We start from the raw sequence: 40,475 nt of genomic DNA, 5'->3' as shown, positions 1-40,475 counted from the left end.
GCTGACGCATCTAAAGTTTCCCGCAGATTGCAGAGCTGACAGCGGCGTTCGTGCCGGGGACGCAATCAGCCCTTGGTATGATCCGATGATCGCAAAAGTGATAGTTCATGGTCCGACACGCGGGGTGGCTTTGAAAGTGCTGGACCGCGTTTTGCAGGAAACAGAAGTTGCGGGGACAGTAACCAATCTTGCCTTTCTCGGCGCACTGGCGCGACATCAAGAATTTATTAAAGGTGACGTGGACACCGGGTTAATAGGGCGTGATATCGAGTACCTGACCAGTCAAAGTCAGGGATCGGCAAAAATTGGAGTAGCCGCAGCTATGGCGGCGCTTCAACTGTTCGAACCAGGTGACGATGTCGGGTTTACACTGTGGTCGCCTTTGCGCCGTTCGGTTCAATTGGAACAAGACGGACAACAGATTGTGTTCGATGTTCAAGTCAAAGGACCGGATATTCAAGTCTGGAGCGTAAACGACGAAACGGTTGCAGCTGAACGCGTTGATGGCCGTTGGCGTCTGGAGGACACTCCGATGCCGAATGTGGCTGTTTCCGGATCAAAGATCACTGTCTTTTGTGACTACGGCCACAGTTTCGATGTCGTTGACCCGCTTGATCGGGACACTGCCGCCGCCGGTGATACCAACTTGATCGAAGCGCCGATGCCCGGTCTCGTAAAAGCCGTTTTTGTGGAAATGGGTCAAACAGTTAGCAAAGGCGATAGGCTGGTTATTCTAGAGGCTATGAAAATGGAGCATGCTTTGCTCGCCGCGCGAGACGGCGTTGTTGCCGAAGTTTTGTCTTCCGCCGGTGCACAGGTAGAAGCGGGGGCGGCGCTTGTCCGTTTACAAGAGGAATGATCTGTTTCGAAAAGTTTGGCCGTAGTTCTGCTGCCGAGAATTCTGATCAGATTTAATGAAAGAAAGGCTTAGCAATGGCTGAACCGGTCGAGATTTTTGAAGTTGGGCCGCGCGATGGACTTCAGAATGAAAAGCGCCAAATTCCGGTATCCGAGAAAGTGGCATTGGTCGATTGCCTTAGTCAGGCAGGATTTCACCGAATTGAAGTCGCTAGTTTTGTTTCGCCAAAATGGGTGCCGCAAATGGCAGGAAGCGCAGAGGTTTTGGCAGGGATTACTCGCAAGGAAGGAGTGCGCTATGCAGCTCTGACACCAAACATGCGCGGGTACGAGGATGCATTGGCGGCTAATGCCGACGAGATCGCAGTGTTTGCCTCAGCGTCCGAAGGATTTTCCAAAGCGAACATCAATGCCACTATCGCGGAATCGATTGAAAGGTTCATTCCTATTGTCGAAGCCGCGAGACACATAGACTTGCCTGTGAGAGGCTATGTGTCCTGCGTTACGGATTGCCCTTATGACGGAAAAACGCCGCCAGATAAAGTCGCAGAGGTCGCGGACCGTTTGTTTTCCCTGGGCTGTTACGAGATCTCATTAGGAGATACGATCGGACAGTGTACTCCGGATTCGGTGGCACAAATGCTGCTGGCCGTGCGGGATCGTGTCCCAGTCACGCGGCTAGCCGGTCATTTTCATAACACCAATGGCAGGGCTATCGACAACATCGATGCTGCACTGACTTTGGGCGTACGGGTCTTCGATGCTGCAGTCGGTGGTTTAGGCGGTTGCCCCTATGCGCCCGGGGCGGCAGGTAATGTCGCGACCGAGGAGGTGGCCGCGCATCTGCACAGGTTAGGGTATCAAACAGGGCTGGACGAAGCAGTTCTGGAAGAAGCAGCGCAAATGGCCCGTGCCATGCGCCAATGATGAAAGGGTTGGAATGTACCAAACAATTTCATTAGCGACCGACGACCGGGGCGTTGCGTCGCTGTCATTGAACCGCCCTGAAAAACATAATGCGATGTCGGCGCAAATGATTGCGGAATTGACTGATGCCGCGATCCAATTGGCGCAAGATCCCGCGGTCCGTGTGGTTGTTCTTGCAAGTACGGGCAAGAGTTTCTGTGCCGGCGGTGATCTAGGATGGATGCAGAAGCAAATGGCGGCAGATGCAAAAACCCGCTTTGCCGAAGCACGCAAACTGGCCGAGATGTTACAGAGCCTCAACGAACTGCCCAAACCTCTGATTGGCGCCCTGCAGGGAAATGCGTTTGGCGGAGGCGTAGGCTTGGCGGCGGTCTGCGACGTTGCTCTTGGTGCAGACAATTTGAAAATGGCCCTGACCGAAACCCGGCTGGGGCTTATACCTGCGACCATCGGCCCCTATGTGATAGCGCGCATGGGCGAAGCGCGTGCAAGACGTGTCTTTATGTCGGCGCGATTGTTTGACGCCGCTGAGGCTGTTGACCTCGGTCTGCTATCCAAGGCTGTGCCATTTGACCACTTGGCAGACGCGGTCGAGGCCGAAGTGGAGCCGTATCTTGCCTGTGCGCCGGGTGCAGTAGCATCGGCCAAATCGTTGATCCGAACGCTGGGACCCAGAATCGACGATAAAGTGATCGATCAAACCATCAACGCGCTGGTTGAAAGGTGGGAAACTGACGAAGCCGGCGAAGGGATTGCCGCGTTTTTCGACAAACGGAAACCTAATTGGAATTGCTAGGCTTAGCTAGTTCTTGCAACTTTTTAACTGTGCCTGCGAACCGTGTTAGATACGGGGTTGTTTGGGTTCGAGAATTCGTCCCCTGTGCGTTTGTGTTCGGTTGACCCTATCACCCCACACGGATAGAGAATGTCCAGTCAAACTGCCAATTGACGGCGCACCCATTCGAGGCCTGCGCGGGAAAGGAGCTATTCGTGGAAGACCTGTTGCGGGAATACCTCCCGATTATGGTGTTTCTGGCCGTTGCTATAGGCTTGGGAATCGTACTGATTCTTGCTGCCGTAGTGCTTGCCGTACGCAATCCCGACCCTGAAAAGGTCAGCGCATATGAATGTGGTTTCAATGCGTTCGACGATGCCCGGATGAAGTTCGACGTCCGATTCTATCTGGTTTCGATTCTGTTCATCATCTTTGACCTTGAAATCGCATTTCTTTTCCCCTGGGCCGTAGGGTTCAAGGACATCAGCGATGTTGGCTTCTGGTCCATGATGGTGTTTTTGGCCGTTCTGACCATTGGCTTTGCCTATGAATGGAAGAAAGGGGCGCTGGAATGGGAGTGATGACGGGTGCCAATACCGCTGGTGTTGACAAAGAAGTTGCGACCCAGACCCTGAACGCCGAGTTGCAGGATAAGGGATTTCTGCTGACGTCTACCGAAGACATTATAAATTGGGCACGCACCGGTTCGCTGCACTGGATGACTTTCGGGCTGGCATGTTGCGCGGTCGAGATGATGCATACTTCGATGCCGCGTTACGATGCTGAAAGGTTTGGTATTGCGCCCCGCGCCTCGCCGCGGCAGTCCGATGTTATGATCGTTGCAGGAACGCTGACTAACAAAATGGCTCCGGCTCTGCGCAAGGTATATGATCAGATGCCCGAGCCGCGCTACGTGATCTCGATGGGATCTTGCGCGAATGGCGGTGGATATTATCACTACTCCTACTCGGTCGTTCGTGGTTGCGATCGCATCGTTCCGGTAGATATCTATGTTCCCGGATGTCCCCCGACTGCCGAGGCGTTGCTGTACGGTTTGATGCAGCTGCAACGCAAAATTCGCCGTACCGGCACCATAGTGCGCTGAGGAGAAAGTTGATGAGCGAAGCACTCAACGAACTTGGCACGCATATAGAACTCAAGCGTCCCGATTGTGTTCTGTCCTGGGATGTTACCCATGGGGAGCTGAACATCGATGTCGCCCCGTCAAATCTGGTCGAGTTTGTCGAGCATTTGAAATCCGACCGTAACTGCCAGTTTTCAACTCTGGTGGACATCACCGGGGTGGATTATCCTGAACGCGCCAAGCGGTTTGACGTTGTTTACCATTTTTTGTCGATGTACCGGAACCAACGCGTTCGGCTTCGGGTTTCGATCCGAGAGGAAGACATGGTGCCTTCGATTACCGAAGTTCACCCATCGGCCAATTGGTTCGAGCGCGAAGTTTTTGACATGTTCGGCATTCTGTTTTCAGGGCATCCGGATTTGCGCCGTATTCTGACCGATTATGGTTTTCGCGGATATCCACTGCGCAAGGATTTTCCGACCACCGGCTATACAGAAGTACGATATGACGAGGCGCAAAAGCGTGTCGTATACGAACCTGTTTCTCTTGTGCAGGAATACCGTCAATTCGATTTCATGTCCCCATGGGAGGGTGCGAACTACATTCTTCCGGGAGACGAGAAGCAGGAGTCGTAAATTATGGAGTTTCTGATCTGGCTGGTCATAACCGTGGCAACGATTATCCCGATGATAAAGTTGTTGCCGCATTTCGGAATCCAGAAATTCTGGGTGGTGGTTTGTGTCGTCCCGATTGGAACCTTGGTCCTGCTTTGGGTGATGGCCATGAAGCTGCAAGAAATGGAGCGTCGCTGAGATGCTGGGGGAAATAATTTTCGTGGGTGCGCTGGGCGTATTGCTTGCTGGTGCAGCGGCCAAAGCAGCTGAGTCAAAAAATGTCCGTGTTCGGGCTGAGGCGAACAAGAAAAAGCGGGGGCGGTAATGATGGACGGCTCTCGATACGATGACGGTAGCGCCGACGCGCTAAGTGGCGAGCAGAAGATTCGCAATTTCAACATCAACTTCGGCCCACAACACCCGGCAGCGCACGGTGTGTTGCGTCTTGTGCTGGAACTGGATGGAGAGATCGTGGAGCGTTGCGATCCGCATATCGGCTTGTTGCACCGTGGCACGGAAAAGCTGATGGAAAGCCGGACCTATCTGCAGAACCTGCCATATTTTGACCGGCTGGATTACGTGGCGCCAATGAATCAGGAACACGCATGGTGCCTGGCCATTGAAAAGTTGACAGGGGTCGAGGTGCCGCGTCGTGGCTCATTGATCCGCGTCCTTTATTCCGAGATCGGGCGCGTACTGAACCACTTGCTAAACGTGACCACTCAGGCAATGGATGTCGGCGCATTGACTCCGCCGCTTTGGGGTTTCGAAGAACGCGAAAAACTGATGGTTTTCTACGAGCGCGCGTGTGGTGCTCGTTTGCATGCTGCTTATTTCCGTCCTGGAGGAGTGCATCAGGACCTGCCGCCGGAACTGCTGGACGATATTGAGACATGGAGCCACGAATTTCCCTCTGTTCTAGACGACATTGATGGCCTGCTGACTGAAAACCGCATCTTCAAACAGCGCAACGCAGATATTGGCGTTGTGACCGAAGACGACATCCAAAAATACGGCTTTTCGGGCGTGATGGTGCGCGGATCGGGCCTGGCATGGGATTTAAGGCGTGCACAGCCTTATGAATGCTACGACGAATTCGAGTTCCAGATTCCCGTTGGCAAGAACGGCGATTGTTATGATCGCTATCTGGTGCGTATGGAAGAAATGCGCCAGTCGCTTCTTATCATTCGTCAGGCAATCGCCAAGATACGCGAATGCCCCGGTGACGTTTTGGCGCGCGGAAAGATCACACCGCCAAAGCGCTCGGATATGAAGACTTCCATGGAGAGCCTGATCCATCACTTCAAACTTTACACTGAAGGCTTCCACGTACCTGCGGGCGAAGTTTATGCCGCTGTCGAAGCACCAAAGGGTGAGTTCGGCGTTTATTTGGTGGCTGACGGCTCCAACAAACCATATCGCGCCAAGCTTCGAGCGCCCGGGTTCCTGCATTTGCAAGCAATGGACCATGTTGCCGGAGGTCACCAGTTGGCCGATGTCGCTGCCATTATCGGCACGATGGATGTCGTATTTGGAGAGATAGACCGCTAATGCTTCGTCGACTGCATCCCGAGCAACCAGATAGCTTTGCCTTCACCGCCGCAAATCGGCAATGGGCCGAAGCGCAGATCACCAAGTACCCTGAAGGGCGTCAAGCCAGTGCGGTTATCCCGCTGCTTTGGCGCGCGCAAGAACAAGAGGGCTGGCTAAGCCGTCCGGCGATCGAGGCCGTCGCCGATATGCTTGGCATGGCCTATATTCGCGTGCTTGAAGTTGCGTCTTTTTACTTCATGTTTCAGCTTCAACCCGTTGGTTCTATTGCGCATATTCAGGTGTGCGGCACGACTTCTTGCATGATATGCGGGGCCGAGGATTTGATCGCTGTTTGCAAGGAAAAGATTTCGGCGAAACCGCATGAACTGTCGGCAGATGGCAAGCTCAGCTGGGAAGAAGTTGAATGTCTTGGTTCCTGCACCAATGCGCCGATGGCTCAGATCGGCAAGGATTACTACGAAGACCTGACGGCCGAAAGTTTTTCCAGCATCATTGAAGATTTGGCGGCGGGTAAGGTTCCGACCCCTGGTCCGCAGAACGGACGCTACGCTGCGGAACCTTTGGGCGGATTGACCAGCCTAATGGAACATGAAGGCGACAAGCCGAAATACAATGCAAGCGTCGCTCTGGCCGCAGATCTGGGCGATACGATCAAAAGAATTGACGGAACTGAAATACCGATCCTTACTCCGTGGCTTGGTAAAGATGGCAAAGCGGCGGCTAACAAGACTTCACCGAAACCGCCAAAGGCGAAGGCTCCGCGGAAGCCTGCTGTAAGACAGGCTGCCGAAGCCAAGGCCAAGGAAACAGATGACCAGCCAGAGATTCTGACGGACGCCCGAAATGGAAAACCTGACAATCTGAAACTTTTGAAGGGCGTAGGTCCCAAATTGGAACAGACCCTAAACGATCTCGGATTTTTCCACTTTGACCAGATAGCGAAATGGACGCCGGAAAACGTCGCATGGGTGGACTCCCGGTTGAAATTCAAGGGTCGGATAGAGCGAGATGGTTGGATTCAGCAAGCGGTCAAACTGGCGGTTGGAGAGGATACAGAATTTGCGAAGCGTGCCAAGAAAGATGGCATTTACGAAGACTGAACAACGGTGCCCATTGAGGCATCAGGGTGAGATGGACAAAGACAAAGAACAGGCAATAGCCCGAAAGGGCCGACATATTGGCGTGGTCATCGCGGTGACTATGCTTTTCTGGCTTGCGATGTCGCTATTTATTGGCCCCGCGATGGAATTGCCGGGGCGTTATGCCTTGCTTTTTGATTTTGCCGCTCTGGCAGGATTCATCTACGCGGGTGTCAATATTTTTCAACTCTGGCGGATGCGTCAGGACAACCAAGGGTAAGCGAGCGATGCTGAAGGATCAGGACAGGATCTTTACCAACGTCTATGGGATGCATGAACGAACGCTAAAAGGCGCGCAAGCCCGCGGGCATTGGGACGGTACCGCAGGTTTGATCGGCAAGGGACGCGATTGGATCATTCAGACGATGAAAGACTCGGGTCTTCGCGGTCGCGGCGGCGCGGGTTTTCCAACTGGCCTGAAATGGTCATTCATGCCTAAGGAAAGCGACGGGCGCCCTGCTTATCTTGTTGTGAACGCCGACGAATCCGAACCCGGCACCTGTAAAGATCGAGAGATTATGCGCCATGATCCTCACACCCTGATCGAAGGATGCTTGATCGCTTCTTTCGCCATGAATGCGCATACTTGTTACATCTATCTGCGTGGCGAATACATCCGCGAGCGGGAGGCACTGCAGGCTGCGATTGACGAGGCATATGACGCAGGTCTTTTGGGCAAAAACGCCGCCGGATCGGGATGGGATTTCGATCTGTTCCTTCACCACGGTGCTGGAGCTTATATTTGTGGGGAAGAAACCGCGCTGATTGAGAGCCTTGAGGGCAAAAAAGGCATGCCCCGGATGAAACCTCCGTTTCCTGCTGGTGCGGGGCTTTACGGTTGCCCGACCACAGTGAACAACGTGGAGTCGATTGCCGTTGTGCCGACTATCCTGCGGCGTGGTGCTGATTGGTTTGCTGGTTTTGGGCGCCAGAACAACGCCGGAACCAAGCTTTTTGCGATATCTGGCCATGTGAACAACCCCTGCGTTGTCGAAGAAGCTATGTCGATTTCGTTTGAAGAACTGATCGAAACTCATTGCGGCGGCATTCGCGGTGGGTGGGATAATCTGCTGGCCGTAATTCCCGGTGGGTCCTCAGTGCCTTGCGTGCGCGGCGAAAACATGCGCGATGCAATAATGGATTTTGACTATCTTCGCGGCGAGTTGGGTTCGGGACTGGGAACGGCAGCCGTAATTGTGATGGACAAATCCACTGACATCATCAAGGCGATTTGGAGGCTTTCAAAGTTCTACAAGCACGAAAGTTGCGGACAATGCACACCATGTCGGGAAGGCACGGGTTGGATGATGCGGGTTATGGACCGCTTGGTCCGAGGCGAAGCCGAATTCGAAGAAATCGACATGTTGTTTGATGTGACCAAACAGGTAGAAGGTCACACGATCTGTGCCCTTGGCGACGCTGCGGCATGGCCAATTCAAGGCTTGATCCGCAATTTTCGCGAAGAGATCGAAGACCGCATCAAGGCCCAAAAATCAGGCCGTATTGGTGCGATAGCTGCGGAGTAATTCTAATGGAAGTATTTGCTGAATATTCCCACGCGATTGCCTCTTTGGTGATCTTTACATTGATCGTCCTTTTCATGTCGCCTTTCACGGCGTTGGCCAAGCAAGGAAAGGGGCTGGCTCCTGGAGGCACGCCCGAGCAGGATTATTCTGATAAGGCGTATCGACTGAACCGAGCCTATTTGAACGGGACTGAAACCTTACCTGCGTTCCTGACCGTTACGGTCGCCGCGATTCTTTTGGGCGCAAGCCCCTTTTGGGTGAACTTGCTGGCTTCGGTCGCTCTAGTGGCTCGGATTGTAATGCTGGTCATCCACTTGCGCGGTATTGGCAAACCGAATGCGGGTCCGAGGTCGATATTTTATGTTCTGGGTTGGGCATGCATGTTCATTCTGGGACTTATTGCGCTGGTAGCTGCATTCTGATGAACAGTGAAGCGGGACATAGGTTGAAGGTATGGCGCTATGGCGCTTTTGGCACGAGGAAACCCTGGGTTTCCTTACGTGTTCTTCTTTCTGCCTTCCTTTGTTTGGCTATTTTGTCCGGATGTGGAGCAAAATCGTCAAACAATCGTGTCCTGTTTGATGGAATATATTTTCGTGCCAACGCCCGTTCGGTAGACAAACGAGCGTCGCCTGCAGATTTCACTGTTACCGTGAATGGCGTCGGTGCCTCGCTAGATGGTGCTCGTGAGGCTGGGCGCTATGAGGGAATTAGGTTTTGTATTCGGAATTTTGGGTCTTCCAAAATCGAATGGAAAGTGGGGCCTGACTCCGAACCGCAAACGCTGCGCATCGAAAACGACAAACTGACATTTGCGGGAAAGTGTCAGCGGCCATGATCGAGAAAGGTTTTCAAAATAGGTTGGCTATGAAGGTGTTATTGCATAGCACTCGGTTCAGGCTTCGTTCTGTTTTGCACAGAACGAAAGGAAAGCCTATGTCCATTCTGAAAATGCTCCCATTGATAATAGCTGCTAGTGTTCCGGTCGCGGCCGAGGCAAAACCACCTTTGCGCGAAGTGAAAGAAATAGACAACGAACTCTACTACATCGCAGTTGCAAACGAAATTTCTGAATATTGCGAGTCAATCAGCGGACGCCGCCTGAAAGCGATTGGTGTGATGTGGGGGTTGAAATCCAAAGCAAACAGTCTGGGTTACTCGGATCAGGAAATTCGCGCTTACGTGGAATCGGATTCTGAAAAAGACAGAATGCGCGCCAAAGGTGAGGCATATCTGGCTCAGAATGGTGTGTCCTATGATAACCCGAAAACCTTCTGTTCCCTGGGTCGGAAGGAAATTGAAAGAAACAGCGCCATTGGCGTTTATTTGAGGGCGAACTAGACCATGTCTGACCTTCGCAAGATCAACATCGATGGACAGGAAATTGAAGTCGATGGGGCCATGACCTTGATTCAGGCCTGCGAGCAAGCGGGAATTGAAGTGCCCCGGTTTTGCTATCACGAGCGATTGTCGATTGCTGGCAATTGCCGGATGTGCCTTGTTGAGGTTGTGGGCGGCCCGCCAAAACCAGCGGCATCATGCGCGATGCAGGTTCGCGATCTGCGTCCGGGTCCGGAAGGACAGCCGCCGGTGGTCAAAACGAACTCTCCGATGGTAAAGAAAGCCCGTGAAGGGGTTATGGAGTTCCTGCTGATCAACCATCCGCTCGACTGCCCGATCTGCGATCAGGGCGGAGAGTGCGACCTACAGGACCAAGCGATGGCCTACGGCGTCTCTGGCTCGCGATTCAAAGAAGCCAAGCGAGCGGTGGATGATCTGGATCTTGGTCCGCTCGTTGGAACGGCGATGACACGGTGTATCTCTTGCACTCGTTGTGTGCGTTTCACAACCGAAGTCGCTGGGATCACTCAGATGGGTCAGACCGGGCGAGGTGAAGATGCGGAAATCACTTCATATTTGAACCAAACGCTTCAATCGAATTTGCAGGGCAACATAATCGACTTGTGTCCAGTCGGTGCGTTGACGTCAAAGCCATACGCCTTTACCGCCCGCCCGTGGGAACTGACCAAAACTGAATCCATTGATGTGATGGATGCAGTGGGTTCCAACATTCGCGTAGACGCCAAGGGTCGCGAGGTCATGCGGTTCCTACCCCGAAACCACGATGGGGTTAACGAGGAATGGATCAGTGACAAAACGCGGTTTGTGTGGGACGGCCTGAGGCGTCAAAGGCTAGACAAACCGTATGTGCGAGAAAACGGTAAACTACGTCCGGCGACCTGGACCGAGGCGCTGACCAAAGCCGCAAACGCTCTGAAAGGCGCTGAAAAGCCCGCCGGGATAGTCGGTGATTTGGCTCCAACAGAAGCTGCGTTTGCACTGAAGCAACTTATCGAAGGGCAGGGCGGTGTTGTCGAATGCCGTACTGATGGAGCCGAGCTGCCTGCTGGCAACCGCGGAGCGTATGTAGGAACTGCTGCGATTGAAGAAATTGACACAGCCGAACGCATTTTGCTGATCGGGACGAACCCCAGGGACGAAGCTCCGGTTCTCAATGCCCGCATTCGCAAAGCTTGGACCCACGGGGCCGAAGTGGCTTTGATCGGGCCTGCCGTCGATCTGACCTATGATTATCACCACATGGGCGAAGACCGTGCCGCGTTGCAAAAGGTTGTCGACATGAGCGGTGACGACGAAATCAAGGCCAAGCGGTCCTTGATCATTGTTGGCCAGGGCGCCTTGCAAGAGGCTGATGGTAACGCCGTTCTGGCAGCTGCTCAGACAGTTGCAGAAAATACAGAAAGCCGTCTGTTGGTGCTTCACATAGCGGCGTCGCGAGTCGGTGCGATGGACGTGGATGCGACCAACGAAAATGGTATGGAAGCAATAAGTTCGGCTGACGTGATTTACAATCTGGGTGCCGACGAGGTTGAGATCAGTGAAGGTGCATTTGTCATTTATCAGGGCAGCCATGGCGATAGGGGCGCACACCGCGCTGACGTGATCCTTCCGGGTGCCGCATACACTGAAGAAAACGCGTTGTTCGTAAATTCTGAAGGCCGCCCGCAACTGGCCATGCGGGCAGGATTCGCGCCAGGTGAGGCCAAGGAGAATTGGGCGATTCTTCGGGCTCTGTCGGCAGAACTGGACGCAACCTTGCCATTCGACACTTTGGCGCAGTTGAGAACTGCGTTGATCGAAGCTGTCCCGCATTTGGCTCAGGTAGACGAAGTGATCGAAAATAAGGTGCAGCATTTAAAGCCGGCGAAGCTTGGCAAGGCCACCTTCCGTTATGCAATCAAGGATTTCTATCTGACGAACCCGATTGCGCGCGCTTCACAACTGATGGCTGAACTCTCAGCGCAGGCTAAGGCGCTCAAGACAGACAGGATCGCCGCAGAATGAAAAAAAATGCCGATCAAAATGTAATTCCGACGATCCACGGTGTGAGGACAAATGGCTGATTTCTTTAACACCCCCGGCGGAATAGCCATAATTATTCTCGCGCAAGTGCTTGCCGTTGTAGCCTTTGTGATGATCTCGCTGTTGTTCCTTGTCTACGGTGATCGCAAGATCTGGGCAGCTGTCCAGATGCGACGCGGCCCCAATGTGGTTGGCGCGTATGGCCTTCTGCAATCTGTGGCCGATGCATTGAAATATGTCGTCAAAGAAGTGGTCATTCCAGCGGGAGCAGACCGTACGGTATTCATCCTTGCTCCGCTGACCTCTTTCGTTTTGGCCATGATCGCCTGGGCCGTAATCCCGTTTAACGATGGCTGGGTGCTATCGGATATAAATGTGGCCATTCTCTACGTTTTTGCCGTCTCATCACTCGAAGTTTATGGCGTGATAATGGGCGGTTGGGCGTCGAACTCAAAGTATCCGTTCCTTGGTTCACTTAGGTCTGCCGCACAGATGATTTCCTACGAGGTCTCAATTGGCCTGATCATCATAGGTGTGATTATCTCAACCGGTTCGATGAACTTTGGCGAGATCGTGCATGCGCAGGATGGTAGGTTCGGTTTCTTTAGCTGGTACTGGCTGCCGCACTTTCCCATGGTCTTTTTGTTCTTCATTTCGGCATTGGCGGAAACCAACCGGCCTCCGTTCGACCTGCCCGAGGCAGAGTCGGAATTGGTCGCCGGTTATCAGGTCGAATACTCGGCGACACCATTCCTGCTGTTCATGGCCGGCGAATACATCGCGATCTTCTTGATGTGCGCACTGACCACGCTGCTATTCTTTGGTGGCTGGCTGTCGCCAGTCCCGGGCTTGCCGGACGGCGTGTTGTGGATGGTCGGCAAGATGGCGTTCTTCTTCTTCCTCTTCGCAATGGTCAAGGCGATTACACCTCGCTACCGCTATGACCAACTTATGCGCCTGGGCTGGAAGGTGTTTCTGCCATTTTCGCTGGCATGGGTGGTTTTCGTGGCTTTCGCAGCGAAATTCGACTGGTTCTGGGGCGCGTTTGCCCGTTGGAGCGTAGGAGGCTGAGCATGACACAAATCGACTACACTCGCGCCGCCAAATACTTCCTGCTGCAAGACTTCTGGGTCGGCATGAAGCTGGGGCTGAAATATTTCTTCGCGCCCAAGGCGACCGTGAACTACCCGCACGAAAAAGGTCCTCTGTCGCCGCGCTTCCGGGGTGAACACGCCCTGCGCCGCTATCCGAATGGTGAAGAACGCTGCATCGCCTGCAAACTGTGCGAGGCGATCTGCCCGGCGCAAGCCATCACCATCGACGCCGAACCGCGCGAGGACGGCAGCCGCCGTACCACGCGCTATGATATCGACATGACCAAGTGCATCTACTGCGGATTCTGCCAAGAAGCCTGCCCAGTCGATGCCATCGTCGAAGGCCCGAACTTTGAATTCGCCACCGAAACGCGGGAAGAGCTGTTCTACGACAAGGAAAAACTGCTGGATAATGGCGAACGCTGGGAAGCCGAGATCGCCCGCAATCTGGAAATGGACGCGCCGTACCGATGAGCGACAGCCCGACAAATCCGTTTGAGCTGATGATGAAGCAGGCTCAGGACATGGCCAAGGCGATGAACCCGGCGATGGAGAATTTCTCGCCCAAAGGGTTCGAGGCGCTGTGGCCGACAATGCCCAAAGAAGTCATGGAGATGATGTTTGGAAACACCGTCAACACCGACGGCTTGGACGCCAAGACCCGTCTTCTGTTGACGTTGGCGGGGTTAACATGTCAGGGCGCACAAGCGGACACTGCCGTACGCCAGACTGTGCGCCACGCGCTTGAAGCCGGGGCCAGGAATCAAGAGATCGTGGAAACGATCGGACAGATGTCGGTCTTTGCCGGCATCCCGGCCATGACTCGCGCCTTGGATTTGGCGCAAGAGGTCATGGGCGGCAACGAGGATAAGGATCAATGACCGTCTTTGCCTTTTATCTGTTTGCCATCAGCGCTATCGCCGGAGGGTTGTTCACAGTAATCAGCCGCCAGCCGGTGCATTCGGTGCTGTGGCTGATCCTTTCCTTCCTGTCCGCGGCGGGGCTGTTCGTACTGCTGGGGGCCGAGTTCGTGGCGATGCTGCTGATCATCGTCTACGTGGGCGCGGTCGCGGTTCTGTTCCTGTTCGTGGTGATGATGCTGGACGTCAACTTTGCCGAATTGAAGGCCGAGATGGCACGATACATGCCACTGGCCCTGCTGATTGGTTTGGTCATCCTGATGCAGTTCGTCATGGCATTTGGCGCCTGGGACAGTGCCCAGGGCGCGGCGGCCAATCTTGCGCAGCCAGTTCCGGCGGATCGCCATAACACCGAAGCGCTGGGGGTCATTCTTTACGACCAATATTTTCTTCTGTTCCAATTGGCGGGCTTGATCCTGCTGGTAGCCATGATCGGGGCGATCGTGCTGACGCTGCGCCACCGTCAGGATATCAAGCGTCAGGACATCGTCGGCCAAATGATGCGCGATCCGGCCAAGGCAATGGAATTGAAAGACGTGAAACCGGGGCAGGGGCTGTGAAAAGATGATCGGACTTGAACACTATCTTACGGTCGCGGCGACGCTGTTCGTTATCGGCATCTTCGGTCTCTTCCTGAACCGCAAGAACGTCATCATCCTGCTGATGAGCATCGAGTTGATGCTGTTGGCGGTGAATATCAACCTCGTGGCGTTTTCCAGCTTCCTCGGCGATCTGGTCGGGCAGGTGTTTACTCTGTTCGTGCTAACCGTCGCGGCGGCCGAGGCGGCGATTGGTCTGGCTATTCTGGTCTGTTTTTTCCGTAACCGTGGATCGATCGCGGTTGAAGACGTCAATATGATGAAGGGCTAAGAGAACTATGGAAACCACCATCCTCTTTGCCCCGCTTGTGGGCGCGCTAATTTGCGGGTTCGGCTGGAAGTTCATCGGCGAGAAAGCCGCCATGTGGACCGCCACGGGCCTGCTGTTTCTGGCATGTTTGCTAAGCTGGATTGTGTTCCTGTCATTCGACGGCCAAACGCAGCATATTGAAATCCTGCGTTGGATTGAAAGCGGATCGCTCTCGACAAGCTGGGCAATACGCTTGGACAGGCTGACGGCAATTATGCTGATTGTGGTGACGACTGTTTCGGCGCTCGTGCATCTATACTCTTTTGGTTACATGGATCACGATCCGCAATGGCGCGAAGGCGAAAGCTATAAGCCGCGTTTCTTTGCCTATCTGTCATTCTTTACTTTTGCGATGCTGATGCTGGTGACTGCGGACAATCTTGTCCAGATGTTCTTTGGCTGGGAAGGCGTCGGCGTGGCATCCTATCTTTTGATCGGCTTTTATTACCGCAAACCATCAGCCAACGCAGCCGCGATGAAGGCCTTTATCGTGAACCGTGTAGGTGACTTTGGCTTTGCGTTGGGAATATTCGCGATCTTCTTCCTGACTGACAGTATTAACTTTTCAGACGTATTCGCGTCGGCTCCTAAGCTGGCTGAGACGCAGTTGTCTTTCCTTTGGGGAGAATGGACTGCGGTCGAGGTTATCTGCGTGCTTCTGTTCATCGGTGCGATGGGAAAATCGGCACAATTGATCCTGCACACATGGTTGCCGGACGCCATGGAAGGCCCCACGCCGGTTTCTGCGCTCATCCATGCCGCGACCATGGTTACTGCCGGTGTTTTTCTGGTTTGCCGCATGTCACCGCTTATGGAGTTCGCGCCGGGTGCGACTGGATTTGTAACATTCCTAGGAGCGTCGACGGCATTCTTTGCCGCCACCGTGGGCTTGGTACAAACCGACATCAAACGCGTGATTGCGTATTCGACCTGTTCCCAGTTGGGCTACATGTTCGTGGCAGCGGGTGTCGGGATGTATTCGGCCGCGATGTTCCACTTGTTGACACACGCCTTTTTCAAGGCGCTACTTTTTCTCGGGGCAGGATCTGTGATCCACGCCATGCATCACGAGCAAGAGATGACTGAGTACGGCGGGTTGCGTAAGAAAATCCCTTACACCTTCTGGGCAATGATGATCGGAACATTGGCGATCACCGGTGTTGGCATCCCGCTTACTCATATCGGTTTCGCCGGTTTTCTGTCCAAAGATGCAATTATCGAGAGCGCGTTTGCAGGCGGAACAGGATACGCGTTCTGGATGCTGGTTATTGCGGCGGTATTCACTTCATTCTACAGCTGGCGCCTGATTTTTCTTACTTTTTATGGGGAACCGCGAGGCGACAAGCATACTCATGAGCATGCGCATGAAAGTCCTATGACCATGTTGGTCCCGCTAGGCGCTCTGTCATTGGGTGCGGTATTTGCCGGGATGATCTGGTACAGCAACTTCTTTGGTCATGCCGATAAGGTGGGTAAGTTTTATGGTATCCCCGTCGCCGAGGCGGCCGAACACGGCGATGCAGCTCATGCGGACTCTGGGCATGCCGATGACGACCATGGTGACAGTACGACCACCGATGAAGGCCATGATAACGACGCCGCGCATGATAAACCGGAAGGACACAGCGGGGATCACCACTACGCTTTTGTTGGAGAACCAGGAGAAGGCGCGCTTTATATCGCACCTGACAATCACGTTCTGGACGAAGCACATGCGGCCCCCAAGTGGGTTAAGGTATCACCATTTGTCGCTATGCTGCTGGGCTTTGTGGTGGCTTACTGGTTCTACATGGTGAACACTTCACTACCGGCGCGTCTGGCCGCGAACCAACGACCGTTGTACCTGTTCCTGTTGAACAAGTGGTATTTTGACGAAATCTACGATGTCGTCTTTGTAAAACCCACCGTCGCTCTTGGGCGTTTCCTGTGGAAACGCGGTGACGGCAACACCATCGACGGATTCCTGAATGGAGTAGCAATGGGCGTCGTACCCTTCTTTACGCGCCTCGCGGGCAAGGCGCAGACCGGTTACATCTTTACTTACGCCTTCTGGATGGTTCTGGGTATCGCGGCTCTTGTCACCTGGATGTCGATCGGCGGAGGCGCGAACTAATGGACAATATCCTTTCCATTGTCACGTTTATCCCAGCAATCGCAGCAGGTATTCTGGCGCTGTTCCTTCATGGCGAAGATGTGGCTGCGCAGCGAAATGCGAAATGGGTGGCTTTGGTCGCGACGACCGTGACCTTTCTGGTCTCGATCGGTATCTACACGGGCTTTGATCCGTCCAACACTGGCTTTCAGATGGTGGAAGAAGGTCAGTGGCTTATGGGCCTAAAGTACAAAATGGGCGTGGATGGTATCAGCGTTCTTTTCGTATTGCTGACCACTTTTATCATGCCGTTGACCATTCTCGCCAGTTGGGAGGTCACAACCCGCGTCAAAGAGTACATGATCGCTTTCTTGCTATTGGAAACCCTGATGCTGGGCGTTTTCATGGCGTTGGATCTGGTGCTGTTCTACTTGTTCTTCGAAGCGGGCCTGATCCCCATGTTCCTGATCATCGGCATATGGGGCGGGAAAGATCGTATTTATGCCAGCTTTAAATTCTTCCTCTATACATTCCTCGGTTCGGTTCTGATGCTGGTTGCGATGGTAGCCATGTATGCAGATGCGGGTACCACTGATATCGAAGCTCTCATGAGCCATCAGTTCTCCTCTGACGGGTTCAGTGTGCTGGGAATTTATGTAGTTGGCGGCCTGCAAACGCTGATGTTCCTGGCATTCTTTGCTTCATTTGCAGTGAAGATGCCAATGTGGCCAGTGCACACATGGTTGCCGGACGCACACGTTCAAGCACCTACCGCCGGGTCGGTGGTGCTGGCTGCGATCCTGTTGAAAATGGGTGGCTATGGCTTTTTGCGGTTCAGCCTGCCGATGTTCCCAGTAGGGTCGGCGGTGATGACCGATCTTGTGCTATGGATGTCTGCGATTGCAGTGGTTTACACCTCGTTGGTGGCGCTGGTGCAGGAGGATATGAAAAAGCTTATCGCTTATTCATCGGTCGCGCATATGGGTTTTGTGACGATGGGTATTTTTGCTGCGAACCAGCAAGGGATCGATGGCGCAATCTTCCAGATGCTGAGCCATGGGTTCATTTCCGCCGCATTGTTCTTGTGCGTCGGAGTAATTTACGACCGTATGCACACCCGCGATATCGAGGCATATGGCGGCCTGGTAATCCGGATGCCTGCCTATGCGCTGGTGTTCATGATGTTCACCATGGCTAACGTCGGTCTGCCAGGTACCAGCGGGTTCATCGGCGAGTTCCTGACGCTCATGGGCGCTTTTCAAGTGAATACTTGGGTAACTGCGGTGGCTGCTACAGGTGTGATTTTCTCAGCTGGATATGCGTTGTGGCTTTACCGTCGAGTTGTGTTCGGCGATTTGATAAAGGAAAGCCTGAAATCGATCACGGACATGAGCGCGCGAGAGAGACTTGTTTTCGCCCCGCTGATCATCATGACCATCCTTTTGGGCGTGTATCCTTCATTGGTGACCGATGTGATCGGGGATACGACTGCAGCGTTGATTTCGAATTATGACACGGCCTTGGCCGCGGCAGAGGCGGCGACCCAGACGGCCGCCTCGCATTAAGGGAGCTTTGGAAACATGATCCAAGCTGATCTAACGATAATTTTGCCGGAAGTTGTACTTGCGGTATATGCGATGGCCGCTCTGATTGGGGCTGTTTATACCACCAAAGACGGACTAGCGCCGGCGCTTATATGGGTCACGGCCGGAATGATGGCGGCTCTGTCTTTCTGGATCGCGACAAACGGCGACGGCACAAACATCGCGTTCAATGGCATGTTCGTAGATGACGGATTTTCCAGGTTTGCAAAGGTGGCGATTCTGTTGTCTGCCGCTGCTGTTTTGGTCATGAGTCAGGACTACATGACGCGCCGCGGTTTGCTCAGGTTCGAATACCCACTTCTGGTTGCACTGGCTGCGGTCGGTATGATGATGATGGTCAGCGCTGGCGATCTGATGTCATTGTACATGGGGCTTGAGCTGCAATCTCTGTCCCTCTACGTAGTCGCCGCGCTGCGCAGGGACAGCGCCAAATCAACTGAGGCCGGATTGAAGTACTTCGTATTGGGTGCCTTAAGCTCCGGTCTTCTGCTGTACGGGGCATCACTGGTCTACGGCTTTACCGGAACAACCTTGTTTTCTGGCATCATCCAAACTGTCCATCATGAAGACGTTTCAATTGGTCTGCTGTTTGGATTGATCTTTTTGATTTCTGGCCTTGCCTTCAAAGTTTCCGCTGTGCCGTTCCATATGTGGACTCCTGATGTTTATGAAGGATCACCAACTCCAATCACCGCCTTTTTTGCAACCGCACCAAAAGTTGCAGCAATGGCATTGTTCGCTCGGGTTTTGCACGATGCCTTTGGGGGCGTGGTTAAAGATTGGCAGCAAGTGATTGTTCTGTTGTCCGTCCTATCCATGCTTTTGGGTGCCGTTGCGGCGATTGGTCAGCGCGACATCAAACGCCTGATGGCGTTCTCGTCCATTGCTCACATGGGTTACGCGCTTATCGGATTGGCGGCAGGAACGGTGTTGGGCATAAAAGCGATGTTAATGTATCTGGCCATTTACGTGACGATGAATATCGGAACCTTCGCCTTTATTCTAATGATGGAACGAGACGGGAAACCGGTCACAAACATCGACGCCTTGAAGCAATATTCCAAACGGGATCCGGGCAAAGCATTGGCGGTACTGATATTGATGTTCAGCCTAGCCGGCGTGCCGCCTATGCTGGGTTTCTTTGCAAAGTTTGGCGTTTGGCAGGCTGGTGTCGAGGCGGGGCTAATTGGCCTTGTGATCGTTTCCGCCATCGCATCGGTGATTGGCGCATTCTACTATCTGCGGATCGTTTTCTACATGTATTTCGGGTCCGATAATGACGAACCGATTGAAACCCACTCATCGCCTGTTTTGTGGGGCGCGCTGATGGGATCGGCTGCACTGATGCTGATCGGAGTTTTTTACCAGTTTGGTATTGAAGGTGCAGCGGCAGCCGCTGCGGCCACGCTTGTCAATTGAATGTTCAGCCAAGAAAGACGCAGGGCCTGGCTGTATAGCTGGGCCTTTTTGACATGAGCGATTGGCCTCAGGGATATGGTCTGCATGTTCTGCAGGAAGTTGACAGCACTCTGAACGAAGCGGCCCGAATTGCGCCTTCCGCTCAAGGCCCTGTTTGGATAATGGCACATAACCAAACTGCGGCCCGCGGTCGAAGAGGGCGCGCCTGGGCCAATCCACAAGGAAATTTGGCTGCGACTTTGTTAATGAGACCGCAAGGCAATCCGGAACAAGCCGCCTTGCGCAGCTTTGTCGCCGCCCTTGCATTGTTTGACGCTTGTGTGGCTGTAACAGGACGGGCATCGGGATTTTCACTAAAATGGCCCAACGATGTTTTGCTGAATGGCGGAAAACTAGCAGGCATCTTACTGGAAAGCACAGGTCAAGCGAACCAAGTGACCCATCTGGCGATCGGTATTGGAGTAAACCTGTCGCAAGCCCCCGGAGCCGATAAGGTCGAGCCTGATGCGTTGCGGCCTGTTTCTCTGCTGTCTGAAACTGGTACTAACGTTACCCCGGAAGATTTCCTGTCCGAGCTTGCCGTCGCATACGCGAAATACGAAACCCAGTTTTCTATCTATGGGTTTGAGCCGATCCGGGCTGCCTGGCTGTCTCGTGCGGCCCGCTTGGGGGAAGTTATTTCGGCGCGTACGACGGCTTCGGAAACAGTTGGAACTTTTGAAACGGTGGACGCGGGCGGTAACCTTGTCCTAAACACCGCCAGAGGTCGCGTCAGCATACCTGCGGCGGATGTATATTTCTGAAGGAGACGCAGATGCTCTTGGCAATTGACTGCGGCAATACCAATACGGTTTTCTCGATTTGGGATGGCGAGAAGTTTCTGTGTACGCTTCGCACCTCGACCCACCATGCCCGCACTGCAGACGCCTATTTCACTTGGTATTCCACCCTTGTGAAACACTACGGTATTGAGGCTGACATCTCCAACGTGATCATCGCGTCGACGGTTCCGCGTGTGGTTTTTAACTTGCGCGTCTTTGCCGACCGGTTCTTTGGATGCAGACCTTTGGTGGTTGGTAAGCCGGATTGCTTGTTGCCGGTAAACCCCCGGGTGGACGAGGGAACAATCCCAGGGCCAGACCGTCTTGCAAACGCCGCTGCAGCGTTTGACCGCCACGGTGGAAATGTGGTTGTGGTCGATTTTGGAACTGCCACGAACTTTGATGTCGTTGCAGCGGACGGGGCATATGTCGGCGGGATAATTGCGCCAGGGGTCAATCTAAGTCTTGAAGCCTTACATCAAGGCGCGGCAGCGTTGCCTCATATCGACATTACCAGACCTGAAAAAGTGATTGGGACCAACACTGTTGGTTGCATTCAATCCGGGGTGTATTGGGGGTATTCCGGGCTTATTGAAGGATTGATATCGCGCATTAAAGCTGAGTTTGGGATGCCGATGAAGGTCATAGGGACAGGTGGTCTCGCGCCATTGTTTGATCAGGCCGATGTTGGCTTTGATGTGATTGAAGACGATTTGACGATGCACGGACTGACCGTGATCCATAGTTATAATAAGGATAATGGCTCAACATGAGCAGTGAAAGACTGATTTATCTGCCGCTCGGCGGTGCAGGCGAAATTGGCATGAATGCATATGTCTACGGTTATGGAAAGCCGGGGCAAGAACGGCTGATCCTAGTGGACTTGGGGGTCGCCTTTCCGGATATGGATTCTTCTCCGGGCGTTGACCTGATTTTTGCGGATATCACGTGGCTCAAAGAACGTGAGGATCAATTGGAGGCGATATTTGTCACACATGCGCACGAAGACCACGTGGGCGCTGTAGCCTTGTGTTATGCAGATCTTGGTGTGCCAATTTACGCTCGTCCCTTCACCGCAAATATAGCCCGGCGCAAAATGGAGGATCAGGGCCACCCGACCGAGGCAGTGCATACCGTGTCTGCTTGGCCAGAACAGACCAAGGTGGGACCATTCAATATTGGTTTTTTACCGGTGTCGCACTCGATCCCTGAAAGCGCTGGCCTTGTAATAGACACTCCGTCTGGTCGCGTGGTTCATTCAGGTGATTTTAAGCTGGATTCGAAACCGGTCGTGGGCGAGCCGTTTGAGGAAACCCTTTGGGCTGAGGTGGCGAAACCCGGGGTAAGGGCTTTGGTCTGTGACAGCACCAATGTGTTTTCCGACCATCCTGGTCGTTCGGAATCAGAGGTTGGTCCCGAGATCGCCAAGCTGGTTCAGGATGCTGACGGCATGGTAATCGCGACAACTTTTGCTTCGAACGTGGCACGGGTAAAAACTTTGGCCGAAGCGGGTCAGAAGGCCGGTCGATCGGTGGTGTTGCTTGGGCGCGCCATGCGACGGATGATCGAAGCCGCAACTGAGACAGGAATATTATCCGATTTTCCCCGCGTAATCAGCGCTGAAGAGGCGGCCGACGTCCCCCGTCAGAATTTGATGCTTATCGTCACTGGCAGTCAGGGCGAAAGAAGAGCCGCCAGTGCGCAGCTGGCCCGCGGGAAGTATCGTGGCTTGGAAGTCAAAGAGGGTGATCTGTTTCTGTTTTCCTCAAAAACAATTCCTGGCAACGAGAAGGGTGTAATCCGCATAATCAATCAACTCAGCGAAAAAGGCGTTGATGTCGTCGACGACAGTTCTGGTCTTTACCACGTTTCAGGGCATGCAAACCGACCAGACCTTGAGAGGATTCATGCTCTTATGGACCCGCAGATGGTTATCCCTATGCACGGTGAACATCGGCATTTACGCGAACATGCCAAGCTGGCTAAGGTTGGCGGACGGACTGGTGTTCTTGCCGTGAACGGAACCATTCTGGACCTGACTGGGAACGCACCTACAGTTGTTGATTACGTTGAAACAGGTCGAACCTATCTGGATGGTACCGTAAAAATTGGTGCTTTGGATGGTGTTGTGCGCGATCGCATCCGCATGGCATTGAATGGCCATGTGACAGTCACAGTCATTTTTGACGAGGACGACGAGCCACTGGGCGAACCATGGTGCGATGCGATAGGTTTACCCGAAATCGGCACGTCGAATGCGGCTTTGACCGAAATACTGGAAGAGGATCTAAATCAGTTTTTGATGCGTGCTGAGGTCAAAACCTTGCGCGATGATGAAAAACTAGAGGAAGCTTTAAGGCGGATTGTTCGTCAAAGCGCGCGGGTCGAGCTTGGCAAAAAACCCGAAGTGACTGTGGTGATAAGCCGAATGAGATGACGCTATTCAGTCGTGTTGCGGCATCGAGAAACCTTTTAGCTGCAAAAACAGGCTAGCCTCTTCGTTATTCAAAAAGAACGGAACGCTGTCTGGTGGATTGCGGTCCTTGGCGCGTTCAGCAATCTCTGCCAGTACGACCTCGGTTATGAACGGCAGATCAAACTCGCGCGCTTGTCGGATTTTTACCCACTGCAAATGCGATAGCTCGTCTGAGGCATGCGTAAAATCGTCAAGATCCCCCTGAATCGCCTCGGAATCCACCAGAAAAAAACGGGCGTCGAACCGGCGCGGCCGACCTGGGGGTGTGACTGCGCGAAAAACAAACTGCAGTGCATCGGCAGAAGGTCGAAACCCCATGTTTGCAAAGGCTTGCCAATCCTTTGGAGGCTTATCCGGCCACGAACCCGGTTGGCCGAGAACAAGGCCAGTTTCCTCCCAAAGCTCGCGAATTGCGGCAGTGGCCAGGGCATTCTCCAAGCCCTTTTCGGACCTATGGGACAATCGGTTCCGACAAATCTCCGGCAAAGGAGCCGATAGCGGAATATCCGCATCCTCAGGGTCGACGGCACCACCTGGAAAAACGAACTTATTTGGCATAAACGCCGCGGCCGCTCCGCGTTGACCCATCAGGATCGACGGGTCGTCGAACCGGTCCCGTAACACGATTACGGTAGAAGCATTCCGGATCGCGGATTTATCCAAACTCATGCAGAGGTTCCGAACCCGTGCATCCGGCGCGCCCATTGATAGGCAACTACAACCCCTTTGAGCCGTGGAAGCAGATACAGCGACAAGGCAACACAGCCAATTGAAAAAGCGATGGCCATTGTCCACGGTTCGGGACGCCAATGTACATAAGAAATGTGCAGTGCCGGGGCAAGCAGATGGCCGACGATCAGAATCGTCAGATAAGCAGGGCCGTCGTCTGCCCGATGGTGAAACAGCTCTTGCCCGCAATGGGTGCATTCATCGCTGACCTTTAGGTAGCTGTGTAATAGTCTACCTTCACCGCAATTGGGGCATTTACCGCGAAAACCTCGGATCAGCGCGGGGCGTGTCGGGCGGTCATCCTCGGCTGTCATGTTAATAGTGTGATCTGTCATAATGATACTCGCGCATTCAGTTGTTCGGGATATTGCGCATTATCGAGCCGTTGGAAAAGGGGGTGCGTCGCTTTGCGGCGGTCGCCTCAAAATAGCATCCAGAGCCGACAACCTAAATGATGCACTTGAGATCCCAAAAAAGTTCGACGGAAATTCGTTCCCTCAGCGTTTTAAAATGTATCAACAATGGCATTGGGCCTGCAAAAGCAAAGGAAATCTGAAATGAAACCTGCAACCATTATTTCAGCAATTGTTCTCTCCGCTGTGGCTGTCACCGGTACAGCTGTACTTGCTAAAGGGTCAAAAGACCGGCAACAGCCGACATTTCAAGAATTGGATGCGAACGGGGATGGCCAAATAACACAAGCTGAAATTGATACACATCGTATGCAACGATTTACTGATGCCGATAGCAACGGCGATGGGCAGTTGAGCTTGGACGAGATGCAAGCCGCTGCGCAGGCCAAGGCTAACGACCGTGTACAGAAGATGTTCGAACGGCAGGATGCAAACAATGATGGTTTTCTCAGCACAGATGAGTTGCCGAAACCGCGCCGTGGCGCAAAAATGTTCGAACGTATCGATGCTGATGGCAACGGTTCGATTTCGGAACAGGAATATGCGGATGCAAAAGATAGAATGGGCCGCAAGCACAAGCGTATGCGCGACAACGACACTGACAGCAACTGATGCAGGATGGAGGATCTGACCTCGTACCTGGATAGGTCGCAAGTCGGGTCCGCTGTTGGACCTGAGCCCAGCGACGAGTCATTGCTGGGCCAGTTCGCCAATGGCGATGCGATGGCGGCGCGCCTTTTGACTGATCGTCTGGGGCCGCGCAGTTTTTCGGTGGCTCTTCGAATGCTAGGTAATCGATCCGAAGCCGAAGACGTAACGCAAGAAGCCATGATGCGCCTTTGGCTAATGGCACCCGAATGGGTGCCGGGGCAAGCGAAGGTCTCCACTTGGTTATACCGCGTGACTATGAATCTGTGCATCGATCAACGGCGACGAAAACGGCCTGAAACTGTTGAAAACGCTCCGGAAGTTCAGGACATCTCTGCCAGTGTTGTGGATCAGATACAAGATGAGGCACGCTCGGATGCGCTGCAGAACGCGCTTGAGCAGTTGCCAGAGCGACAGCAGCAAGCCGTGATTTTACGTCATATCGAAGAGTTGTCTAATCCCGAAATCGCCGGGATCATGGACATCTCGGTAGAGGCGGTCGAGAGTTTGACCGCAAGGGGAAAAAGATCACTCGCCACAATACTGGCCAAGCGGCGTGACGAACTGGGGTACGAAAATGGCTGATGATAATGAGTTGGAAAATCTGTTTGCCCAGGCCCGTCAGGAAAGCTCTGGGATGCCCGATGATTTGGCGGTTCGGATCGAAACCGACGCTGAATTGGTTCGGTTAAAAAGGCTGAAAGCGGCGAAGCGACCTGAATTACGCGCGTGGCGAAAGGTAATTGAAGGTATCGGCGGGCTAAGAGTTCTGGGGGGGCTGGCAGCCGCGTGTGCAGCGGGGATCTGGATCGGCTTTTTTGCTCCTGCCTTTCTACCTGATCCAGCCAACCTCTTCCTGCCGCAAGAAGCGACGTTTTTGATGGCTGAACTCAATTTGGACACCGAGTATCTGGAGGGCACGGAATGAGTGAAATCCCCGTATCAAAGCGCCGATGGATGCCGATCCTCTTAGCGGTCTCATTGGCTGTGAACCTGTTGGTTGTTGGTATCATTCTCGGAACGGCCCTGAGGATAAAGGGAGGAGAGCAGGCAAGGGTGCCGCCCGGCTTTGGGCTAGCGTTGTACCACGCATTGCCAAAAGAGGACCGAAAGGTGCTTAGGGGCGAATTGGCTACATTGCGCAGCAAAGGGTCAGAACGGCGTTCGAAGGATTTTCAAGAACTGCGTAAGGCTTTGCTGCAAGTCCCGTTTGAGCCGGAGATTGTTCAAGGGCTTTTGGATCAACAGGTTCAGGCCACTGCAGATTTGCAGGAGTCTTTGCATCAGGAGTGGCTGACTCAAGTCTCCGAAATGACCGATAGTGAACGACAGATTTATGCCGAACGTCTGGAAGAGGTAATCAAGCGTGGCCGCCATCGAAATGGAAAGCCCAAGAAAAACTGAAGGTTAACTACGCGGCATCTGGCCTAATCTGCACTTGATTGCGACCGGCTTTCTTTGCGGCGTACAGTGCTATATCCGCAGATTTTAATAAATCACCAGCCAGAAATGGACTACCACTTCGATTTAAGCTCCATGGTTCGCACAACCTTAGGCCAATACTGATTGTGACTGGGATCGATAACTGGGAGTCCGGCAATCGAAACGGCTCCGCACATATGCGGTCGCATATCAAGTCTGCTGTTTCCAATGCGTTTTCTTGCGGAACATCGGGAATACATATCAAGAATTCTTCACCACCGATCCTCGCGACAAAACCAGCTTTTTCGACGGTGCGCTGCAGTCGGCCTGCCACTTCGGTCAACACGAGGTCGCCGACACTATGTCCAAACCTGTCGTTGATCGACTTAAAGTGGTCAAGATCTGCGACCATTACGGCGAAACTACGCCCTGAATTCAAGGATTTGCGCGCGATTTGGTCAAGCGCGGACATGGCAAAACGGCGATTGTGAAGCCCTGTCAATGCGTCAGTCAGCGAGTCGGTCAGCCCCTTGCGTAATGATGCGCGCAGCTTGTCGTCTGTCTGCTTGCGGGCTATGTGCCGTTTCAATCGTAGGACAATCTCGTCTGTCTCGAAACCGCCCTGGCACACGGCGTCAGCTCCCCAATCCAACGCTTCGGCAGCCAAGTCCGCATTATCACCCTGCATCACTCCGATCAGCGCCGAATGGCGCGTTGTCGCCCTGGATCGTAAGTCCGACAGAATTGTTTGTCCGGCTGCTCCGGGTCCAAGTTCTACAACAATCGCGTCAGGGGCTGGGGCGGAAAGTATACCCTTCAGGTTGGGTAATGTGTGCGTTGATATGGAGTTGGGCATTTGCTTGGACAAAGCCTTACGCCATGTCGAGTTGGTGCGAGTGCTGTGCGCAAGTAACGCCACCAAACCTGCGGGGGGAGGCTTATAAAAGGCGGTTTGCGGTTCTGCAAATCCAATGGACTTGGGTTCATCATTGATCCGCAACTCTTGTTGTTTCCCACGTATGCGAAGAAGGCTACGGACATGTGCAAGCAGTAGGGTGTCTTTGAAAGGGTATGCCAGGACGTCATCCAAACCGTCGGCTAGCGCCTGAATTCGCGCGGCTTTGTCGTTTTGCTGGGTTATGGCGACAACGGGAATATCTGCAAGAGTTGGATCGCCGGCCAACAGTTTCTTTACGTCCGCTGCTTTGCCGTCTGGCAAAGTTTGCGCCGCCAGAACAAGGTCGGGCTGGCTTCGGCGTAACAAAGTCGGCAGTCCCCTTAGCCTTTCACCTTGAACGACATGATACCAAGCAGCAGTCAACTGCACCTTGAGCATAATGCGGTTGGTAGAGACCCCGTCGAGGACAAGTATCGTGCCTTGCACAGACATTGGCGTTCACCGTTAGATTGCATGCGTTGCCAAAGTCTTTATGAGTCTGGTTAACAAACCCTTTCCAAGCTCAATAACGAGGCGAGTTTATGTCGATCTCTAAGAACTCCGCAGAAACACTGGCCCTGAATGCACTGAGCTGGCTGGTGGGTAACGAAGAGCTTCTGCCGATATTTTTAGGCGCAACAGGAGCCTCGGAACAGGATCTGCGTAACCGAGTTGGAGAGACCGAGTTTTTGGTTTCAGTGCTTGATTTTCTGTTGTTGGATGATTCCTGGGTGGTCTCATATTGTGACGCTAATTCAGAAAGTTATGATCTTCCTGCACAAGCTCGATCCGTCTTGGCGGGCGAATCGGCAATGCACTGGACTTGACAGGAGAGCGTGGCGTGCGAGTTGAGGCGCTCATTTTCGACAAAGACGGTACTCTTTTTGATTTTGCGGCCACTTGGGGTGCTTTCGGTCGCGCAGTACTACTGCGCCTTTCTGAAGGAGATACCAGTCAGGCTGCCAAATTGGGTAAGGTAGTAGGTTTTGACTTTGCGCAGGGCTGTTATCAAGGCGACAGTGTTGTTATTGCCGGAACAGTCAGCGAAGTTGCAGACGCCCTGATACCACATCTGAAGGGCTATGATCATTCTGAACTTGTCGGTATTTTGAATCGAGAGTCCGCGCTGGCCGAGCAGGTACCAGCAGTACCCCTTGGCCCGTTTCTGAGTAATTTGCGTCAGACCGGACTAAAACTTGGGGTTGCTACAAATGACGGAGAAATGCCTGCTGTGCAGCATTTGCGGTCTATGGGCATACGAGACTATTTTGATTTTGTCGCTGGATACGACAGCGGGCACGGATTTAAACCGGGGCCGGGGCAATTGCTTGCTTTTGCCAATCACGTGAAGATCAATCCTTCACAAATCGCTATGGTGGGCGACAGCCGTCACGATCTTGAGGCAGGCAGGGCCGCGGGAATGACCACAATCGGTGTGTTGACTGGCGTGGCTCCGGCTGAAGCTTTGGAACCCTTGGCAGATGTAGTTCTGCCCGATATCGGACACATCGCCGGATGGTTGTCGAGCAAGTGACGACATTAGGGGGAAAATAGCATAATAGGGCCACAAAACCGACATCTGTTGTCGCTGACAGAACGGCCATTTGCCGGCACTTCAGGGCTTGCTTGAACAAAGCAGACCCTCGGAGGACCCAATGGCAGAAACCAGGACATCCCGACGCCGCAGTGGTGGACGCGCAGGAGCCGCCGCGAGGCGTGGCAGCGCAGTTATTGACCAGATGCCATGGAACCCGCCAGTTAACACAGATCGTCCAACCGAACCGCTTGGCCCAGAAGGAATCGAAGCCATTCACGACGGTGCAATGCGCATTCTCGAAGAGATTGGAATCGAGTTCTACAACGAAGAAGCCATTGGTATTCTTCGCGAAGCAGGGTGCACAATCAAGGACTCGAACGTTCGAATGGGGCGTGATTTTGTAATGGAAATGGTGGCTAAAGCTCCATCCAGTTTCACCATTACACCGCGCAACCCAGACCACCAAATCACTATTGGCGGTAGAAATCTGCTTTTCGGGAACGTGTCCTCCCCACCGAATTACTGGGACATGGAGATAGGTAAGAAAGTTCCAGGCACCCGTAGAATGTGCCAGGATTTGCTGAAGCTGACTCAATTTTTCAACTGTATTCATTTCGCAGGAGGTTACCCGGTTGAGCCGGTGGACATCCACGCGAGTGTTCGGCACCTGGACGTGCTCTACGATAAACTTACCCTGACCGACAAAGCCATGCATGCCTATTCACTGGGCAAAGAGCGGGTCGAAGATGTCATGGAAATGGTGCGAATTGCCAGCGGCCTAAGCCACGAAGAATTCGAGGCTTCGCCGCGCATGTACACGAATATCAACTCTACCTCTCCGTTAAAGCACGATCACCCAATGATCGACGGTTGTTTGCGCCTAGCGCGACGTGGGCAAGCGATTGTGGTGACCCCATTCACATTGGCCGGGGCAATGGCGCCTGTTACCATGGCCGGAGCTGTTGCACAGTCCTTAGCCGAAGCATTATGCGCTATAGCTCTGTTCCAATATGTCCGGCCGGGAATTCCATGTGTAATCGGTACATTTACGTCGAACGTAGACATGAAATCGGGTGCTCCTGCATTTGGGACGCCGGAATATATGCGATCGACCCAGATGACCGGTCAGATGGCCCGTTTTTACAACCTGCCGATGCGCTCGTCGGGGGTATGCGCTGCAAATGTACCGGACGGACAATCGATCTGGGAAACTTCAAACTCTTTATGGGCGGCAGTGCAATCAGGCACCAACATGGTCTATCACGCGGCCGGTTGGCTTGAAGGCGGCCTTATAGCGAGTCCTGAGAAGTTCGTCATGGATTGCGAAATTTTGCAGCATATTCAACGCTATATGCAGCCAGAGCTGGTCGCGACCGGACCTGACGATATCGCCTTAGATGCCATTCGCGATGTTGGCAATGACGGGCACTTTTTTGGGATTCAACACACGCAGGACAGATATTCTACCGCCTTCTACCAGCCATTTCTTAGCGATTGGAAGAATTATGAGGCCTGGGACGCGGCCGGTGGTATCTGGACTGCTGAGAGGGCGCATAGAATGTTCAAGGAAATCGTGGGCAGTTTTGAAGCCCCACCCATGGAAGAAGCTATCCGAGAAGAACTGGCTGAGTTTGTGGAACGCCGAAAAGCGGAAGGTGGCGCACCTACAGACTTTTAAGCCGATTCTCTTTGTTTGCCCTGTTTGTGTCACAGGCAAACTGACTGGCATTGTAGTGAATAACTGGCCAACTTTGGCAGTTTGTTAAGTTTTCTGCCGTCAGATCATGCAGTACGCGAAACCTGAGGCTTAAAATGCACGGTCTGATCAACAGGGCGATTCAATCATTCGTCTGTGCCACTTATGGGTGGTCCTGCTGGCAACGTGCGACCGAGAAAGCAAATCTCGGGTTTGTCGAATTCGAGCCTATGCTGATATACGATGCAGATGTGTCGACACGAGTACTGGACGCGTTGTGTGCCGAGCTGAGTCGACCTCAATCAGAATTTCTTGAAGACCTTGGAACTTACTTGGTATCGCACCCGAATATGGAAGGTCTGCGCCGTTTGCTACGCTTTGGCGGCGTGACATATGTTGAGTTCCTGCATTCTTTGGATGACCTTTCGGATCGGGCCCGTCTGGCTGTATCCGATCTAGACTTGCCTGTGTTGGAACTGCGCGAGCAATCTTCGACGGAATATACTTTGCGCTGCTCACCAGGGTTGCCCGGATATTCCAGTGTCATGACGGGGGTGTTGCGCGCCATGGCCGATGATTACGGTGCTTTGGTCATGCTTTCCAATGATGAGGGTCTGGGCGCAAACGATGTAATCTCGATAATTTTGGTGGAAAGTGCCTTTTCTGAAGGCCGACGATTCGACCTTGGGGCCCGAGCGCAATGACACCAATGTCGGATCTGGTTGAGTTGCTGGAAACTCTGTGTCCGATGTTTGTCATTGTCGACGAAACAGGACAAATTCAAAGCGTCGGTCACACGTTGCAGAAGTTGCGTCCAGATCAGCCGATGGCTGAGCGAAATTTTCTTGATATCTTCGAACTCATTCGTCCTAAATCAGTAACAACGGTTTCGGGTCTTATGGTGGCTTCTTGCGGCCGGTTGCAACTTAGATTTCGCGATGAACCGCGAACAACGCTCAAGGGGCTAGTCGCTCCGCTGCGGAACCGTTCAGGCGCGGTCATCAATCTGTCCTTCGGTATATCTATCCTAGACGCTGTACGGGACTATGCTCTGACAAGCGCTGATTTTTCCGGGGCTGATCTGGCAATCGAATTACTTTACCTCGTAGAGGCGAAATCAGCCGCGATGGAAGCGTCCCGGTCTCTGAATTTGCGATTGCAGGGCGCCATGTTGGAAGCCGAAGAACAGGCCTATACGGATACGCTTACGGGTCTCAAAAATCGGCGGGCTATGGATCACATGCTGGATCAGCTCATACAATCGCAATCAAGCTTCGCGCTGATGCACCTTGATTTGGATTTCTTTAAGTTAGTAAATGATCGTCTCGGTCATGCAGCTGGTGACCACGTGCTGCAACAGGCGGCGCGAATTATGATGGAAGAAACACGCAGCGACGACACCGTCGCGCGTATTGGGGGCGATGAGTTCGTTCTGATTTTCAAAGGATTGAAAGATCGCAAAACACTGACTGGCATTGCCGAAAGACTAATCGCCAGACTGCGCGAGCCGATCGCATTCGACAACACGGAATGTATTATATCAGCCAGCATCGGAACGGCCCTGTCGACGCAATTCAAAACACAGGAATGGGCAAAGGTCCTGAATGCTGCCGATCAGGCGTTGTATGAGGCTAAGAAAAATGGCAGTTCCCGCCACGTTTTCTATGAAGAACCAGCGAAAGCCAATTGAACTCAATTCTCTTGGTAATTGAGTGGAGCAAGGAGACCGATAACCGCGGTTATCGGAATACTTTCCTTCGTTATTCAGCTGATAACTGGTTTAACCTGTCAGCAATGTGCTGTTGAACTCTCGGCAATTCTCCGACAACGGGCATTACATGACCATTGAAACCAGCACGCGCCAGTTCTTGTGGAACGTCTTCAAGAACATGCCCGCCAGTGCAGGCAAAGAACGGAAGGCAGATCGATTTGCTTTCGGTTCCGGCAGCGGCCTCGGCGATCGAAGGCGGCTGTTCGACAAAGCCAGTTCGGATCGATTTGAAAGACCCAAAACTTTTCAGGCGCGATGCGAACTCCTGCGCCACCTTTCCCGGGTTTTGGCTCCGGCCCGACCCATGTGCCGCGATTACCAAATCAACCTCTACCGCCGTCCATTTATTCAGCTCCAAGAACTTGTGAAGCGCGTCCCAGACCAATGCCGGCAATTCTGGATCGACCCCCAATGGATCAAGCACGCTAACATTTCGGGATCCGATCCTTTTGGGTAGGGCGTTGTTCACAAACCAACCCTTGGCCATAAACAACGGATAAATTGTCGCTCCATCGGGAAGTTCATCCAAGCAGTTTTCCAACGCATTCGGAGCGGCGAGCGTGGCAGAATGGACAGAAATATCAGGAGTCAAAACACCGACCGACCGTGCAAACTCGGCCAGTGAAACTTCGGCTGGGGTTGGGTCCGATGGCTGACCATGAGCGACAATGACGGCGTGTGGCATTCGTTAGTTCCGAAAACTGTTCGAGGGGAAGATGTCGCGTTAGCGGGCAGAGTCAATCCGAACAACGAAAAAACGCTTAACCCAAAAGTATCAGCCACATCCAAACGGAAAGAATCGAAACCGCCGTACCCACCAAAACCGATGAAGCGGCTACACGTTTTGCTCGGCCATACATATTGGCAAAAATGTATGCGTTAAATCCAGGAGCCATAGCCGCGTTTAAGACACCGGAGCGGAACAGATCTTGTGGTAACGACAGTGATGTCCCGAACACCCAAACCAGGCTTGGATGCAAAAGCAGCGAAACACTGCAGACAAAAGCGATCGTGCGCAGGTCACCTTCGGGCCGATACATGACCAGAACGCCGCCCAACGCAAACAACGCACCCGGCAAAGCGGCCCTGGTAATCAAGCCCAAAGCTTCATCCAATGTAGCAGGCACTGTAATTCCGGAGAAGTTGACTATGAATCCAAGACCGATCCCCAAGATCAGCGCGTTTTTGAACATGGCAGACAGCACAGATTTAACCATTCGGGCACTGCCGTGACCACGGTTGCGGATCACCTCCATCACCGTAATGCCAACGAGGTAGCAAAACGGAGAGTGAAAGGCGATTATTGCATAATTCCCTGTCAGGTTGTCAGGACCATAAGCACGTTCGGTAATCGGCAAGCCCAAAAGAACGGAATTCGAGAAAAGGCAACAAAACCCGATTGCAACGCAGTCTTCCCATTCCCGGCCAAAAATAAAGCGTGCTCCAAGCATTCCAGCGACAAAGCACAGACCAGCTGCCGTATAAAAGCTTGCTAAAAGCTTGGGATTGAAACTTGTGCTAAGATCGATGTTTGCGATGGCAAGAAACAACAGGCAGGGGATTGCGAAGCCTTGTGTAAACTTCATCAGTCCATCGATGTGGATTTCGCGAAAATACCCGAAATACGTCGCGGCGTAACCCGCTCCGATTACTAGAAAAACCGGTAGGACAACATCGATCAGACTTTGGAACATTAAGTCGTCCTGACTGCGTCTGGCGGCGAATACACTTTCGAGCCTAAACCGGTTGCCGGATCACCATACCGTCATAGGCGGGTGTGATGTAATCCGGAGTTTCCGCCTCGACCGTGGCATAATCCAGATCGATATGCATATTCGTCAATACAGCGTGCTTTGGCCGCAGCTCGTCTATCCAGCCAAGTGTTCTGTCCAAATGGGCATGGGTCGGATGTGGTGATCGTCGCAATGCATCGATGATTAGGTAATCCAGCCCAGCAAGTTCTGAACGTGTGTCGCTATGAAATTCTGCGACATCAGGCAAGTAAGCCAGATCCTTGATGCGAAAGCCGAGCGCATCGATTGATCCGTGATTTACGCGGAAAGGGCTGAATGGAATAGCTCCTCCGGGCCCGTCTATCTGAAAAGGTCCATCAATGGTTTTTAGTTCAAGGATCGGTGGGTACGGCGAACCTTCGGGTTGAACGAAAGCATATCCAAACCGCCCCAACAGATCGTTCTGAGTGTCCCCATCTGCCCAAACTGGAACGCGCGACTTCATGTTGAATACGATCATACGAAGGTCGTCGATTCCGTTCGTATGGTCCGCATGGGAATGGGTATATACGACGCCATCCAGCCGACCGGTGCCAGTATCCAGCAGCTGACTGCGCATGTCCGGAGAGGTGTCGATTAAGACCGAAGTCGTTCCCTCTGGGCTGTCTCTTTCGACAAGCAGCGAACAACGTCGCCGGGTATTTTTTGGATTCTTTGGGTCGCATTCTCCCCAATGCCCGCCCAGTCGAGGTACGCCCCCGGACGACCCGCAGCCTAAGATAGTAAATCGTAATTCACTCATGCCGCAGCCTTGTATCGGGCGGCCTTAGCGAAAAGCCGGTCGAAATTACTCTGTGTCTGAGCCGCAAAATCCGCGTACGAAACACCAAATACCTCGGCAGCGTTTCGCGCCGTGTAAGCTGTGTATGCCGGTTCGTTCCGCTTTCCACGGTAAGGTGGCGGGGCCAGGTAAGGAGCATCGGTTTCTACCAGAATCCGTTCAATTGGGGCGGCGGCAAAAATGTCTCGTAGCGCTTGGCTTTTTGGAAAAGCAGTAATACCGGACATAGACAGGTAGAAACCCAAATCCAACGCTGTCTTGGCAAGGCTTGCAGTGGATGAAAAGCAATGCATCACACAGGTATAGGGCGCATTACGAAATTCTTCGGATAGAATGCGCGCCATGTCATCGTCAGCGTCACGGGAGTGGATGATCAAAGGCAAACCGGTGCGCTGTGCGGCTGCGATATGAATACGAAGTGACTGTTTTTGCACAGCGGCCGAGTCAGCAGTGTAGTGATAATCCAGTCCGCTTTCCCCAATTCCAACCATCTTGGGATGGTGTGAAATTTCAACCAATTCGTCGACACTGACCAATGGCTCTTCTGCAGCGCTCATAGGGTGAGTGCCTGCAGCGTAGAAGATCTGCGCGTGGGCTTCGGCAATGGATCGGACTTTTGGTTCATTTTGCAACTTGGTGCAGATCGTCACCATGCGGGTAACACCCGCTTCGACCGCACGAGAGATTACTTCATCAAGCTTCCCTTCAAAATCAGGGAAATCCAGATGGCAATGGCTGTCGGTAATTTGGGGGGTATCGCTCATCTGTTTTGGCCGGCGGTTTCCTGTATCTTGAACACCGTATCTAGGACCAAAGCGGTGGGGTCAAGGTTCACGGCCTGCCCGTGTCGCATACGGGCGGTGACGGTGGCTGCGACCTCGGCCCATTTTCTGGCCTGTTGCGGCGTACCAGATAGCCGGACAAGTATTTCCGCCTCATTCGGGGCGGCCTCTGGTATTGGGGAGGCGCCCGTTGCTCCGGTTAATGCCAAGCGGGACAGAGCAACGTCGATGAGGTTAAGCAGCAGTTCAAACTGTTCCTTCGCACCACGCTGTGCTGCTGCTTCGGCCAAGGCGAGGGCGCGCTGACGATCCAATCGGGGAAGCGATTCCAATATGCGAGTTAATTCCGCATAAATCTCTAGACCGCCGAGGTTAATCAATCGTACTGCATTTCCGACAGAACCTTCAGCCAGTGCTGCCAAATGATCAGCCTGGTCAGGCATTTCTGCACCAGCCTGCGTCAAAGCAAGCCGCATATCCTCAGGGCTAAGCGGTTTCAATCGCAGAGTGCGGCAGCGCGATCTAATCGTCGGCAATAACCGCGATGGCTGGTGAGAAATCAAAAGAAGGGTCGTACGTGCCGGCGGCTCTTCGAGCATTTTTAAAAGGGCATTGGCGGCGCTGACGTTCATCTCGTCTGCCGAATCTACGATGACAACCCTCCGCCCGCCGTCTGCGGATGTCATTCCGAAGAACCGGCTAAGTTTTCGAATGTCGTCGACAACGATTTCGGAACGCAACCGGCCTTGTTCGTTCACAGTTCGGGTGATGGCTGCCAGTCCGGGCTCTGCCCCAGCAAGAATGCGATGCGAAACCGGGTGATCAGGATCGATATCCAGTGTGTGCACTGGCGGGGGTGCGCCGAAAAGCCCGTCATCATCTCGTGGCGGGGTTGCGAGAAGAAATTTTGCAATGCGCCAGGCAAGCGTTGCCTTACCCGTCCCACGTGGCCCCGTCAGCAACCAGCCATGGTGTAGCCGGTCTGAGTTGAATGCTGCCAGAAATTCCTGCTCCGCCGCGACCTGACCGAACAGTTGCTTAGTCTCACGCGGATGCGGTGCTCCGGTTGCCTGATCTGGGGCTAGGGCATCTTCGGTCATAGATCTTTCGTCACAAAACTCTTGAGACGATATCTTTCACATCGGCAGCGACGCTGTCTACGTCCCTATTGCCATCGATCACCTTGAACCTGTCGGAAAATTCTTTTGCCAACTCAAGAAACCCCGTCCGCATTCGACGCTGCAGCTCTGGTCCGAAGTCTTCGAATCTTTCTTCCGCGCCTTGACGGCTTTTGGCACGATTAAGGCCCATGTCCGGATCCATATCGATGAGTAGGGTAAGGTCGGGTTCACGCCCAATCATAAGGTCGTGCAGCTGATCGACTAGTCCACGCAGATCGCCGCGAGACAGGCCCTGATACATCCGGGTGCTGTCTGCGAACCGATCGCAAATAACTACCTTTCCAGCGGACAGCGCGGGTTCAATTGTACGTTCAAGATGGTCCCGGCGTGCGGCAGTAAACAGAAGGATTTCAGTTTCAGCTGACCAACGGTCAGGGTCCCCCTGCAGGACAAGATTTCGGATTTCTTCTGCGCCGTCTGATCCGCCAGGTTCGCGTGTCAACACGACCTCGCGACCTTCATTGCGCAAAAAGTCGGCCAGCATGCGCGCTTGAGTCGACTTGCCCGAACCATCGATGCCTTCAAAGGTAAGAAACAAACCTTGTCGCGTCACAATTGCCCCAGCGGCGTATCAATGAACTCTTTCAGAACAATACCGCCTACGGCCATCATACGGACGACAAATCCACCCTGATCCACACTATTTGCTGCGAACAAGGGGCGCCGAATTTCCGGCAATCCTTCGGGTTTTATAACTAGCTCAGCTAACTGCTGGCCTTGAACCACCGGTGTATTGATTGGTCCGTCATAGACAATTTCGGCTTCAACATTTTCATTTCCAAGCACAGGAAACAACAGTGTTAGATCTTCTTGTGGAACCAATCCTACGGTCTTTTCCGCCCCCATCCAAAGCTTGGCTTGGGCTATCGGTTCTTCGGCTTTGGCAACTGTCCTCTCGACAAAATTTCGAAACGACCAGTTAACCACGGCCTCAGCCTCCTCTGCGCGACGTGCCGTACTGTCGAGACCGGAAAGCACAAAAATAACCCTTCGGTCACCTTGTTTTGCTGATCCGACAAGACCATACCCAGCCTCTTGCGTATGGCCGGTTTTCAGACCATCCGCGCCAATATCCAGCTTCAGCAGCGGGTTCCTGTTTCGAGCGTTGGATGGAGCGCGCCCGTCAAATTCGTAAACTTCCTCAGCGAACAGAGGGTAGTATTCAGGGAAATCCGAAATTAAACGATCCGCTAAAACCGCCAAATCATGAACTGACATCATGTGCCCAGCCGCCGGCCAGCCATTCGAATTCGCAAAATTCGAATTGTCCATACCCATTTGCTTGGCGCGTTGGGTCATAAAACGGGCAAAACCTGCTTCGGTTCCATCAGGGCTGAGAGCCTCGGCAATGACCACGCAGGCATCATTACCAGATAATACAATGATTCCACGCAGCAAATCTTCAACTCGAACACGATCTTGCGTGTTCAGGAACATGGTCGAACCGCCATAGCTCATTGCGTGTTCCGACACGGGTAGAGTTTCATCCAGTGTGAGACGTCCGTCACGCAGAGCTTCAAAAGCCACATACAGCGTCATGAGTTTCGACATCGACGCCGGCGGCAACGGCAGGTCCGCCTCTTTTGATAGCAATACCGTGCCCGTTTTCTGATCCATTACGAAAGCTGCACGGGCCGTAGTATCAAACGCATGGGCGGGCAGGGCCAGCAATGCTAGGCCAAGTGACAAAGTCGTCGATCGTATCGCTCGCAACATCCTGGCCTCCTGATCTTAGTTGCTTGCAGTGAATGCGTCTGTGAAACCAAGGTCTTTGACATCTGACAGAATAGCTTTGCGCTGGGCTTTGCTATCCGCCGGGCCGACCACAACGCGCCAGACCGTATCGTCATCTGTTTTAAGCTCGCGAACCTGGGCGTCCATTCCATTACGGCGAATTTTCTCAGCGGCACTTTTGGCGTTGGCTTCAACGCCAAAAGTGCCGACTTGGACGAAAGGCTTAGAGAGGGAATTTGATGTCGCAGTTGTTTCAGCAGCAGTAGCTGTTGTTTCGGCCACTGTCGGTTCGCTGGCCTCAATGGCCGCAGCCGCACCCGCTATTGGATCAAGTGGCATCTCTGTGATTTCGTTGGGATCTTGCTTTTGCCACCATTTTCTCTGGTTCGGGTTCTCTGCGGGCGGCTTGACTTCGGGGTCTGCCAGCGCTGCTGTCTGGTTTGCCGACTCGGTGGGTCGGTCCACTGCATCCCCACTTGCAGTCGCTGATCCGGAGGCCACGTCGGTTTCTTCAACGGGTTTCTTCTGCCACCATTTCCGCTTTTCCGCTGTTTCTGTCAGAGTTTCTGCGTCAGGTTCCGCGGCAGCGGCGGTTTGTTTTGGCGCTGTTTCAGTATCGGTTTCTGCCCCGTCAGAGCCAGAAACGACCGCGCCAGCAGCAGCGCCGGCTACCACGGCTGTCGCTCCAGCCTGGTCCGTTGGCTTTTTCTGCCACCACTTTCGCTTGGATGTCGTGGCCTCAGTGTCTTCAGAAGTTGCTGAATCGTTTTCGGCTACTTCTGTTTCGGCGCTCCCATCGACTTTCGGTTTTTCTTCTGCTGGCGCAACTTCCTTTTGTTCGCGCCGCAATGCCACAACTTTTAAGTTGCTGGGCGAACCAGCCAACATGCCCAATTCATTCGCTGCCGACGATGACACCTGGAGCGCCGGTCCGGGAAGATTTCGTTCTCTGCGGAAAAGGGCACCAGTAACCGTTTTATTGTTGGTGGTATTTTTGATCACGACACGCTCTGGTTGGTCCACGTCAGGATGTGCAACCCAAATGCCACCTAATGACGGGCGTCCATCCCATAATCCGGACTCGGTAACCTGAAACACATCCGGGGCTTCGACGTCGCGCTGCGAACCCGACGCAGGCTGCGGAAACAACTCGACTGTTTGGTCATTCTCAGCAGCATCAGTTTCGTCGCCCGGCGCTGCCGCGCCCTGCAAATCAAAACCTTCTTCACAACCGGAAAGTGCTAATAAAACGGCAGTAAGAACCGCAAGCCGCTGCGGTCCAAAGCGTGTACCCTTCGCTCGCTTCATTTTTTCATCCCTTGCCTGACTTGGCCATTCTGGCCGCGCCTCTCCGCTGGTTGGCTGGTTCTGGTGCCAGTCTCAATGCGGTCTCTGCACCGATGATAACCTGTGGAAGGCGTCATGGAAAGACATCTGCTGCAACTTTGGCAAGATTTCCCGCTTTATGGGTTGCCTCTGGCCGCAACTGGCCTTAGACCCGGCTTCCAAGCGGGGAGGTGGCAGAGTGGTCGAATGCGGCGGTCTTGAAAACCGTTGAACGTGAGAGCGTTCCCAGGGTTCGAATCCCTGTCTCCCCGCCACACACCCCATTCATCGTGAGACATTGATACGGACCTCGGATTTTGTCCCGTTATTCCGGGGGCTTGCGCCGTGTTCCAACGCGCGGAGACGCCACCCTGAGACGGTATTTTCTCGTATTCCCCGCTGCGTCTCTGCACGGCTTAAACCGGGGGTCGGTTTTGCCCCGGAATTTCCCTGCTAGCAGGGAATTTACAGGGAATTTTCTCCCATTGGCGCTCTTTGAGTTGTCTCTGACGCAGATATTTCCCACTGA

45 protein-coding genes and 1 tRNA gene are annotated in these 40,475 nt (G+C 53.3%); 35 read left to right on the top strand and 11 right to left on the bottom strand.

The window, feature by feature from the left end; genetic code table 11:
• From AC2FNE_RS19920 to AC2FNE_RS19800, 25 genes are all read left to right on the top strand, one after another.
• A partial coding sequence (locus AC2FNE_RS19920) for an acyl-CoA carboxylase biotin carboxyl carrier protein subunit (protein WP_496806112.1) occupies positions 1-859 on the top strand: 859 nt, incomplete at its 5' end.
• A 74-nt stretch (positions 860-933) separates the two neighbouring features.
• The gene (locus tag AC2FNE_RS19915) at positions 934-1,785 is read left to right on the top strand and encodes a hydroxymethylglutaryl-CoA lyase (RefSeq protein ID WP_496806111.1); all 852 of its coding nucleotides are present in this window, start codon (positions 934-936) and stop codon (positions 1,783-1,785) included.
• Between the two features lie 13 nt (positions 1,786-1,798).
• Positions 1,799-2,581, top strand: a complete 783-nt coding sequence (locus AC2FNE_RS19910) for a crotonase/enoyl-CoA hydratase family protein (protein WP_496806110.1) — start codon at positions 1,799-1,801, stop codon at positions 2,579-2,581.
• A gap of 194 nt (positions 2,582-2,775) precedes the next feature.
• The gene (locus tag AC2FNE_RS19905; protein ID WP_170607996.1) at positions 2,776-3,141 is read left to right on the top strand and encodes an NADH-quinone oxidoreductase subunit A; all 366 of its coding nucleotides are present in this window, start codon (positions 2,776-2,778) and stop codon (positions 3,139-3,141) included.
• Positions 3,132-3,665, top strand: a complete 534-nt coding sequence (locus tag AC2FNE_RS19900) for a NuoB/complex I 20 kDa subunit family protein (protein ID WP_120635911.1) — start codon at positions 3,132-3,134, stop codon at positions 3,663-3,665. Before AC2FNE_RS19905 ends, AC2FNE_RS19900 begins: the two co-directional genes overlap by 10 nt.
• An 11-nt stretch (positions 3,666-3,676) precedes the next feature.
• Positions 3,677-4,279, top strand: coding sequence for an NADH-quinone oxidoreductase subunit C (locus tag AC2FNE_RS19895; protein ID WP_170478955.1), 603 nt, complete (start codon positions 3,677-3,679; stop codon positions 4,277-4,279).
• A gap of 3 nt (positions 4,280-4,282) precedes the next feature.
• Positions 4,283-4,456, top strand: coding sequence for a hypothetical protein (locus AC2FNE_RS19890; RefSeq protein ID WP_170478957.1), 174 nt, complete (start codon positions 4,283-4,285; stop codon positions 4,454-4,456).
• A 129-nt stretch (positions 4,457-4,585) separates the two neighbouring features.
• The gene (locus AC2FNE_RS19885; protein WP_170479050.1) at positions 4,586-5,809 is read left to right on the top strand and encodes an NADH-quinone oxidoreductase subunit D; all 1,224 of its coding nucleotides are present in this window, start codon (positions 4,586-4,588) and stop codon (positions 5,807-5,809) included.
• Positions 5,809-6,912 (top strand): NADH-quinone oxidoreductase subunit NuoE, encoded by a 1,104-nt coding sequence (gene nuoE / locus AC2FNE_RS19880; protein ID WP_170607994.1) that lies wholly within the window; start codon positions 5,809-5,811, stop codon positions 6,910-6,912. The genes AC2FNE_RS19885 and nuoE overlap by 1 nt, the downstream gene beginning before the upstream one ends.
• Before the next feature lie 31 nt (positions 6,913-6,943).
• Positions 6,944-7,171 carry a DUF5337 domain-containing protein gene (locus AC2FNE_RS19875; protein WP_170607993.1) on the top strand — a complete coding sequence of 76 codons (228 nt, stop codon included), beginning with the start codon at positions 6,944-6,946 and terminating at the stop codon, positions 7,169-7,171.
• 7 nt (positions 7,172-7,178) lie between these two features.
• Positions 7,179-8,477: an NADH-quinone oxidoreductase subunit NuoF gene (gene nuoF / locus AC2FNE_RS19870; RefSeq protein ID WP_496806109.1), complete on the top strand. Its 1,299-nt coding sequence runs from the start codon at positions 7,179-7,181 to the stop codon at positions 8,475-8,477.
• 5 nt (positions 8,478-8,482) lie between these two features.
• Complete coding sequence (locus AC2FNE_RS19865; protein ID WP_170478965.1) at positions 8,483-8,899, top strand: MAPEG family protein; 417 nt, start codon at positions 8,483-8,485, stop codon at positions 8,897-8,899.
• A 514-nt stretch (positions 8,900-9,413) separates the two neighbouring features.
• Entirely contained in the window at positions 9,414-9,818 is a 405-nt protein-coding gene (locus tag AC2FNE_RS19860; RefSeq protein ID WP_170478967.1) for a DUF5333 domain-containing protein, read from the top strand.
• Positions 9,819-9,821: 3 nt separating this feature from the next.
• Entirely contained in the window at positions 9,822-11,843 is a 2,022-nt protein-coding gene (gene nuoG / locus AC2FNE_RS19855) for an NADH-quinone oxidoreductase subunit NuoG (protein ID WP_170607989.1), read from the top strand.
• Positions 11,844-11,894: 51 nt separating this feature from the next.
• The gene (gene nuoH, locus AC2FNE_RS19850) at positions 11,895-12,932 is read left to right on the top strand and encodes an NADH-quinone oxidoreductase subunit NuoH (protein WP_170478970.1); all 1,038 of its coding nucleotides are present in this window, start codon (positions 11,895-11,897) and stop codon (positions 12,930-12,932) included.
• A 2-nt stretch (positions 12,933-12,934) separates the two neighbouring features.
• Positions 12,935-13,429 carry an NADH-quinone oxidoreductase subunit NuoI gene (gene nuoI, locus AC2FNE_RS19845; RefSeq protein WP_039524264.1) on the top strand — a complete coding sequence of 165 codons (495 nt, stop codon included), beginning with the start codon at positions 12,935-12,937 and terminating at the stop codon, positions 13,427-13,429.
• A complete protein-coding gene (locus tag AC2FNE_RS19840) occupies positions 13,426-13,836 on the top strand; it encodes a carboxymuconolactone decarboxylase family protein (protein WP_170478972.1) in 411 nt (136 codons plus the stop codon). The genes nuoI and AC2FNE_RS19840 overlap by 4 nt, the downstream gene beginning before the upstream one ends.
• The gene (locus AC2FNE_RS19835; protein WP_496806108.1) at positions 13,833-14,435 is read left to right on the top strand and encodes an NADH-quinone oxidoreductase subunit J; all 603 of its coding nucleotides are present in this window, start codon (positions 13,833-13,835) and stop codon (positions 14,433-14,435) included. Before AC2FNE_RS19840 ends, AC2FNE_RS19835 begins: the two co-directional genes overlap by 4 nt.
• 4 nt (positions 14,436-14,439) lie before the next feature.
• Positions 14,440-14,745 (top strand): NADH-quinone oxidoreductase subunit NuoK, encoded by a 306-nt coding sequence (gene nuoK / locus AC2FNE_RS19830; RefSeq protein WP_050602759.1) that lies wholly within the window; start codon positions 14,440-14,442, stop codon positions 14,743-14,745.
• Between the two features lie 7 nt (positions 14,746-14,752).
• Positions 14,753-16,897, top strand: coding sequence for an NADH-quinone oxidoreductase subunit L (gene nuoL, locus AC2FNE_RS19825; RefSeq protein ID WP_170607985.1), 2,145 nt, complete (start codon positions 14,753-14,755; stop codon positions 16,895-16,897).
• Complete coding sequence (locus tag AC2FNE_RS19820; protein WP_170607984.1) at positions 16,897-18,441, top strand: NADH-quinone oxidoreductase subunit M; 1,545 nt, start codon at positions 16,897-16,899, stop codon at positions 18,439-18,441. The genes nuoL and AC2FNE_RS19820 overlap by 1 nt, the downstream gene beginning before the upstream one ends.
• A gap of 15 nt (positions 18,442-18,456) precedes the next feature.
• On the top strand, positions 18,457-19,899 hold the full coding sequence (gene nuoN / locus AC2FNE_RS19815) for an NADH-quinone oxidoreductase subunit NuoN (RefSeq protein ID WP_170607982.1): 1,443 nt from the start codon (positions 18,457-18,459) through the stop codon (positions 19,897-19,899).
• A gap of 53 nt (positions 19,900-19,952) precedes the next feature.
• Positions 19,953-20,702, top strand: coding sequence for a biotin--[acetyl-CoA-carboxylase] ligase (locus AC2FNE_RS19810; protein WP_170478981.1), 750 nt, complete (start codon positions 19,953-19,955; stop codon positions 20,700-20,702).
• Between the two features lie 11 nt (positions 20,703-20,713).
• Entirely contained in the window at positions 20,714-21,493 is a 780-nt protein-coding gene (locus AC2FNE_RS19805; RefSeq protein WP_170607979.1) for a type III pantothenate kinase, read from the top strand.
• On the top strand, positions 21,490-23,157 hold the full coding sequence (locus AC2FNE_RS19800) for a ribonuclease J (RefSeq protein ID WP_496806107.1): 1,668 nt from the start codon (positions 21,490-21,492) through the stop codon (positions 23,155-23,157). Before AC2FNE_RS19805 ends, AC2FNE_RS19800 begins: the two co-directional genes overlap by 4 nt.
• Positions 23,158-23,163: 6 nt before the next feature.
• Here the strand turns inward: AC2FNE_RS19800 and AC2FNE_RS19795 are convergent, their stop codons facing one another.
• Positions 23,164-23,865: an NUDIX hydrolase gene (locus AC2FNE_RS19795; RefSeq protein ID WP_170478986.1), complete on the bottom strand. Its 702-nt coding sequence runs from the start codon at positions 23,863-23,865 to the stop codon at positions 23,164-23,166.
• Entirely contained in the window at positions 23,862-24,260 is a 399-nt protein-coding gene (locus AC2FNE_RS19790) for a DUF983 domain-containing protein (protein WP_170607974.1), read from the bottom strand. Before AC2FNE_RS19790 ends, AC2FNE_RS19795 begins: the two co-directional genes overlap by 4 nt.
• A 222-nt stretch (positions 24,261-24,482) precedes the next feature.
• Between AC2FNE_RS19790 and AC2FNE_RS19785 the strand changes: the two genes are divergently transcribed.
• Genes AC2FNE_RS19785 through AC2FNE_RS19770 form a run of 4 tightly spaced genes read left to right on the top strand, consistent with a single transcriptional unit; the run spans position 24,483 to position 26,390 of the window.
• On the top strand, positions 24,483-24,950 hold the full coding sequence (locus AC2FNE_RS19785; RefSeq protein WP_170607972.1) for an EF-hand domain-containing protein: 468 nt from the start codon (positions 24,483-24,485) through the stop codon (positions 24,948-24,950).
• A gap of 6 nt (positions 24,951-24,956) precedes the next feature.
• A complete protein-coding gene (locus AC2FNE_RS19780; RefSeq protein ID WP_170607971.1) occupies positions 24,957-25,571 on the top strand; it encodes an RNA polymerase sigma factor in 615 nt (204 codons plus the stop codon).
• Positions 25,564-25,914, top strand: coding sequence for a hypothetical protein (locus tag AC2FNE_RS19775; RefSeq protein ID WP_496806106.1), 351 nt, complete (start codon positions 25,564-25,566; stop codon positions 25,912-25,914). The genes AC2FNE_RS19780 and AC2FNE_RS19775 overlap by 8 nt, the downstream gene beginning before the upstream one ends.
• Positions 25,911-26,390 (top strand): periplasmic heavy metal sensor, encoded by a 480-nt coding sequence (locus tag AC2FNE_RS19770; RefSeq protein ID WP_170607967.1) that lies wholly within the window; start codon positions 25,911-25,913, stop codon positions 26,388-26,390. The genes AC2FNE_RS19775 and AC2FNE_RS19770 overlap by 4 nt, the downstream gene beginning before the upstream one ends.
• Before the next feature lie 7 nt (positions 26,391-26,397).
• On the opposite strand, the gene AC2FNE_RS19765 is transcribed toward AC2FNE_RS19770, so the two are convergent.
• Positions 26,398-27,798 carry a diguanylate cyclase gene (locus AC2FNE_RS19765; protein ID WP_170607965.1) on the bottom strand — a complete coding sequence of 467 codons (1,401 nt, stop codon included), beginning with the start codon at positions 27,796-27,798 and terminating at the stop codon, positions 26,398-26,400.
• Between the two features lie 89 nt (positions 27,799-27,887).
• On the opposite strand from AC2FNE_RS19765, the gene AC2FNE_RS19760 reads away from it, so the two are divergent.
• From AC2FNE_RS19760 to AC2FNE_RS19740, 5 genes are all read left to right on the top strand, one after another.
• Complete coding sequence (locus tag AC2FNE_RS19760; protein WP_170478999.1) at positions 27,888-28,172, top strand: DUF3572 domain-containing protein; 285 nt, start codon at positions 27,888-27,890, stop codon at positions 28,170-28,172.
• Positions 28,173-28,186: 14 nt separating this feature from the next.
• Positions 28,187-28,879, top strand: a complete 693-nt coding sequence (locus AC2FNE_RS19755; protein WP_170607964.1) for an HAD family hydrolase — start codon at positions 28,187-28,189, stop codon at positions 28,877-28,879.
• A gap of 121 nt (positions 28,880-29,000) precedes the next feature.
• Entirely contained in the window at positions 29,001-30,560 is a 1,560-nt protein-coding gene (locus AC2FNE_RS19750) for a trimethylamine methyltransferase family protein (RefSeq protein ID WP_170607962.1), read from the top strand.
• Positions 30,561-30,694: 134 nt separating this feature from the next.
• The gene (locus tag AC2FNE_RS19745) at positions 30,695-31,282 is read left to right on the top strand and encodes a heme NO-binding domain-containing protein (RefSeq protein ID WP_496806105.1); all 588 of its coding nucleotides are present in this window, start codon (positions 30,695-30,697) and stop codon (positions 31,280-31,282) included.
• Positions 31,279-32,268, top strand: a complete 990-nt coding sequence (locus AC2FNE_RS19740; protein WP_496806104.1) for a diguanylate cyclase domain-containing protein — start codon at positions 31,279-31,281, stop codon at positions 32,266-32,268. Before AC2FNE_RS19745 ends, AC2FNE_RS19740 begins: the two co-directional genes overlap by 4 nt.
• A 70-nt stretch (positions 32,269-32,338) precedes the next feature.
• Here AC2FNE_RS19740 and AC2FNE_RS19735 read toward each other — a convergent pair whose 3' ends face one another.
• From AC2FNE_RS19735 to AC2FNE_RS19700, 8 genes are all read right to left on the bottom strand, one after another.
• Positions 32,339-33,034 (bottom strand): CbiX/SirB N-terminal domain-containing protein, encoded by a 696-nt coding sequence (locus AC2FNE_RS19735; protein WP_170607934.1) that lies wholly within the window; start codon positions 33,032-33,034, stop codon positions 32,339-32,341.
• Positions 33,035-33,110: 76 nt separating this feature from the next.
• A complete protein-coding gene (locus tag AC2FNE_RS19730) occupies positions 33,111-34,043 on the bottom strand; it encodes an AEC family transporter (RefSeq protein ID WP_496806103.1) in 933 nt (310 codons plus the stop codon).
• Positions 34,044-34,086: 43 nt separating this feature from the next.
• Entirely contained in the window at positions 34,087-34,884 is a 798-nt protein-coding gene (locus AC2FNE_RS19725) for an MBL fold metallo-hydrolase (protein WP_496806102.1), read from the bottom strand.
• The gene (locus AC2FNE_RS19720) at positions 34,881-35,687 is read right to left on the bottom strand and encodes a TatD family hydrolase (protein WP_170607933.1); all 807 of its coding nucleotides are present in this window, start codon (positions 35,685-35,687) and stop codon (positions 34,881-34,883) included. Before AC2FNE_RS19720 ends, AC2FNE_RS19725 begins: the two co-directional genes overlap by 4 nt.
• Positions 35,684-36,805 (bottom strand): DNA polymerase III subunit delta', encoded by a 1,122-nt coding sequence (locus tag AC2FNE_RS19715; protein WP_170607931.1) that lies wholly within the window; start codon positions 36,803-36,805, stop codon positions 35,684-35,686. Before AC2FNE_RS19715 ends, AC2FNE_RS19720 begins: the two co-directional genes overlap by 4 nt.
• 10 nt (positions 36,806-36,815) lie before the next feature.
• Positions 36,816-37,439: a dTMP kinase gene (tmk, locus tag AC2FNE_RS19710; protein WP_170479021.1), complete on the bottom strand. Its 624-nt coding sequence runs from the start codon at positions 37,437-37,439 to the stop codon at positions 36,816-36,818.
• Positions 37,436-38,602: a D-alanyl-D-alanine carboxypeptidase family protein gene (locus tag AC2FNE_RS19705; RefSeq protein ID WP_170479023.1), complete on the bottom strand. Its 1,167-nt coding sequence runs from the start codon at positions 38,600-38,602 to the stop codon at positions 37,436-37,438. Before AC2FNE_RS19705 ends, tmk begins: the two co-directional genes overlap by 4 nt.
• Before the next feature lie 15 nt (positions 38,603-38,617).
• Positions 38,618-39,928, bottom strand: a complete 1,311-nt coding sequence (locus AC2FNE_RS19700) for an SPOR domain-containing protein (RefSeq protein WP_496806101.1) — start codon at positions 39,926-39,928, stop codon at positions 38,618-38,620.
• Positions 39,929-40,131: 203 nt separating this feature from the next.
• Here AC2FNE_RS19700 and AC2FNE_RS19695 point away from each other — a divergent pair.
• Positions 40,132-40,221: transfer RNA gene (locus AC2FNE_RS19695), tRNA-Ser, on the top strand.
• Positions 40,222-40,475: the final 254 nt, after the last annotated feature.

The organism is Ruegeria sp. YKSD179, from assembly GCF_059612885.1.
The sequence above is the reverse complement of the archived record's forward strand: the minus strand, read 5'-3'. Positions and strand labels throughout refer to the sequence as shown.

Excerpts from the sequence above, each read along its gene's own strand:
- nuoG (WP_170607989.1), top strand. The coding sequence starts at position 9,822 with ATGTCTGACCTTCGCAAGATCAACATCGATGGACAGGAAATTGAAGTC.
- AC2FNE_RS19780 (WP_170607971.1), top strand. The coding sequence starts at position 24,957 with ATGGAGGATCTGACCTCGTACCTGGATAGGTCGCAAGTCGGGTCCGCT.
- nuoK (WP_050602759.1), top strand. The coding sequence starts at position 14,440 with ATGATCGGACTTGAACACTATCTTACGGTCGCGGCGACGCTGTTCGTT.
- AC2FNE_RS19700 (WP_496806101.1), bottom strand. The coding sequence starts at position 39,928 with ATGAAGCGAGCGAAGGGTACACGCTTTGGACCGCAGCGGCTTGCGGTT.
- AC2FNE_RS19895 (WP_170478955.1), top strand. The coding sequence starts at position 3,677 with ATGAGCGAAGCACTCAACGAACTTGGCACGCATATAGAACTCAAGCGT.
- AC2FNE_RS19760 (WP_170478999.1), top strand. The coding sequence starts at position 27,888 with ATGTCGATCTCTAAGAACTCCGCAGAAACACTGGCCCTGAATGCACTG.
- AC2FNE_RS19785 (WP_170607972.1), top strand. The coding sequence starts at position 24,483 with ATGAAACCTGCAACCATTATTTCAGCAATTGTTCTCTCCGCTGTGGCT.
- AC2FNE_RS19865 (WP_170478965.1), top strand. The coding sequence starts at position 8,483 with ATGGAAGTATTTGCTGAATATTCCCACGCGATTGCCTCTTTGGTGATC.
- AC2FNE_RS19770 (WP_170607967.1), top strand. The coding sequence starts at position 25,911 with ATGAGTGAAATCCCCGTATCAAAGCGCCGATGGATGCCGATCCTCTTA.
- AC2FNE_RS19725 (WP_496806102.1), bottom strand. The coding sequence starts at position 34,884 with ATGAGTGAATTACGATTTACTATCTTAGGCTGCGGGTCGTCCGGGGGC.
- AC2FNE_RS19790 (WP_170607974.1), bottom strand. The coding sequence starts at position 24,260 with ATGACAGATCACACTATTAACATGACAGCCGAGGATGACCGCCCGACA.
- AC2FNE_RS19795 (WP_170478986.1), bottom strand. The coding sequence starts at position 23,865 with ATGAGTTTGGATAAATCCGCGATCCGGAATGCTTCTACCGTAATCGTG.
- AC2FNE_RS19750 (WP_170607962.1), top strand. The coding sequence starts at position 29,001 with ATGGCAGAAACCAGGACATCCCGACGCCGCAGTGGTGGACGCGCAGGA.
- AC2FNE_RS19885 (WP_170479050.1), top strand. The coding sequence starts at position 4,586 with ATGGACGGCTCTCGATACGATGACGGTAGCGCCGACGCGCTAAGTGGC.
- nuoF (WP_496806109.1), top strand. The coding sequence starts at position 7,179 with ATGCTGAAGGATCAGGACAGGATCTTTACCAACGTCTATGGGATGCAT.
- nuoI (WP_039524264.1), top strand. The coding sequence starts at position 12,935 with ATGACACAAATCGACTACACTCGCGCCGCCAAATACTTCCTGCTGCAA.
- AC2FNE_RS19900 (WP_120635911.1), top strand. The coding sequence starts at position 3,132 with ATGGGAGTGATGACGGGTGCCAATACCGCTGGTGTTGACAAAGAAGTT.
- AC2FNE_RS19735 (WP_170607934.1), bottom strand. The coding sequence starts at position 33,034 with ATGCCACACGCCGTCATTGTCGCTCATGGTCAGCCATCGGACCCAACC.
- nuoN (WP_170607982.1), top strand. The coding sequence starts at position 18,457 with ATGATCCAAGCTGATCTAACGATAATTTTGCCGGAAGTTGTACTTGCG.
- AC2FNE_RS19840 (WP_170478972.1), top strand. The coding sequence starts at position 13,426 with ATGAGCGACAGCCCGACAAATCCGTTTGAGCTGATGATGAAGCAGGCT.
- nuoH (WP_170478970.1), top strand. The coding sequence starts at position 11,895 with ATGGCTGATTTCTTTAACACCCCCGGCGGAATAGCCATAATTATTCTC.
- AC2FNE_RS19860 (WP_170478967.1), top strand. The coding sequence starts at position 9,414 with ATGTCCATTCTGAAAATGCTCCCATTGATAATAGCTGCTAGTGTTCCG.
- AC2FNE_RS19715 (WP_170607931.1), bottom strand. The coding sequence starts at position 36,805 with ATGACCGAAGATGCCCTAGCCCCAGATCAGGCAACCGGAGCACCGCAT.
- AC2FNE_RS19820 (WP_170607984.1), top strand. The coding sequence starts at position 16,897 with ATGGACAATATCCTTTCCATTGTCACGTTTATCCCAGCAATCGCAGCA.
- AC2FNE_RS19805 (WP_170607979.1), top strand. The coding sequence starts at position 20,714 with ATGCTCTTGGCAATTGACTGCGGCAATACCAATACGGTTTTCTCGATT.
- AC2FNE_RS19740 (WP_496806104.1), top strand. The coding sequence starts at position 31,279 with ATGACACCAATGTCGGATCTGGTTGAGTTGCTGGAAACTCTGTGTCCG.
- AC2FNE_RS19705 (WP_170479023.1), bottom strand. The coding sequence starts at position 38,602 with ATGTTGCGAGCGATACGATCGACGACTTTGTCACTTGGCCTAGCATTG.
- AC2FNE_RS19730 (WP_496806103.1), bottom strand. The coding sequence starts at position 34,043 with ATGTTCCAAAGTCTGATCGATGTTGTCCTACCGGTTTTTCTAGTAATC.
- nuoL (WP_170607985.1), top strand. The coding sequence starts at position 14,753 with ATGGAAACCACCATCCTCTTTGCCCCGCTTGTGGGCGCGCTAATTTGC.
- AC2FNE_RS19835 (WP_496806108.1), top strand. The coding sequence starts at position 13,833 with ATGACCGTCTTTGCCTTTTATCTGTTTGCCATCAGCGCTATCGCCGGA.
- AC2FNE_RS19800 (WP_496806107.1), top strand. The coding sequence starts at position 21,490 with ATGAGCAGTGAAAGACTGATTTATCTGCCGCTCGGCGGTGCAGGCGAA.
- AC2FNE_RS19765 (WP_170607965.1), bottom strand. The coding sequence starts at position 27,798 with ATGTCTGTGCAAGGCACGATACTTGTCCTCGACGGGGTCTCTACCAAC.
- AC2FNE_RS19915 (WP_496806111.1), top strand. The coding sequence starts at position 934 with ATGGCTGAACCGGTCGAGATTTTTGAAGTTGGGCCGCGCGATGGACTT.
- AC2FNE_RS19810 (WP_170478981.1), top strand. The coding sequence starts at position 19,953 with ATGAGCGATTGGCCTCAGGGATATGGTCTGCATGTTCTGCAGGAAGTT.
- AC2FNE_RS19890 (WP_170478957.1), top strand. The coding sequence starts at position 4,283 with ATGGAGTTTCTGATCTGGCTGGTCATAACCGTGGCAACGATTATCCCG.
- AC2FNE_RS19910 (WP_496806110.1), top strand. The coding sequence starts at position 1,799 with ATGTACCAAACAATTTCATTAGCGACCGACGACCGGGGCGTTGCGTCG.
- AC2FNE_RS19745 (WP_496806105.1), top strand. The coding sequence starts at position 30,695 with ATGCACGGTCTGATCAACAGGGCGATTCAATCATTCGTCTGTGCCACT.
- AC2FNE_RS19875 (WP_170607993.1), top strand. The coding sequence starts at position 6,944 with ATGGACAAAGACAAAGAACAGGCAATAGCCCGAAAGGGCCGACATATT.
- AC2FNE_RS19775 (WP_496806106.1), top strand. The coding sequence starts at position 25,564 with ATGGCTGATGATAATGAGTTGGAAAATCTGTTTGCCCAGGCCCGTCAG.
- AC2FNE_RS19720 (WP_170607933.1), bottom strand. The coding sequence starts at position 35,687 with ATGAGCGATACCCCCCAAATTACCGACAGCCATTGCCATCTGGATTTC.
- nuoE (WP_170607994.1), top strand. The coding sequence starts at position 5,809 with ATGCTTCGTCGACTGCATCCCGAGCAACCAGATAGCTTTGCCTTCACC.